Annotated in this window: 42 protein-coding genes, 1 tRNA gene, 1 rRNA gene and 1 riboswitch (1 of these 45 running past the window's edge); of the genes, 10 read left to right on the top strand and 34 right to left on the bottom strand. The window is 45.6% G+C overall.

Going from position 1 to position 57,671, the window contains the following annotated elements:
- Positions 1–360, top strand: the end of a protein-coding gene (gene mgtE / locus NDJ01_RS02100; RefSeq protein ID WP_006742352.1) for a magnesium transporter. The gene continues 999 nt to the left of window position 1, outside the view; 360 of the gene's 1,359 nt are visible here — the last part of the coding sequence; its start codon lies beyond the left edge, outside the window; it ends in the stop codon at positions 358–360.
- A 62-nt stretch (positions 361–422) separates the two neighbouring features.
- On the opposite strand, the gene pmbA is transcribed toward mgtE, so the two are convergent.
- A complete protein-coding gene (gene pmbA / locus NDJ01_RS02095; RefSeq protein WP_005396252.1) occupies positions 423–1,766 on the bottom strand; it encodes a metalloprotease PmbA in 1,344 nt (447 codons plus the stop codon).
- Between the two features lie 110 nt (positions 1,767–1,876).
- Between pmbA and yjgA the strand changes: the two genes are divergently transcribed.
- Positions 1,877–2,404: a ribosome biogenesis factor YjgA gene (gene yjgA / locus NDJ01_RS02090; RefSeq protein ID WP_005396253.1), complete on the top strand. Its 528-nt coding sequence runs from the start codon at positions 1,877–1,879 to the stop codon at positions 2,402–2,404.
- A gap of 89 nt (positions 2,405–2,493) precedes the next feature.
- Here yjgA and NDJ01_RS02085 read toward each other — a convergent pair whose 3' ends face one another.
- A complete protein-coding gene (locus tag NDJ01_RS02085) occupies positions 2,494–3,456 on the bottom strand; it encodes a D-2-hydroxyacid dehydrogenase (RefSeq protein WP_258586166.1) in 963 nt (320 codons plus the stop codon).
- A 93-nt stretch (positions 3,457–3,549) separates the two neighbouring features.
- Positions 3,550–4,302, bottom strand: a complete 753-nt coding sequence (gene rluA, locus NDJ01_RS02080; protein WP_258586165.1) for a bifunctional tRNA pseudouridine(32) synthase/23S rRNA pseudouridine(746) synthase RluA — start codon at positions 4,300–4,302, stop codon at positions 3,550–3,552.
- A 342-nt stretch (positions 4,303–4,644) separates the two neighbouring features.
- Between rluA and NDJ01_RS02075 the strand changes: the two genes are divergently transcribed.
- Positions 4,645–5,910 (top strand): NRAMP family divalent metal transporter, encoded by a 1,266-nt coding sequence (locus tag NDJ01_RS02075; protein WP_258586164.1) that lies wholly within the window; start codon positions 4,645–4,647, stop codon positions 5,908–5,910.
- Positions 5,911–6,018: 108 nt separating this feature from the next.
- Here the strand turns inward: NDJ01_RS02075 and rapA are convergent, their stop codons facing one another.
- Positions 6,019–8,928, bottom strand: a complete 2,910-nt coding sequence (rapA, locus tag NDJ01_RS02070) for an RNA polymerase-associated protein RapA (RefSeq protein WP_258586163.1) — start codon at positions 8,926–8,928, stop codon at positions 6,019–6,021.
- 560 nt (positions 8,929–9,488) lie between these two features.
- Between rapA and NDJ01_RS02065 the strand changes: the two genes are divergently transcribed.
- The gene (locus NDJ01_RS02065) at positions 9,489–10,865 is read left to right on the top strand and encodes a PhoH family protein (RefSeq protein WP_258586162.1); all 1,377 of its coding nucleotides are present in this window, start codon (positions 9,489–9,491) and stop codon (positions 10,863–10,865) included.
- A 67-nt stretch (positions 10,866–10,932) separates the two neighbouring features.
- Here NDJ01_RS02065 and tldD read toward each other — a convergent pair whose 3' ends face one another.
- The 26 genes from tldD to NDJ01_RS01935 all read right to left on the bottom strand — a co-directional run bounded on the left by tldD (position 10,933) and on the right by NDJ01_RS01935 (position 41,470).
- Entirely contained in the window at positions 10,933–12,378 is a 1,446-nt protein-coding gene (gene tldD, locus NDJ01_RS02060; RefSeq protein ID WP_006742345.1) for a metalloprotease TldD, read from the bottom strand.
- Between the two features lie 11 nt (positions 12,379–12,389).
- Positions 12,390–13,211, bottom strand: coding sequence for a carbon-nitrogen hydrolase family protein (locus tag NDJ01_RS02055; RefSeq protein ID WP_258586161.1), 822 nt, complete (start codon positions 13,209–13,211; stop codon positions 12,390–12,392).
- A gap of 33 nt (positions 13,212–13,244) precedes the next feature.
- Complete coding sequence (locus tag NDJ01_RS02050; RefSeq protein WP_258586160.1) at positions 13,245–17,126, bottom strand: YhdP family protein; 3,882 nt, start codon at positions 17,124–17,126, stop codon at positions 13,245–13,247.
- A gap of 12 nt (positions 17,127–17,138) precedes the next feature.
- On the bottom strand, positions 17,139–18,608 hold the full coding sequence (rng, locus tag NDJ01_RS02045) for a ribonuclease G (protein ID WP_005381138.1): 1,470 nt from the start codon (positions 18,606–18,608) through the stop codon (positions 17,139–17,141).
- An 18-nt stretch (positions 18,609–18,626) separates the two neighbouring features.
- The gene (locus tag NDJ01_RS02040) at positions 18,627–19,196 is read right to left on the bottom strand and encodes a nucleoside triphosphate pyrophosphatase (protein WP_048626847.1); all 570 of its coding nucleotides are present in this window, start codon (positions 19,194–19,196) and stop codon (positions 18,627–18,629) included.
- 4 nt (positions 19,197–19,200) lie between these two features.
- A complete protein-coding gene (gene mreD, locus NDJ01_RS02035; RefSeq protein ID WP_012841380.1) occupies positions 19,201–19,689 on the bottom strand; it encodes a rod shape-determining protein MreD in 489 nt (162 codons plus the stop codon).
- Entirely contained in the window at positions 19,679–20,578 is a 900-nt protein-coding gene (gene mreC, locus NDJ01_RS02030) for a rod shape-determining protein MreC (RefSeq protein WP_053809360.1), read from the bottom strand. The genes mreD and mreC overlap by 11 nt, the downstream gene beginning before the upstream one ends.
- Positions 20,579–20,728: 150 nt before the next feature.
- The gene (locus tag NDJ01_RS02025) at positions 20,729–21,772 is read right to left on the bottom strand and encodes a rod shape-determining protein (RefSeq protein ID WP_005381144.1); all 1,044 of its coding nucleotides are present in this window, start codon (positions 21,770–21,772) and stop codon (positions 20,729–20,731) included.
- A gap of 151 nt (positions 21,773–21,923) precedes the next feature.
- Entirely contained in the window at positions 21,924–25,823 is a 3,900-nt protein-coding gene (locus NDJ01_RS02020) for a DUF6701 domain-containing protein (RefSeq protein ID WP_258586159.1), read from the bottom strand.
- A gap of 6 nt (positions 25,824–25,829) precedes the next feature.
- Positions 25,830–26,264, bottom strand: coding sequence for a hypothetical protein (locus NDJ01_RS02015; protein WP_053809344.1), 435 nt, complete (start codon positions 26,262–26,264; stop codon positions 25,830–25,832).
- Positions 26,254–26,967: a PilW family protein gene (locus NDJ01_RS02010; RefSeq protein WP_256964569.1), complete on the bottom strand. Its 714-nt coding sequence runs from the start codon at positions 26,965–26,967 to the stop codon at positions 26,254–26,256. The genes NDJ01_RS02015 and NDJ01_RS02010 overlap by 11 nt, the downstream gene beginning before the upstream one ends.
- Positions 26,967–27,533, bottom strand: coding sequence for a prepilin-type N-terminal cleavage/methylation domain-containing protein (locus tag NDJ01_RS02005; protein WP_053809346.1), 567 nt, complete (start codon positions 27,531–27,533; stop codon positions 26,967–26,969). Before NDJ01_RS02005 ends, NDJ01_RS02010 begins: the two co-directional genes overlap by 1 nt.
- Positions 27,530–28,015, bottom strand: a complete 486-nt coding sequence (locus NDJ01_RS02000) for a type II secretion system protein (RefSeq protein WP_109170264.1) — start codon at positions 28,013–28,015, stop codon at positions 27,530–27,532. Before NDJ01_RS02000 ends, NDJ01_RS02005 begins: the two co-directional genes overlap by 4 nt.
- A gap of 124 nt (positions 28,016–28,139) precedes the next feature.
- Positions 28,140–28,364: an MSHA biogenesis protein MshA gene (locus NDJ01_RS01995; RefSeq protein ID WP_258586158.1), complete on the bottom strand. Its 225-nt coding sequence runs from the start codon at positions 28,362–28,364 to the stop codon at positions 28,140–28,142.
- A 69-nt stretch (positions 28,365–28,433) separates the two neighbouring features.
- Positions 28,434–28,898, bottom strand: a complete 465-nt coding sequence (locus tag NDJ01_RS01990) for a type II secretion system protein (RefSeq protein ID WP_257889205.1) — start codon at positions 28,896–28,898, stop codon at positions 28,434–28,436.
- Positions 28,899–29,189: 291 nt separating this feature from the next.
- Positions 29,190–29,651 (bottom strand): MSHA biogenesis protein MshF, encoded by a 462-nt coding sequence (locus tag NDJ01_RS01985; protein WP_258586157.1) that lies wholly within the window; start codon positions 29,649–29,651, stop codon positions 29,190–29,192.
- 3 nt (positions 29,652–29,654) lie between these two features.
- Positions 29,655–30,878, bottom strand: coding sequence for a type II secretion system F family protein (locus NDJ01_RS01980; protein WP_005397400.1), 1,224 nt, complete (start codon positions 30,876–30,878; stop codon positions 29,655–29,657).
- Between the two features lie 8 nt (positions 30,879–30,886).
- Complete coding sequence (locus tag NDJ01_RS01975; protein ID WP_005397401.1) at positions 30,887–32,611, bottom strand: GspE/PulE family protein; 1,725 nt, start codon at positions 32,609–32,611, stop codon at positions 30,887–30,889.
- Positions 32,608–33,702 carry a lipopolysaccharide assembly protein LapB gene (locus NDJ01_RS01970; RefSeq protein ID WP_258586156.1) on the bottom strand — a complete coding sequence of 365 codons (1,095 nt, stop codon included), beginning with the start codon at positions 33,700–33,702 and terminating at the stop codon, positions 32,608–32,610. Before NDJ01_RS01970 ends, NDJ01_RS01975 begins: the two co-directional genes overlap by 4 nt.
- Positions 33,699–34,544 carry an ExeA family protein gene (locus tag NDJ01_RS01965; protein ID WP_258586155.1) on the bottom strand — a complete coding sequence of 282 codons (846 nt, stop codon included), beginning with the start codon at positions 34,542–34,544 and terminating at the stop codon, positions 33,699–33,701. Before NDJ01_RS01965 ends, NDJ01_RS01970 begins: the two co-directional genes overlap by 4 nt.
- A gap of 44 nt (positions 34,545–34,588) precedes the next feature.
- A complete protein-coding gene (gene mshL, locus NDJ01_RS01960; RefSeq protein WP_203346884.1) occupies positions 34,589–36,232 on the bottom strand; it encodes a pilus (MSHA type) biogenesis protein MshL in 1,644 nt (547 codons plus the stop codon).
- Between the two features lie 20 nt (positions 36,233–36,252).
- Positions 36,253–36,585: a hypothetical protein gene (locus NDJ01_RS01955; protein ID WP_047009165.1), complete on the bottom strand. Its 333-nt coding sequence runs from the start codon at positions 36,583–36,585 to the stop codon at positions 36,253–36,255.
- Positions 36,578–37,228 (bottom strand): type II secretion system protein GspM, encoded by a 651-nt coding sequence (gene gspM / locus NDJ01_RS01950; protein ID WP_104970993.1) that lies wholly within the window; start codon positions 37,226–37,228, stop codon positions 36,578–36,580. The genes NDJ01_RS01955 and gspM overlap by 8 nt, the downstream gene beginning before the upstream one ends.
- On the bottom strand, positions 37,225–38,670 hold the full coding sequence (locus tag NDJ01_RS01945) for an MSHA biogenesis protein MshI (protein ID WP_258586154.1): 1,446 nt from the start codon (positions 38,668–38,670) through the stop codon (positions 37,225–37,227). The genes gspM and NDJ01_RS01945 overlap by 4 nt, the downstream gene beginning before the upstream one ends.
- An 11-nt stretch (positions 38,671–38,681) precedes the next feature.
- A complete protein-coding gene (gene csrD / locus NDJ01_RS01940; protein ID WP_258586153.1) occupies positions 38,682–40,691 on the bottom strand; it encodes an RNase E specificity factor CsrD in 2,010 nt (669 codons plus the stop codon).
- Positions 40,692–40,933: 242 nt separating this feature from the next.
- Positions 40,934–41,470 (bottom strand): single-stranded DNA-binding protein, encoded by a 537-nt coding sequence (locus NDJ01_RS01935; RefSeq protein ID WP_012841367.1) that lies wholly within the window; start codon positions 41,468–41,470, stop codon positions 40,934–40,936.
- A gap of 277 nt (positions 41,471–41,747) precedes the next feature.
- On the opposite strand from NDJ01_RS01935, the gene NDJ01_RS01930 reads away from it, so the two are divergent.
- From NDJ01_RS01930 to NDJ01_RS01915, 4 genes are all read left to right on the top strand, one after another.
- Positions 41,748–42,392 carry a LuxR C-terminal-related transcriptional regulator gene (locus NDJ01_RS01930; protein WP_005397417.1) on the top strand — a complete coding sequence of 215 codons (645 nt, stop codon included), beginning with the start codon at positions 41,748–41,750 and terminating at the stop codon, positions 42,390–42,392.
- Positions 42,393–42,550: 158 nt separating this feature from the next.
- A complete protein-coding gene (galU, locus tag NDJ01_RS01925; RefSeq protein ID WP_005397418.1) occupies positions 42,551–43,423 on the top strand; it encodes a UTP--glucose-1-phosphate uridylyltransferase GalU in 873 nt (290 codons plus the stop codon).
- 149 nt (positions 43,424–43,572) lie between these two features.
- Positions 43,573–46,395, top strand: a complete 2,823-nt coding sequence (gene uvrA, locus NDJ01_RS01920; RefSeq protein ID WP_258586152.1) for an excinuclease ABC subunit UvrA — start codon at positions 43,573–43,575, stop codon at positions 46,393–46,395.
- A 67-nt stretch (positions 46,396–46,462) separates the two neighbouring features.
- Entirely contained in the window at positions 46,463–48,244 is a 1,782-nt protein-coding gene (locus NDJ01_RS01915) for a PglL family O-oligosaccharyltransferase (protein WP_258586151.1), read from the top strand.
- Positions 48,245–48,303: 59 nt separating this feature from the next.
- Here the strand turns inward: NDJ01_RS01915 and NDJ01_RS01910 are convergent, their stop codons facing one another.
- A complete protein-coding gene (locus tag NDJ01_RS01910) occupies positions 48,304–49,425 on the bottom strand; it encodes an alanine--glyoxylate aminotransferase family protein (protein ID WP_258586150.1) in 1,122 nt (373 codons plus the stop codon).
- A 220-nt stretch (positions 49,426–49,645) separates the two neighbouring features.
- Positions 49,646–49,824, top strand: a riboswitch (Lysine riboswitch).
- 101 nt (positions 49,825–49,925) lie between these two features.
- Between NDJ01_RS01910 and lysC the strand changes: the two genes are divergently transcribed.
- Positions 49,926–51,278, top strand: coding sequence for a lysine-sensitive aspartokinase 3 (lysC, locus tag NDJ01_RS01905; RefSeq protein ID WP_042523508.1), 1,353 nt, complete (start codon positions 49,926–49,928; stop codon positions 51,276–51,278).
- A gap of 86 nt (positions 51,279–51,364) precedes the next feature.
- On the opposite strand, the gene metH is transcribed toward lysC, so the two are convergent.
- Positions 51,365–55,045, bottom strand: coding sequence for a methionine synthase (gene metH / locus NDJ01_RS01900; protein ID WP_258586149.1), 3,681 nt, complete (start codon positions 55,043–55,045; stop codon positions 51,365–51,367).
- A gap of 191 nt (positions 55,046–55,236) precedes the next feature.
- Here metH and NDJ01_RS01895 point away from each other — a divergent pair, with 191 nt between their 5' ends.
- Positions 55,237–56,568 (top strand): sodium:proton antiporter, encoded by a 1,332-nt coding sequence (locus NDJ01_RS01895; protein WP_041852885.1) that lies wholly within the window; start codon positions 55,237–55,239, stop codon positions 56,566–56,568.
- Positions 56,569–57,334: 766 nt separating this feature from the next.
- On the opposite strand, the gene NDJ01_RS01890 is transcribed toward NDJ01_RS01895, so the two are convergent.
- Both NDJ01_RS01890 and rrf read right to left on the bottom strand, forming a co-directional pair.
- Positions 57,335–57,411, bottom strand: a tRNA-Asp gene (locus NDJ01_RS01890).
- 46 nt (positions 57,412–57,457) lie between these two features.
- A 5S ribosomal RNA gene (gene rrf, locus NDJ01_RS01885) occupies positions 57,458–57,574 on the bottom strand.
- Between the last annotated feature and the right edge of the window lie 97 nt (positions 57,575–57,671).

Here is a 57,671-nt window from a genome sequence, read left to right as displayed (position 1 = left end):
GGTAACCAAACCGTCGCACTAGTAATTCGTGGTCTTGCTCTTGGTCATATCGGTGACTCGAACAAACGAGAACTGTTGATGAAAGAAGCCTCGATCGGTTTACTCAACGGCATCATGTGGGCGCTGATTATTGGCGGTATTGTTGTCGCTTGGAAAGGTAACTGGATGCTAGGGGGAATCATTTCCGCCGCGATGCTGACTAACTTATTGGTCGCTGGGGTTGCCGGAGTAACGATTCCAATCCTCTTAAAGAAAATGAACATCGACCCAGCTTTAGCTGGTGGTATGGCGTTAACGACCGTAACGGATGTAATTGGTTTATCAGTATTCTTAGGGCTTGCCACAATACTGATTACCTAACTGCAAAAACAAAAAAGCCTGATGAACACATCAGGCTTTTTTTAATTCTGAATTAGGAGAACTTACTCACCCGCCACTTTCATCGCATCCAGTAAGATTGAACCCGTTTGAATTTGCGAGCGCGTTTCAACGTCGCTACCTACGGCAACAATCTTATTGAACATGTCCTTCAGATTACCAGCGATGGTAATTTCCGATACTGGGTATTGGATTTCGCCGTTCTCAACCCAAAAGCCTGCAGCACCGCGAGAGTAATCACCTGTTACCACGTTCACGCCTTGCCCCATCACTTCTGTCACTAGAAGACCAGTGCCGAGCTCTTTAAGCATTTGTTCGAAGTTTTGACCAGTCGATTTCACGTACCAGTTATGGATGCCACCAGCGTGACCTGTCGGCGCCATCTTCATTTTACGTGCGGCATAACTGGTTAACAGGTAAGTCGCTAGCACACCGTCAGTGATGATCTCACGATCTTGAGTGTACACGCCTTCGCTATCGAAGGGGCTTGACGCCAAACCACGTAATACATGTGGACGCTCCGAGATATTGAACCACTCAGGAAGCACTTGCTTACCAAGATGATCAAGTAGAAAAGAAGATTTACGGTACAGGTTACCACCGCTGATCGCCATAACAAGGTGACCAATCAAGCCAGTTGCAACATCAGCAGCAAACATGATTGGGTATTTACCTGTCTTTAAGCGCTGCGCATCTAAGCGGTTAATCGTATTCTCTGCCGCCTTACGACCCACTGTTTCTGGTGTCCATAAGTCATCGCGATGACGTGCCACTGTGTAGCTGTAATCACGCTCCATTTCGCCATTTTGACCAACGCCAATCACACAACAGCTGGTACTGTGGCGGCTAGACGCATAGCTTGCTAATAAGCCATGGCTGTTACCATACACTTTTACACCGTAGTGACTATCATAACTCGCGCCATCACTTTGCTTGATTGCACTGTCATAACTTAACGCTTCTTTCTCAGCGGCGATCGCCACATCGGCAGCATAATCGGGATCAGGGGCGTCTGGATGGAAAAGATCAAGCTCAGGGATCTCTTGAACCATGTATTCTTTGGCTGCGGGCCCTGCAAATGGATCTTCAGATGTGTAATGCGCAATATCCAGCGCCGCAATAACGGTTTGCTCGATAGCAGCTTCACTTAAATCAGACGTGGAAGCACTGCCTTTACGTTGACCTCGGTAAACGGTAATGCCCAGCGCACCATCGCTGTTGAACTCGACATTTTCTACCTCGCCCATGCGAGTAGATACACTTAAACCAGTGCTTTTGGTAATTGCGACTTCGGCGGCGTCAGATTTTGCCGATGCAAGCTTTAAGGCTCTTGCGACGGCTTGCTCTAGCTCGGTACGTTGCTCAGCAACCTGCTGTTTAATATCCATTGTCTTTCACATCTTGTCTTTGATGAACAATAGGATAACAAGAATTTCGCTTTCTCCCCACGATTCTTGTTAAAATAGTCATAATATTAATCAAAACACAGGCAACTGAAATGGCACGTAAGAATCAAAAAGCGCCATGGGAACCAGAAGAAGAGATCATCTGGGTAAGCAAATCCGAGATGAAGCGAGACATGGAAGAACTGCAAAAGCTAGGTGAGGAGCTTGTCGGCCTCAAACCTGCAGTTCTCGAAAAGTTTCCATTGAGCGAAGACCTACGAGAAGCAATTGCAGACGCACAACGCTTTAAAAACGAAGCACGTCGTCGCCAATTACAACGTATTGGTAAGTTGATGCGTTATGAAGATCCAGAGCCAATCCAAGCGGCATTGGATAAGATTCGTAACAAGCACTCTCAATTAACGGCGGTATTCCACAAGCTTGAAGCTCTGCGTGATCGCGTGGTGGAAGAAGGCGACAAAGCCATTGATGACGTAATGGAAATGTACCCAGAGGCGGATCGTCAGCGTCTACGCCAATTGGCTCGCCAAGCAGCGAAAGAGAAAAAAGCGGGGAAACCAGCAAAAGCGTACCGCGAAATCTTCCAGATCCTAAAAGGTCTGAACGAAGAAGAGTTTTAATTCGACGATTCGATACCAACGAGCATTCAATTAACGAAAAAAGCAGACATGATGTCTGCTTTTTTTTATCTTTTACTTAAATGTCAGCGTTACACCAAGCGATTAACGCGGTCTCCGCGCTCGAAAGCGTTAATGTTCTCAATCAAGATTTCCGCTAAACGTTGAATCGATGAGTCACTGCCCCATGCAACATGCGGTGTAAGTAGCAAATTGGGTAAATTCATATTGGCAATCAGCGGATTGCTCTCATCAGCTGGTTCTTGTGTAAAAACATCAAAACCAGCCGCAGCGATTTCTCCCTGTTTTAGGGCATCCACCAGCGCGTCCTCATTCACCAAGCCTCCACGCCCCGTATTAATTAGAATGGCGTTGGGCTTCATTTGTTGCAACTCTGCTTGACCAATCAAATTCTGAGTATGATCGTTGAGCGGGCAATGCAAAGTCAGCGCATCGGAGCGTTTTAACACTTCCTCAAACGGCACATAACCAGGTCGACATTCTGCCGCCCCTTTACGCTCAGAAAACAACACGGTCATTCCTAACGCTTGAGCTAGATTCGCCGTCGCTTGCCCCAGCGCCCCACTACCAACAACACCTAACGTGCTACCACCTATATCCCCGATTGGGTGCGTAAAAAAGCAGAACTGCTTATTACGCTGCCATTCGCCAGCGGCAATATCTTGATGGTAACCAAATAAATTTCGGCGTAAAGCAAACAGCATCGCAATCACGTGCTCGGGCACCGAACGCGTCGCGTAACCACGTACATTGGCAACCGCAATATTATGCTTAGCACAGTAGTCCACATCGACGTTGTTAAAACCAGTTGCGGCAACCGCGATCATCCGCAATTGTGGTAGTTGCTCTAATATATTTTGGTCAAGCTGGACTTTATTGCTAATCACGATATCTGCATCTGCTAACCTTTCTATTACCTGCTCTGGCGCGGTTAAGTCGTACTCACGCCAGTGGTGCTGAAAGCTAGGTCGTGGGACCTCAATGTGTTCTGGGATGGTCGCTCGGTCCAAAAATACGATGGTCGGCAAAGACATAACAACTCCTTGTTCACGGCTGAAAGACAGGATACATCAACCACTGTAACGAAATAGCGAACTAGAAAGAACCGTTGTTGACTGCGGTTGGCATTAAGGGTGTGGCAACGTTTTATAATCAGGCAATGTACGTTCTGGCGAAAAATAGTTAAAGATCGCCGCCTCGGCTTCAGGATAAAAGTCACAAGGTACAAAAATACTGCTCAGCTGATCCGTGGCTGGGTGATAAAAACTTAGCTCCGCAGCGTGCAGCTCTAAACGTTCTGAAAACTGATACGCCTCTTCAGTTGCATAAAACTCATCACCAATAATCGCATGACCAATCGCCATCAAATGCACGCGTAACTGATGCGATCGACCAGTAATGGGCAGTAGTCGCACAACGGTCGTATGGGTGCCATCAGAGTGCACTTCACGCTTCACCACTCGGAATAAAGTTTGAGATGGCTTGCCGTCGTCGAAGCATACTTTTTGTCGCGGACGGTTTGGCCAATCACAAATTAATGGAAGGTCAATATTTCCTTCTTGCGGCTCGACATGCCCCCAAACACGTGCGTAATACACCTTGTGGGTGAGACGATATTGGAACTGCTTTTTTAATGCTCGCTCCGCAGGTTTGTTTTTCGCCAGTAGCATCAACCCTGATGTTGACATATCCAAGCGGTGCACAACTTGGATTTCTGGATGCACCTCCTTGAGGCGGCTCCACATGCTGTCGTAATGCTCTTCAAGGCGACCAGGAACAGACAGCAATCCTGATGGCTTATTCACTGCCAGAATGTCGTCATCCTCAAAAACGATATCGACCCAAGGGTCGGTGGGAGGGGTATATTCAAGCATTGCCATGGGAGATCTCTACAAAATAAAAACGCCGCGATTATATACCCAAATAGCACCCAAATGCAGGGGGCTGAAGAAAAGTTCAAACCAATAAAACAAAGTCAATCCTTTAGCATAAAAACTAAAAATATCACGTTGTAAATTTAGTTTGACAACAAGACGCATAACTGAATAGAGTGCTAGATGCACACAGCATGATATTCGCAAAGAATACTTAAAATAAATACATCAAAACACAGCATTTAAAAGACATTACCGTTGCGCAGTATAGGGCGAGCGCTCAGCTTGTCATGCACTGCGGTATGTATCTCTTTAGAAAGGTACATAAAATAAAAAGGACAATAAGCAATGGACTCCGCCGTTATAGATAAACCCCAATCCAAACTTTCCTTATTTTTTCGTTCGTTAGGCCCCGGCATATTAATGGCATCTGCTGCGGTGGGTGGCTCTCACCTCGTCGCATCAACCAAAGCTGGTGCGATTTATGGCTGGCAACTGGCGGCGCTGATTCTGCTCGTAAACCTGTTTAAATACCCTTTTTTCCGAGCGGGCGTACAGTACACCATGGGGACAGGGCTCACCTTGGTTGAGGGCTACGCGAAATTAGGTCGGCCTTATCTATGGCTATTTCTATTTCTGAGCGTGGTCTCAGCCGTAATCAATACCGCCGCTTTGTTGATGTTTAGCGCTAGCTTGCTGGGCTACTTCATTCCGTTTTCACTATCAATGGCATCACTCAGTATCATTGTGATTGTCACCTGCCTGATCATATTATTTGCTGGCCATTACAAAGCGCTCGATACGTTATCTAAGGTGATCATGTCGGTGTTAACCATCGCGACTTTACTTGCCGTTTCTATCGCCTTTGGTAACCCTGTTGAGCCAGTGGCCAACTTCGAGCCACCGTCACCTTGGTCGATTGCGGCAATTGGCTTTATCGTCGTAACAATGGGCTGGATGCCAGCACCGATAGAGATCTCCTGCTTGACCTCTGCGTGGTTAAAATGCCAATCAAGCCAGCAAGAAGTAACGTATCGCTCTGCTCTATTTGACTTTAATGTCGGTTACATTGGCACGGCTTTTCTTGCCATTATCTTTGTATCGTTAGGTTCTTTGATGCTCTATGGCTCTGGCGTTGCACTTGAAAGCTCAGGCGTTGGCTTCTCCCACCAATTGGTTGGCTTATATGCGGCAACAATTGGCGAATGGTCTCGTTACTTAATCGCGGTAATTGCGTTTTTCTGTATCTTTGGCAGCACGATTACCGTTATTGATGGCTACTCACGCGTTATTTCTGACTCTCAACGTCTACTGCGCTCACAACCAGACACTAACCCTAAAGCCACGTCGGCGATCATGCTGGTGGTCGCCTTACTTGCATTAGGTATTGTGGTTTTCTGGGCTTCTGCGTTATTGCCTATGCTGAACTTTGCGATGATCCTCGCCTTTATGACCACGCCATTCTTTGCTCTGCTAAATTACACATTAGTGAGCAAAACCGAGTTACCTGAACCTTTGGCTGTTGGACCTAAATTGAAGTGGTTGTCGATTGCAGGCCTGATTTACTTGTTTGGCTTCTTGGCTGTATTTATCTGGTGGAAATGGTTGATGTAAATGAGTTAGCTATGAGTGATTAGTGCATTCCGCATAAAGAAACTAAACCGCAAATAAAGAAAAAGGTCTTCAACTGAAGACCTTTTTTAATGAACAATAAATGCTTACTTAGTTGTGGCTCACCACAATCAAACGTAGCGAGTCGAGCTGCACTTTAGCTTGGTTGATGTAGCCAGTGAGTTCCTTAATTTGTGCATCAATGGCTTCAATTTCTTCGTCACGAATATTTGGGTTTACCGATTTCAGTGCTTGCAAACGCTCAAGTTCTGCATTCAAGCTATGCTGCATATCTTGATGAGCTTGCTTGCGTACTTCCTCAACCTTCGCTTCGATAAGATCGTCCCCCGCTTCGATCAAGCGGTGTACGTCTTTCTGTACCGACGTGACCAACTTGCTGCCTAAGTGACGGTTTACAGGGCTGAGCTGGCGGTTAAAGCTTTCAAATTCCACTTGAGCAGACAAATCATTACCACGCGAGTCCATCATCAAACGGATTGGCGTTTTCGGTAAGAAGCGCGCGATGCCACTACGTTTTGGTGCTTGCGCATCTACCGCATAAATCAACTCAAGAAGAATGGTACCTACTGGTAGCGCTTTGTTTTTCAAAAGAGATACCGCAGACGTACCCACTCCTTCACTCATCAGAAGATCGATACCACCCTGGATCATTGGGTGCTCCCAACTGATAAAGTGCATATCTTCACGAGATAAAGCCGTATCACGATCAAACGTGATCGTCGCCCCTTCGTATGGCAGGCCTGGGTAGCTTGGTACCATCATGTGCTCAGATGGGGTCACAATCAGTGCGTTTTCACCTTTGTCGTCTTGGTTCAAGCCAATCGTATCAAAAAGAGAAAGTGCGAAGGTGACCAAATTGGTATCACCGTCGGTTGATTCAATTTTCTCAACGATTTGTTGTGCTTTTTCTCCGCCATTTGAATGCATTTCTAACAGGCGATCACGGCCTTGCTCCAATTGGGATTTCAGCTCTTTATTCATTTTTGCTGACGCTTCAATGATCTCATCTAGCGTGCTGGTGTCACCAGAAGCAAGGATTTCAATCAGATCATCAGAGTACTTATCGTAAACGGCACGGCCTGTTGGGCAAGTTTCTGCAAAAGCGTTTAAACCTTCATCAAACCAGCGAGCAAGAATGGCTTGCGAGGTACCTTTCAGGTAAGGAACATGAATGTCGATGTCGCGGTTCTGGCCGATACGGTCCAAACGACCGATACGTTGCTCAAGCAAGTCAGGGTTGAACGGCAAGTCAAACATGACTAATTGGTTGGCAAACTGGAAGTTACGGCCTTCAGAGCCGATTTCACTACAGATCAGAACCTGTGCACCACCTTCTTCTTGCGCAAAGTAAGCGGCTGCTTTGTCACGCTCAAGGATCGACATACCTTCATGGAAGACGGTCGCACGAATGCCTTCACGCTCACGCAGCGCTTGCTCCAATTGCAGAGCCGTACTTGCACGAGAGGCAATCACCAGAATTTTCTCGCTGCGCTTCTCTTTTACCTTTTCAAGTAACCAATTCACGCGCGAGTCAAACTGCCACCAGCTTGCGTCATCGCCTTCAAATTCTTGGAAAATTTCTTCCGGGTAAAGGTTCTTCATTGCACGTGCTTCCGAACTCATCTTACCGCCGATCATCCCAGCAACACGCATTGACGTGGTGTATTGCGGTGGAATATCCATTGGCATCAGGTGCACGTTACGCGCAGGGAAGCCTTTGATAGCCGCACGTGTGTTACGGAACAGAACTCGTCCCGTACCGTGACGATCCATCAAGTTGTCGATCAACTCTTGGCGCGCTGACGCTTTCGCTTCTTCGTCCGCTTCACTTTCGATAATGCGGAAAAGTGGTTCTACGTCTTGTTCAGACAACAACTCAGTAATCTGGTTTTTCGCTTCATCAGGCAGTTTTTCACCAGAGAAAAGTGAAGTAATCGCATCCGCTACAGGTGCGTATTGCTCTTCTTCCTCGACAAACGCTTCATAATCGTAGAAACGGTCAGGATCCAGCAAACGCAGACGAGCAAAGTGGCTTTCACGACCAAGCTGTTCTGGCGTTGCCGTCAGTAGCAGTGCGCCCGGAGTGCGTTCAGCCAAGCCTTCCACTACTTGGTATTCACGGCTCGGTTTATCTTGGCTCCACTCAAGGTGATGCGCTTCATCGACAACCAGTAGGTCCCACTCGCCTTCCAGTGCTTGTTCAAAACGCTTGCGGCTCTTGCGTAGGAAGTCCAAAGAACACAGCACGTATTGCTGGGTATCAAATGGGTTTTCTGCATCCGCGAATGCTTCGATACAACGCTCTTCGTCAAAGATAGAGAAATGTAGGTTGAAACGACGCATCATCTCAACCAGCCATTGATGCTGAAGTGTTTCAGGCACCACAATCAAAATGCGTTCAGCACGGCCAGACAGCACTTGCTGGTGGATGATCATGCCCGCTTCGATGGTTTTACCCAAACCAACTTCATCCGCCAGTAATACGCGTGGTGCGTGACGACGGCCAACTTCGTGCGCGATGTAAAGCTGATGAGGGATCAAACCTGCACGCATACCACACAAGCCACGCATTGGACTCTTATGCTGCTCAAACTGATTGGTTAGCGCACGGTAACGCAGAACAAAGTTGTCCATGCGATCGATTTGACCGGCGTACAACTTATCTTGAGGTTTATTAAAACGAATTTGGTTGCTCAGAAAAATCTCACGCAGAACAACGGCGGTTTCTTGCGTGTCTTCACGAGTACCGAAATAGGTGTATAGACCTTCATCTTCCAGTACTTCTTCAACTTTTAGAGACCAACCTTCTTGGCAGTCGATGACATCACCAACGTTAAAGGTGACTCGGGTAACAGGTGCATCGTTACGTGCGTAAACTCGGTTTTCCTCTGACGCTGCAAACATCAATGTCACAGTACGAGCATCCATTGCTACAACGGTACCTAAACCTAAATCGCTTTCCGTATCGCTAATCCAGCGCTGCCCCAAAGCAAATGTCATGAATTGACTACCTCGTTATTAGTTCTTGATTCGTGTTTCTTGTTGGTCTACTCATGCCCGTAGGCATGGATAATAGTTTAGATCTGATTCTGGCTTCTGCTATGCCGATAGCATTCGTCATTCCAGTATGAACTGAGTATTTTTAAGCCAGCTCAACATGATAAATCGGACGTAGCCTATACGCAGAAAAAGGTCGCTAATCTTACTTGAAGCTGTGATTTAGGTCACGCCGAAACCGCATCAAGCGGAAACTTTTTTTCCCAAACTATAAATGCAATCAAATTGTAAAATACTCATGCCAATTATTAAGTTGTAGAACGTAAATATTACGTATACTTCTAGTGAGGGGCGTTTAAAACCATTGCATATGATTTAAGCGCGTTAGTACACGATTAGGATCAACACGGGTTTGCAGTAAGTTGTCTTGCTACTCGGTTGCACACTAACCGACATCAGCCCGACAACCTCTATTGCAAGCAATCAGAGTTAGGCCGCTTCACACCTATTTGAGAACGACCTAACCACTCGCATGCAGAGCCGTATTACGGCAAGGAGACGCTATGGGCGATACCGATCGGAAACTGTTTGTACTTGATACCAACATTCTTCTTCATGAACCCTTTGCCATCTTCTCTTTCCAAGAACACGATGTCGTTATCCCCATGACCGTGTTGGAAGAACTCGACCGAATCAAAGACAGCAAACGCGATGTCGCAAGAGACGCTCGCGTGGCTATTCGCGCTTTGGAAGATTTGTTTAAAGAAGCAACGCCCGATGAAATTTCTGAAGGTATTCCTGTTTCTAAAGACAGCCCCGACCAAGGCACCATTTCCATTTTGGCGGATTTCGAACTGCAGGAAACCGTCAAAGCCTTCGCCGACAAAGCCGGTGACAACCGCATACTCAATGCGGTGCTTTATCTGCAAAACAAACGAGCACCACGTGAAGTGGTACTGATCACGAAAGACATTAACATGCGTTTGCGCGCCAAAGGCGCTGGCGTACGCTTTGTTGAAGACTACCGAACCGATCAACTGATTGACGACATTCAATACCTCACCAAAGGCTTTCAACTGCGTGAGGGGGACTTCTGGAGTGATATTGAGGAAGTAGAAAGTTATGCGCTGGGCGGAAAAACCTATCACAAGCTCAGTCGTGAACCTTTTGAACCAACCTTTATTAACCAATATGTGATTGATGAAGACAGCGACTTTGCTGGCCGCGTGGCAACCATCAATGAAGACAAATTAACGCTACTCGACCTGAGCCGAGAACGCATGATGCACCGTAAGGCTTGGGACATCACACCAAAAAACATCTACCAAGGAATGGCGTTGGATGCCTTACTTGACCCGGATATTGACCTAGTGATTTTAACTGGTGCAGCAGGTAGTGGTAAAACGCTATTAGCCATGGCAGCAGCACTGGAGCAAACCATTGAAAAAGGCATGTTCGATAAAATTATCGTGACGCGTAACACGCCAGACATCGGTGAATCCATCGGCTTCCTACCCGGCTCAGAAGAGGAGAAAATGATGCCGTGGTTAGCGGCGGTGACCGATACCTTGGAAGCGCTACATAAACACGATCACTGCACTGAAGGCTCATTGAAGTACATCTGCGATAAAGCCAATATTCAGTTTAAATCGATCAACTTTATGCGTGGCCGTTCTATTCAAAATGCGTTTGTGCTGCTTGATGAGTGTCAAAACCTCACCGCTTCACAAATCAAAACCATCATCACCCGCTGCGGCGAAGGAACCAAAATCGTCTGCTCCGGTAACTTGGCGCAGATTGACTCCCATTACCTCACCCCTGTGACCTCTGGTTTGACCTACATGGTTGAACGCTTCAAGAACTTTGAAGGCAGCGCGAATATTCACCTTAACGGCGTGGTTCGTAGCCGCTTGGCAGAGTTTGCCGAAGAGAACCTCTAGTCGACATCGACTCACAAAAACAAAAGAGCGCTCTAATGAGCGCTCTTTTTATAACGATTCGAATGAGTTACTCAGTACCACCCACCGTCAGTGAATCCAATTTCAAGGTCGGCTGACCAACGCCAACTGGCACACTTTGGCCTGCTTTACCACATACGCCAACGCCCTTGTCGATACTTAAGTCGTTACCAACCATCGACACTTGTTGCATGGCTTCAATACCAGAGCCAATCAACGTCGCACCTTTAACAGGGCGCGTAATTTTGCCGTTTTCAATTAAGTACGCTTCCGATGCGGAGAACACAAACTTACCCGAAGTAATGTCCACCTGACCGCCACCAAAGTTTGGCGCATACAACCCTTTCTCTACCGTCGAGATGATTTCTTCTGGCGTATGTTCACCTGGAAGCATGTAGGTGTTGGTCATACGCGGCATCGGCAAATGTGCATACGACTCACGACGACCGTTACCTGTTGGGTTCACACCCATTAACCGCGCGTTTAGCTTGTCTTGCATGTAACCTTTCAGCACACCATTTTCGATAAGCGTGTTGTACTGGCCATTCACCCCTTCATCATCCACATTGAGTGAACCACGAAGGTCTTTTAATGTACCGTCATCAACAATGGTACACAGTGAAGACGTCACTTGTTGACCCATTTTGCCAGAGAAAACCGAAGATTCCTTACGGTTAAAGTCACCTTCTAGGCCATGACCTACCGCCTCATGTAGCAATACGCCTGGCCAACCGGAGCCCAATACCACTGGCATCATGCCTGCTGGTGCGGCTTCTGCTTCAAGGTTTACCAACGCCATGCGAATCGCTTCGTCTGCATAATGGAAAGCTTGTTTCACACCATTGCTTTCCGTTAAAAAGAAATCGTAACCAAAACGGCCACCGCCACCAGCGCTACCTCGTTCACGTCGTTCGCCTTTTTGTGCAAGCACACTAATAGACAAACGCACCAAAGGACGAATATCGCCTGCATAAGTACCGTCTGTTGCCGCAACAAGCATCTGCTCATGCACACCGCTGATGCTGATCGAGACTTCTTTAATCAATGGTTCTTTGGTGCGGATGTAAGCATCTAGAGATTTGAGCAATTCTGTTTTTTGCTGCTTTTCCCATTCAGCTAGTGGATTCACAGCCGCGTAATACGCTTGGTTTTCGGTGCGTTTAAACGCTTGGACTTTGCCATTCTGCCCTTGTTGAGCAATACCGCGCGCCGCCATTGCACTCTGCTTCAGACCTTCAGGCTGAATTTGATCAGAGTAGGCAAAGCCGGTTTTTTCACCAGTTACCGCACGAACACCAACACCACAATCAATGTTAAAAGAGCCATCTTTGATGATGCTGTCTTCTAGAACCAGAGACTCGTGCCAGCTGGACTGAAAGTAAATGTCCGCATAATCGATCTGGCGCGTCGCAATGCTGGCAAGCGTGTCAGCAATGTCTTGTTCTGTCAGACCATTTGGGGCAAGGAGTGCCTGTTCTATTTGGTTTGTGCTCATAGTTAGCTCTTTTATTTCCGTCTCAATTCATTTTGAAAGCGACTGTGTTGAGTCAGCGGCATATTCTGCCTTACTTGTTGGCTTTGTGACAAATCTATCTCTGTCACCAATAAGCCTACTTCATCCTGAAGCTGTTTATGGATACGTCCCCAAGGGTCAACGACCATTGAGTGTCCCCATGTTTTTCGTCCACATGGATGCGTTCCAGTTTGTCCGCTCGCCAAAATCCAACATTGTGTCTCAACCGCTCTAGCTCGCAATAGTACTTCCCAGTGAGCTTGCCCCGTCACAGCAGTAAACGCAGCAGGCACCACAATGATATCCGCGCCTTCTTGGCGTAATACTTTATAAAGCTCAGGAAAACGAAGATCGTAACAGATGCTCAATCCAACGCTGCCGATATCGGTTTCCGCCACTACAATTTGATTACCCGCCATAAACGTATCCGACTCACGATAACTACCATAACCATCGGCTACGTCGACATCAAACATATGCAGTTTGTCATAGTGAGCAATGCATTTACCGTGCGGCGGCAATACAAGTGTTGTGGTCGTGACACCTTTTGCGGTTTGAATGGGCATGCTTCCGACAATCAGTGTTAACTGGTTCTTTCTTGCGATTTCAGAGAGCCGCTGTTGAATCACGCCACTCCCAAGTGGCTCTGCATGTTGATGGTACGCTTCGCGGTTGGCAAACAGCACCGTATTTTCAGGGGTAAGGACAAGCTTGGCACCTTGCTTACTCGCCAAAGCACATTGCTTTTCAATAAAGTCCAGATTCGCAGTGATATCCGGACCCGATGTCATTTGAATAATGCCAACACGTTCCATGTGTTTCCTCCCTATTCCATTTTAGTCGGTGAGTTATTTGGCCTGTTCACGCAGCTTTTCTGGCAGTTTGTATTCACCTTTACTTCGAGAAATTTCTTTTACCGTTGGTGAGTCTAGTGGGCCTTTCACTTCATAATTGACTTGAGTGAAGACCTCAACCACCGGAGAAATCACTGTTGAGATGGCTAAAACATACAGCGCGGTTTGTGGCGCTACTGCAAACGCGGTCAGCATTGGTAGGCCTGACGTGATGTCTGGGGTGAACTTCACTTCCGCATCGACCATTCTGCTGTTCATATTGGCGATGCCGCGGATCTGCATTTCCCCTGCTAACGCATCCATCACGATATCGTTGGTGATAAATACGCCATCTTGGATTTTGCCCGTGCCTGTGATCGAGTTAAACGCCATGCCTTTGTCGAATACGTCGGTAAAGTCGAGCTGCATCTTACGGATGATAGAATCCAAACTGAACAAGCCTAACAAGCGTGCCGCACCACTGACTTCACTGATCACGCCTTTACCAAATTCCGTTGAGACATTCCCTTGCAAGGTTTGTGTCTTCATCGACCAAGGCGCGCCGTCCCATTCCATATTGGCATTGATCTCAAATGGTGCCTGCTGAATACCTGATGTGATACCAAAGCGCTCCATAAGGTCAGTGTTGTTATCACCTTTCATTTTCATGGTTAAGTTGGAATGGCTATTCTCTTTTGTCAGGTCCCACCAACCGCTCATATCAATACGGTTTTTGCCGCTGCTAAAGGTGATATTTTTCCACTCCAAACGGTTCTCGCGACGCTGCAAATCAACATTCACCTTCCCCACTTTGTAACCTTGCAACCAAAAATCATCGATGTTCAAAGTTAAGTTTGGCATCTCAGCGTGAAACTGGCGGTCAAAATTGGTAATCAAAGGCGCGTTTTGATCCTCACTGGCAAAGAGCGAACTGCGCTCTTTGGTCATCTCTTCAAACCCTGGAATATACAGGTGCAAGTGCTCCAAAGAGACCGATAAGTCATACGGCTTCAGATAGTTAGCCTTACCTTTAACCTCTTGACTGTCCACATCGAGTTGCCAGCTCAAATTCTTTTTGCTTGCGGAGAAGTCCACATCATGAAACTCAATCCCACCAAGCTGCAAGTTTGGCGTTTCAACATCAATCCGTGTAGGCAATGGAATACTCGGCGTCTTCATGCTTGCCAGAACAGATGAGGATTGCTTACCTTCCGAGCCCTGAAGCAGCTCTGCCCACTGGTCTAAATTAAGCTCACCGACACGCACTGATGCATCGTGTCCGACAATAGGGCTGATCCTGAAACCACCTTTGCCGACCATTAAATGAGTCGCCGTCAGAACAGGTACCTCGCCAGTTATATCTATATCGGTTTGATACTTAGCATTTGGGATCTGTAGTCTTGCTGAAATACTTTCTTGGTTGCCGGATGCCTGCAGTTTTGCTTGCCCGGACTCGCCAACTTGTTTCGCTAGCGGATAGGGATATTGACTCGCTAAACGATTTAGCTGCGCCAACACATCAAGTTGATAGGTGAAGCCTACATCATTAAGTTGTAAGTCAATGTCCATTTGCCACGGCGCATGCCCAGAAACAAGCTTTAACCAACGCTCACCAACATAAGGTTTGAGAGGCTCAACGTCCCAATCCCCTAATGTATTAATCGTCACATTGTAGCCCTGTTCCGCACTCTCACCACGAAAATCGAGGGAGATAGGCTGGGTAAGCAACTCTGCAGACAAACCCGATGTGGTGACCACATCATTATCGAAGTGGATACGCCCTGTGGCTTTCTCCAGCGTCATTGGCGGCGCTTCAATATCGACACGATTTTCTGTTAAATCGGCATAACCCCAAGCACGGGACTCTTTTTCAAAATCAAACGGAATGTTGAGCTGGAACTCAGAGTAAACCGGACCACTCACTTGCAGCGCCGTCAACGCTGCCCCGACCGAGTCCACCAATGGCGTCGCCATCATGTAGTCACGAACTTCATTACCCGGCGCGCTCGCTTTGGCTTCAATCTCAATGTGTCCACCTTCCGCCAACTCAGGGATTCGCCCAGTAATACGCTTGGCATGAACACCATTTAGAGTGGCGGACTTTGAATCCAAATACATGGCATCATTTTCAAACAGCAAGTCCAGCTGCAGATCCGTGATGGTTGGCCACGCCGTATCAAAGCTAAATTTCGCGTCTTTTAAACCGACCCACGCCTGAAACATGCCATTATGATCTTTGTAAGGAAAATCCCCTAACTCGCCATACCACAGCAGCTTAGCCGTATTCACTTTACCGCCTTGAATCGCAGTCGATAGGTAATCCGTTAAGTCTTGTCCGAGTGCCAGAGTCGGCAGGTAACGCCATGTTTCACCTGCGTTATAAAGATCCACCTCAGCATAAAACGATAAAAATGGGCTTTGTTCTTTTGGAAAATCAAGACGGAATGCTCCTAGTACTTGAAGATCTGGTGTCGCTGCCGTCACTTTATCAGACCACAAGCGCCAGCCGCTCTCATCTTGTTGCCAGATAATATCGACTTCACCTTGTTTGATATTCAGCGGAGCTTGAAATACATCACCGTACGGAAATACATCATCAATGACGGTTACTTTCGCTTTTGCCTGATCTAAATCACCAGATACACTGCCCTGTACATGATGGAATCCTGGTAGCAGTTCCCATTGCGTCATCGCAAGCTCATCCAGTTCCGCGGAGTAGCGTAACGTGTCTAAACCACCGTTCATGGACAAGCGAACATCTTCAACTCGGCCTTTCGGTGCTAGTTTGTTAATAAGGTCACTGGTCGACTCTGACTCTGGAGCCAGCTTGATGAGCGGAATGAGTGCTTCAATGTCGAGTTGAGAAAGGTTGAGCGTCCAACCATTCGGTTGCCAATCAAACGCTGCGTCTAATTCCGGCCAAGGGGTGTTGTCGGTTCGGATCCGAAGTGAGTGACCATTTACTTTCCAACCTTGTTTATCTGGTCGAAGATTGAAAATACCTGACTCGATAAACAGCTCATGACGACCGTTTTCATTCCACACCAGCTCAGAAGGTAATAGTTCAACATACGCATCATTCGGTTGGCTGTGTTTCAGCGTCAGCCAAGTGTTTAAGCTGACCTTACCCGACTCAGCACCCGACTCTTCTTGCATGTAAGTGGTTAACCAAGGCGTCACTGAGACATCTTGGGCACTCACGTAAAACTCACCAGACACATCACGCAGCGAACCATGGTCTTTAAAGTTAGCGCTCACTAACAATGAATTCAGACGAACATCGGCAATGTTCACGGTGCCTTCTGCTAAGTGGTGCTTGCCTTGGTTGCTCCAACGGAGCTGCTCGATATCTAAACGGCGAGTCTCACCAGATACCGATTTATACCAAATCCGTGAGTCGGTAATGGTGAAGTCTTCAAACTGACGTAAAAGAAGTGAGTCGAGTTGGTCGATGAGCTTCACTTCGCTCTTGTCCACACTCGGTTCCTGCTCTTGACGACTAGAGGTCGGCAGAATGTCTACGGTGTGAATATCCAGAGCGAGGTTATGGATGGTGAGGTCAGCGACCACCGGTTTGAGTTGCAAAAGAGATTGAATGAGATCGAATTCAATTTGGATTTCTTCAACGGCAAAGCGTGCATCCTGAATATTCGGCAGATTCGCTTCTAAACCGAGTAGCGCGATGGAGGGGTGATTATTGCGCCACGTCCCTGCGACGTTGGCGATAGAAAAGTCAAAACCTGTGTCCTGCTTGACCCAGGTTTTGATCTCATCTTGGAAGTGGTTAAGTTGTGGCAATGTGACGCGCAGTGTGGTTACTAATATGGCCAATAACACCAGTACAGTAACTAAACTCCACGCACAAAAACGCCCAAAACGGTTAACACCAGAATTCACAAATGTTCCAAATTACATCATTACGACGTCAAACTGTTCCTGAATGTACAGGGGCTCAGCCTGAACTCGCACTTGCTTGCCAATAAATACTTCGAGCTCAGCCAATGCATGAGACTCATCACCCAACAGCGCTTCAGCGACAAACGGCGATGCGTACACAACAAAATTATCGGCGTCGTAAGCACGGTTTACACGAGTAATCTCGCGTAATATCTCAAAGCACACGGTTTCAACCGTTTTCACACTGCCACGGCCCTCACAAGTAGGACAGCCAGAACACAAGATATGTTCAATACTTTCTCGTGTGCGCTTACGCGTCATCTCGACTAAGCCGAGCTGAGTAAAGCCGTTGATGTTGGTTTTTACTCGATCTTTAGCCAGTGCGGTTTCCAATGAGGTGAGCACTCGCTGACGGTGCTCTTCAGACGCCATATCGATAAAGTCGATAATGATGATGCCGCCGAGATTGCGCAAACGCAGCTGACGAGCAATAGCTTGCGTTGCCTCAATGTTGGTATTAAAGATGGTCTCTTCAAGATTACGACGACCAACAAATGCACCAGTGTTGATGTCGATAGTTGTCATAGCTTCAGTTTGATCAATGATCAAATAGCCACCCGACTTTAGCTCAACCTTGCGCTCTAAGGAGCGCTGAATTTCATTCTCGGTGTCGTACATGTCAAAGATTGGCTTGTCACCTTCGTAAAGCTCAAGCTTGTCTGTTAGCTCAGGTACATACTCAGAAGTGAATTCTTTCAGGTTTTCATATTCGAGGCGGGAGTCGACCATGATTTTATCGAGCTCTGTGCCGACAAAATCACGCAGAATGCGCTGGGCTAAACCAAGTTCACCGTAAAGCGTTGAACGCGTTTTGTATTTTGAACGACGCTCCATGACTTTTAGCCACAAGCGCTTAAGAAATGCCGCGTCTTGAGAAAGCTCTTTTTCATCTGCGCCTTCCGCGGCGGTACGAATGATAAAACCACCGTGCTCATCACAGTAATGGTTCACCACTTTTTTCAGACGCTCGCGCTCTTTCTCACTCTCAATACGCTGCGAAACACCAACATGGCTGGCACCCGGCATAAAGACAAGATAACGTGAAGGCAATGTGATATCCGTCGTTAAACGCGCGCCTTTCGTGCCGAGCGGATCTTTGACCACTTGTACAACAATGTCTTGTCCCTGACGTACCAGCTCAGAGATATCACGGACTTGAAACTGCTGTTTTTCGTTCTCTGCCACACATTCGGTATGCGGGACAATATCTGACGCATGTAAAAACGCCGCTTTATCTAAACCGATATCGACGAAAGCCGCTTGCATACCTGGCAGTACTCGGCTGACTTTGCCTTTGTATATATTGCCCACAATGCCGCGACGCGATTCGCGCTCGATATGTATTTCTTGTAGTACTCCACCTTCAATCATGGCCACACGAGTTTCACTCGGGGTCACGTTAAGCAGCAATTCTGCACTCATGTGCACACCTCAAAACAATTATAAAAATTCTTGAATTAGCTGATCGGTTTCGAACAAAGGTAAGCCTACTACAGCGTGATAACTGCCTTCGATTCGGGTGACAAATCGCCCTCCGAGTCCCTGAATACCATAACTTCCAGCTTTATCGCATGGCTCTCCTGACTGCCAATATTGTTCGATTTCTTCGTGAGTCAGTTGTTTGAACCACACGTCAGTGGTGACGACCACTGAATGTTGTTGTTCCGATGATACGACGCTCACCGCAGTCATCACTTGATGACGACGGCCGGATAAGTCAGTAAGCATACGCTTTGAATCTTCAAAACTTTTTGGTTTTTCTAGCACACGGTCATCGCATACTACGACCGTGTCAGAGCCCAATACAACGGAATCAGGCTTAGCTAATGCTAAGCCTGCCTGAGCTTTTTCCAAAGAAAGACGCAGCACGTACTCTCGTGCCTGCTCATGAGCCTGTTTAGCTTCCTCAATATCAGGCAATACGATCTCAAAGTCATAACCTAGTTGAGCAAGCAGCTCTTTTCTTCTCGGAGAACCCGAAGCGAGAACGAGAGATAAGCTTTTCTTCACCGCTTTACCTTACGTGCCATGCACGACGAACTCGTCGCATTAATAAAAACATCCATGGCCAAAGTATACAGTTTATTGCTGCCGTCCACAGAGATAATGGATTAAATACTACGTCCTGGTTCAAATATTCCCCACAGAATATCAAAACTTCCAATAACGCAGTAAAAAAGGCAATTAAAATCGACTGTTGCCACAATGCCATGTTACGAATCAATAGGAAATTCAACGCCACCAGATAGATGACAATCGACATCATCATGCCGCGAATTCCAAGCGTTGAACCGATCAAGATATCCCATAATAAGCCCAGCACTAGCGCGGTTCCAACGTTCACTCGGTGCGGCAGTGCCAACACCCAATAACACGTGACAAGGAACAACCATGATGGACGTAAAACATCTAACACACCTGGCCACGGAATGGTTTGCAATACCAGCGCAACGAAGAAACTGACACCAATCACCATTCGGCTACTCACTACATTATTGGCCATCAGTTACCTCTTGTTCTTCTTGCTCTAACCCTTCTTCCACATTGGATCGCAGCACTTTGTGTTGACGATCTTCATTCGGCCAAATCAGCAGGAGGTAACGTAAACGATCAAACTCTACAACTGGCTCAGCCTTGATTGCCGCAAATTCTTGGCGCGTATCGTGATCCACATTGGTAACCGTCGCGACTGGGTACCCTTCTGGGTAAATCCCACCTAGGCCGGATGTCACCAGTAGATCGCCAACCTGAATATCAGTACTGGTTGGAATGTGCTCCAGTTGGATTTCATCCATTTCACCATTGCCCGACGCGATCACTCGAATATCGTTACGGATCACTTGGACAGGAATCGCATTTTTCGCATCCGTTAGCAACAGAACACGTGCGTTGTGCGCTGCGACAAACGTGACTTGACCAACAATGCCTTTTTCGTTGATCACTGGCTGTCCGACGTACACACCGTCTATTTGTCCTTTATCAATCACCACTTGATGACGATAAGGTGAGGTATCAACCGCCATCACTTCTGTTACGACTTTCTTTTCATCCCGGACAAATGAAGAGCCTAACAATTTGCGTAGACGTTGGTTTTCTTCTTTATATTGATCGAGCAAGATCAGCTCGCTTTTCAGGCGTAGCACTTCTCGCTTTAAGTTGCGATTGCCTTCAACTAATGCCTGACGAGTATTAAAACGTTCAAATACGCCATCGAACATGCTGCGAGGCAAATTGGCTGCGTATTGAATCGGTGCAACCATACTGTTCAATAAGTATCGGACGTTGGAAAACGTATCTAGACGACTATCAGCCAGCATTAAGCTCGCCGACACGATGACAGCAAAAAACAGACGTAATTGCAGAGACGGACCTCTGCCAAAAATCGGTTTCATCTTGTTTTTGACCTGATTGCTTCCATGATTATTGAGCCTTACTTGGCAACCTAAAAATACTTAAATAAATACTTTTAGGTATGGAGCATGTTTGAATTACAGAGAGAGCAGAAATGAAGGTGAAGCCCGACATGAGCTTCACCTAAACCTTTATTCTTCAGAGAACAGATCGCCACCGTGCATGTCGATCATTTCTAGTGCTTTACCGCCACCACGCGCAACACACGTTAGTGGATCTTCCGCGATAACCACAGGGATACCGGTTTCTTCCATTAATAGACGATCGAGATCTTTCAGTAGCGCGCCACCACCAGTCAGAACCATGCCGTTTTCAGAAATGTCTGAAGCAAGCTCTGGTGGACACTGCTCTAGTGCAACCATGACTGCTGAGACGATGCCAGATAGCGGCTCTTGAAGCGCTTCTAGGATCTCGTTTGAGTTCAGGCTAAAGCTGCGTGGCACACCCTCTGCAAGGTTACGACCGCGAACTTCAATCTCTTGAACTTCATCGCCAGGGTAAGCAGAGCCGATTTCGTGTTTGATCTTTTCAGCCGTTGCTTCACCAATTAAGCTGCCGTAGTTACGACGTACGTAGTTGATCACGGCTTCATCAAAGCGATCACCACCGATACGTACAGACGATGAGTAAACCACACCGTTTAAAGAGATAACCGCAACTTCAGTTGTACCACCACCGATATCAACCACCATTGAACCTGTCGGCTCAGACACGCGCAGACCAGCACCAATTGCTGCCGCCATTGGCTCGTCGATTAGGTAAACTTCACGCGCACCAGCACCGAGTGCTGATTCACGAATTGCGCGGCGCTCAACTTGGGTAGAACCGCAAGGAACACAAACAAGAACACGTGGGCTTGGCTTTAGGATGCTGTTGTCATGCACTTGTTTGATAAAGTGCTGAAGCATTTTTTCGGTTACGTAGAAATCAGCGATTACGCCGTCTTTCATTGGGCGGATAGCGGAAATGTTGCCAGGTGTACGACCAAGCATCTGTTTTGCTGCGTGACCGACTGCAGCAACGCTTTTTGCAGAACCTACACGATCTTGACGAATAGCAACTACAGAAGGTTCATCAAGGACAATACCTTGCCCTTTTACGTAAATTAGAGTGTTGGCTGTACCTAAATCGATAGATAGATCGTTAGAAAACATGCCACGAAGTTTCTTAAACATACTCTTCGCTCATCCTGCAAAAATATAGAAGACAAAAATTGCTCTAAATGTACCAATGCCTCGCTGTCACAGCAAGGTATTGGTACACAAACATGAGCAGAAAGCCTCAATTTCTTGCAGTTTCCTAACTTAAGGCCAAAAACCTAAGTTGTTACTGTCCGGTTAACCCCGGCTCACCACGGTAAATCACACGGTCATTACCACGATGAATACCAAAGGTGACGACGGATGATGGGTTTTCTTCTCCCGCTTTATCATTATCCCAGTTGTACTTGAGCCAAGGTAAACCATTGGTTGAATCATCAAGATCTAACCAAACGCGCGTTTGCTGACGGTATGGTTCAGCTTGAGTCGCGGTGACAGAACGAGAAGAACCAGAAGCAACTTCTCCACCAACTCCTAACGTGACTGCTTTGGGAGTAGCACCAGCACCTGTTGGCCAAATATGCGTTTCAGCGGCAGTGACACCTTTCACATCGGTTTGATTGTCATCAGGGTTGGCGATAAAGCGGCTACCATTCCAGTATTCAACTCGAAGTGGCACATGTAATGTCGTGCCTTGGTTACCACCTACATCATCTAGGTCTACACGACCAAAGCGGATGTCGGGCTGCCTAACTAAGCGGGAGTTGAAATCTTCGTCAGTAATGTACTCAACAGGGTCAACATTGTTGGTATATATCAAACCTATCTCTGATTTGGCAGTACCAGTCACAGAGTTAAATGGTCCATCAGGGTAGCTATCACCAAGAGCTTTGTTCCAACAAGCACTGTCAATACACTGACCACTATTACCGACTGAGAAATCTCCGATACTTTTATCAGATTCGTTACTCCAGTCTCCTGCTCCAAAATCAGGTGCATCGAATCGATCTGAGTAATGGTCAATATCGTCTAGGTTGAACTCCGCTTTTGTAACAAAGTCTGCATAGTTCTTAATCGCAGATTTGTTAGCATTCAATGCCTCCACGCTAAACTCGACCCCATCAAAAGGCTGATTCATATAAGCAAAACTTTGTGAACCAGGGTAATTCCAATCACTGGCGATGACTTGGAAGTATTTAGGATAGAAACGACCAACGGTGACGTCATATTCATCTAATTTCTCTCCCAAGTACGTTGCTTTAGTTTTAAGGTTTAAAGAGCCAACTTCATCCCAAACGTACTCCACTTTTTTACCCGTTTTAGCTTCTTCCGAACTAAAGTCTAAACTTGAACCTTTACTTGGGTCTAAGTTGGCGATATAACCACCCGATGGATACAAGACAGAGAACTCAGCATCAAGTGGTGCTGCCGTATTTGAATCAGAGAAATAGTTTTGTGTTAGTGGGTATTGACAAACATTGGTAGCATTACCGCGTGAGTCACTATGAACGACTGGTTTGTAGGTCACATTGAAGCTTTCTGCAGAGGCAATAAAACCATCACCAGTAGCTTGTGTCGCAGGATTAGTTTTTCCACCATTTTTAGCCGCAATATTACATGCAGCAATTTTCCATGGTCGAGACCTAACGCTGAATGAGCCATTGAGAGTCACTGATTCTTGCGCACCTTTCTCTTCATCCGGATCTATTGGGCATTCATCTGAATACTGAGGGTCACACGTAAAATTCGCATCTTCGAGTTTGATTGTGTACAAGCCTGAATCCATTAGCTTAAAGGTATCTGATGTTTTACCTTGCTCTGAGCTATTAAATTTAGGCTCATATGTTAATAAGCTCTCGTCACTGCGCCCGCCAGCTGGTGTTTCGATTTCTAATTGAACACTTGGTGAGCCCGTGTAACTTTTCACTACCGTTTGCCGGCCATCGCTACAAGCTAATACTCTTGTGTCTATTTGATAATTTTTACCAGCTACGATTGTTTGGTCATCTACGTCAAACTTGAATGGTACAAATTTGAAGGTAGACGTCTGCGTTTTTGATGGATCATTGTCCACCGTAACCTTTAACGTATATTCGTCATCAAGCTCAATGCCACTTTGATCTATAACGGTCACTTGCAGTTTCAACTTACCAAGTTTCGAAGACACATTGCTTGTCGTAAAGCTAGGGTAAGAACCTGTACCAGTGCTATCAGCAACCTCTACAGAGAACTTATCGGAATCAGGATAAACCTGCACAGTAACCCCTGTGCTTTCCGCATAACCATCATTCTTGGTTTCTATTTCAAAGCTAGGTTGTTCTATTCCGCACATCAAGGCATATTGTGTTGCAGGTGATAGCGTTACTTCATAGTTGTCAGAAGGCGTAAAACAGTGGTTATCTGTAGCAATGATCTGCGAGCTATTATTCATCTGAATCTTCCTAGCAGTGATCGCACCATTTACAACCGCTGAGTTGCTAAGGTAAACATCTTTTTCACTGTACAATAACCCAGTGAACACTGCGTTCTGACTCAGTACGACTTGCCCGTAACTTGAACCATGAACAAGCACAACTAATTCAGCATCTCCTACCTCACCAAAGCGAGAGTCATTGTTACTTATTGATAGGCTTTTCGTATGAATAGTGACCTTCTGCCCATCAGGGACTTCAATTACTCCTGAGTTACTAAGATCAATACTTCCAATCCAATAAGTGCCTGTTTTAAAAATAACTTTACCTTTCCCAACACTTAAACTTCCGATAACCTCATTATTACTAAACTCTCTGTCATCCTTCCAGACATCCACAGTAACAAGATTAGAGTCATCGGGAGAACGGAAGCTTTCTAGCTCTTGCTTCTGCACTCTCAGACCAGAATCACCCCAACACGTTTGACCATCACAATTCGCTTTATTATTCATCTTTATATCGACAGGACGGAAACCGACATAACGCTTACCGTTACTTAATTGCGCGCCAGAGATCTTAGCCGTATTGCTCATCTCTAACTTAGCATTGTTGTTTGAGTCCCATGTTTGAGCTGGGGATGGGAATAGTTCACAAACGCCATCTACTGGTGGTTTATCGAACAAGAAGTACGAAAACGGCTCAACAACGTGACCACGCTCAGAGTCTCTCTGCATATCTTCTTCATTGATAAGGGCTACACCTGTTTTTGTCACTGAGCAGCGACGTAACCAACCACCATTGTTACCATTACGCGTTCTTTTAGACGCAAGCAATACAGGTGCCGACTTAAAGCCAGAAACAGGAAAATTACTAACTTGTAAGCAACCCTCTGTAATCGGTTTAATGACATTGTCGTCCAATGCTCCCAACGTATTTCGTGTAGAGCCATCCCCTAACCAGAACTTACGACCATTAACAAAGCCTTGCCCGAGACCAGCCACAAAAGCTACGTCCTCAGATTTAGCTAGCACAGCATTCTTCGTAACTTCTGAACGATCTAAAATCAGCGAGAAGCCTTGCACTGTAGGGTTAAGTGCAATCGAACTCAGCCACAAAGGTTGCCCATTAATGTAGTTATTCTTAGTTTGTAATTGAACTAAGACACCAGGGGCAGACGCAAAAGAAGTATTTAGACCAAAGTCCCTAAATCGCACATTTTTACTTTTGTAGGTTGTACCGCCAATATTCGAATAAGTAAGGTTGGAGCTTACCTTACCCGCAACAATCATGGCATCCCCATCAAATTTGATAACACCAGGTTCAATAACTAAGTAATCAATGTCTTCCATCGGAGCATCGACAAAAGTCACGGCTTGACCTTGATTATTATTGTTAGTGCATTGCCACTTTTTCTTGCTTGAGTTATATCTCAAACGCTTACAAGCAGCACTATGAGGTGGAAACAACTGCTTCACTGTGGCTTGAGTTTTGGACTTTGACCACACTCGTAGATCTGACGGGTATTCTGTTTTCTTTTGAGAAAAGTTCGACATTGAGGCGTCAATCGTCGACATCACAAAGACTAACGGCTCTTCGTCGTAAGTATTTTGGAACTTGATATCACAAGTGACACCTCGCTCATTGTCTAATCCCTGACAGTCTTCAGCAGGGATTGTGCCGAATTCAAACTGAGGGTTGTTATTTACAGCAGCAAAACTCGCAAAAGAAGAAAGCAAAAGTACTTTAGCAAGTATTAGCGTTATTATTTTTCTCATTATTATTTACTCCCTAACCCAAATCTCTTGTTGTCGCTGTACTTGTGCAACCCCGGAACCACAAATTGCTGTGGCTTGCACTCTAAATAGAGATTCAGCTTCAGAGGTACCTGCATTAAAGGTACCAATGTTTGAACATGTCATAGCACGTAATTGACAACTAGTGCCTTGTGTAACATTTGGTGTAGCGCCACTTACCGTATTGGCACAAAAATCAGCCACATCTGGAGTAGTGTCGTTTAAAGGATAGAGCTGGGTTAGTGCCCACTCATTGGCAGATTGCGCAATAAACCAAGCTTTCGTTCCTAAGAATTCTCTGGTTAACGTACTTTGGTTTGACCAACTCACCTTCATTAAAGATGCGGCTAGATAGCCCATCACAATGATGACGAACAATACGACGATCAGGACATTACCTTGCAGAGCTTTTTTACGGAACATTGAGCACCTGTACGTCTTGTTGGTAAACACTACGCTCCCCATTTTGAGTGAACTCTAAATTGATATGCACGATACCGCCACGTTGAAGTGTTGGCTCGAGGTAATGCATATCGCTAACGGAAGTATCTACACTGTCCGCGACCGTAATATCATTCCGTGTGATTCGACCATTGTCGAAGCAGTAACGTACTTCAGAGTTATCTTGATAGATATAATGACGGCTCGAAATGGAAGACCCGCCAATCGTACTAGCTGCACCACTGACAATAAAAACATCACCAGTTTTCGCTAGATTGCCAACCGCCAAACTCTGAGGAGAGGCAGATTGCAAATCTTCATAGCGACTTGGATTGATCACCATCCAACGATCCGCTGGAATAGGATTCAATGTAGAGTCATTGCCTAACAGAAACTCTAAATTGTTATTCGTCAGCGTGTAAAAACCAGAATATTCAATCGGCATAAACTCCAAGCAATTGGTAGTTCCGGTAGGGACATGAAAGCTGTTTGGGACTGCGTGACGAATTTCTCGCGACATTTTCTCTAGCACAAACTGCGCTTGCGTTTGCATTCGTTGGCGATCAATCGTGTCTGCGTATCCCTTCATACCTAGCTGTACGTAACCCGCAATACCAAGCATGATGAAGCTGCCGATTACGATGGTGACGATCATTTCCATTAAGGTGAAACCACGAACTTTCATCAGTAGTTACCTCTTATTGCAGTCAGTGTCAGGGGTTGAGTGTTACTAGCAAAAATCGTAATCGTGACTTTTTTATAGTTAGTGATTCCTGTCGGTGGTGTAGCAGTCAGATTGTCATATACCACACCGACTTCAACTCGGAAGTTTCGGTATTTATTCTCGCTGCTTCCCCCCAAAACATCTGAGATATTACCCCGGCTGGTCCCTTGGCATTGAGCAACTGTCGTTGGTGTACTCCAACAACCGATGTAATCATCAACATCGTCAAAGTTTTCGGGAATAGACTCACCAGAGTCAGGACCAAGATTGGCCGGTAGGGTGCAGGAAGTCGAGTTCTCCCCACAACGTAATAGGCCGCCATCAAAGTCGCTGTTCTCATCAAAACCACGCGCCAAAATTTGCGACATAAAACTTTGCCCGAGCGCGGTTGCTCGGGTTTGGTAATGTGGCATTGCAGAGTCGCGAATTTGAGGAACAAGAAAGGAGGTAAACGCAACCATCGCAATGCCCATTAGGACAATAGCGATGATCATTTCAGCTAAGGTCATACCGAGTTGCTTTCTCATGAACACGATCCCTCAGAGACATAGCCTTGAGAGTTAATCAGCACTCGACATTGGCTTTGACCGTTTACATCACGGATAAGAATAGACACGCCACCAGAAGCGACATTCAACGGATTCCCCAGTAAATCAAAGCTAATTGGGCTTGTTGCGCCAGTTAGACTAATCGTTGCAGCGGAATCTTCAACCAAGTCACTACGAGCGTCCTTCGCGTTACCACTCAGCGAACAAGCCGCAACTGAGCCGATACAACTAGAGGAGACTTGTAATTGGAAGTTGGTATCCGTGGTTGAGGTGTTTGATTGCATGCGATTCACCTGTACTTGGCGAATCACTGAAATAGCTTGCTCTTGAAGCGCAAATGCAGAAACACTGCCCTTGCCCATAAAGCGGCTAGCAGCATAGAGAGAAAGAATGGAAAGGAGGACGACCACTAGGATCAGCTCCATTAATGTAAACCCTAATGTAGAGCTGCGAATTTTCATAACCCAACCTTAGGCTTAGAACAAGCGAGATAAGTATACGATGAAATTATGAGAATAATGATAGATTTATAATTTTTCGATCCGAAGTGTGAACAGATGAACAAATAACCAATGTCTAGTGACTTTACTCTTTTGAACGACCAATCTCTTCTTCAATTCGATCGTAAGTTTCTTTATTGCTCAGCGTTTCAGAAACGTGCTCAGCGGTCTGCTTGGTTTGCTCCCACTTTGCTTCGTAAGTTTCTGGTTCAAAGCTGATAAATCTTGGTAATACCACATAACCGACTACACCTAAGATAATCAGTACAACCACAAACTCTATTGCACTAAGACCCGATGATTTACGCATATGAACTATTCCGAGATTAATCAAAATATAGAGATAAAGGCCAGACTAGCTGGCCTTAGATAAAATCAATTAACAGTTGTCAGCATCTGCAGATGTAATTACAGGAGCAGCACCTGATGTTGCAGCTTGATAAGTTACTGCACAATTCCAGTTAGGGTTACCATCAGCAAATGTGTATTGAATAATCGCGCCGGCTGTATTGGCACCACCAGATACTCGCCAATCGCCAGTATCTTGAAGAGCAGCACCAATACCTTCTTCTGTAGCTGTAGGGTAACCAAATATTGTTTCAATGTTACCTTCTGCTGAGCTTACAATAGTCGCACTATTTGAGCGCTCAAGGCCTTGGATCGCAGCCTTACCAAATACAATACCAGAAGCCCCTTGCATCGCACCTTTCAGACCGTCAAGAGAAGACGCACGAGCATCCGATTGCAGGTTAAGGAAACGTGGTGCAGCAGTGACCGCTAGAATACCTAGGATTACAATTACCACTACCAATTCGATAAGGGTGAAACCACCTTGTCTTTTCATTGTTTACTCTCTCTATGTAAGCATGCAGTACAACTGCAAAGTTTCGTTTAGGTCACGCGACCATTTTGGATATTGTCAAAACGGTTTGGGGCAGCAACGTTCACTAAAACTGACCGTGAAGTGGATACTGTATCTACCGCTTGAGCAGAATGACGATTCGCCATTATTCAGTTCATGCTGCAATGAGAAAAACACATTATTGTTTACCCTCTATTACAGCGTCTTACTTATGGTAATGATTGCATTATACCGACTTTCAATACCAATTATAGTGATTAGGTGTCAAAAAATTCACTCCGCCGACATTTCGACGTCTATTTTCAGCTGATTAGCTGTTGAAATAACTACAATCGACTGACCATTTTCATAAGTATAGTGGCAGACATAATGAGCAGTTTTGATGGCTCCACTGATATCTATTAACTTATTGGTCATTATTTTACGTTGTGGATAATGCACTGCTAGCCAATAACCACAATCTAAAACACCTTGTTGAGTAAAGGGAGATACTAGCCCGCCCTCAGTCATCGTGAGATTAAAACCATCCATCAGCATATGTTCTGGCTCGCCTTTTACGAGCCAAGCTTGACGATAACGCTGAACACTATCTTGCATCCAAACTCTCGCCAACTTCGCCCCAGTCACCTGCGCCTGCTCGGTAACAGGACGTAATTTGACCGCCAAGCCAACAGCAATGATGGTAGCAATTACCCCCAAAACGATTAGCGTCGCCCGACTTTGATTTTCAACCACCTATTAGCCGCCTTTGATGATGTCTAGCATTCCCCACATTGGCAGGAAGATACCCAGTGCTAGCACCATGACCATGCCTGCGACAATCACCAAAAGTAGCGGTTCTATTCTTGCGGTCAGTGTTTTTAGATCGTAATCAACTTCTCTATCGTAAAAATCCGACACTTCCAGCAGCAGCTCATCAATACGACCGGTTTCTTCCCCTACTGCAATCATCTGAATCACCAAAGGGGTAAAGATTTTACTGTTGATGGCTGTTACTGAGATGGTGCTACCCGCTTCAATAGCGGATTTCATTTCAAGAATTCGATTTTCTAAAAAGCGGTTCCCCAGAGCTTCCCCGGCTAAAGCTAAAGACTGGTTAAGTGGAACGCCTGATTTCAGCATCAACGAGAAGGTTCTGGCAAAACGGGAAAGCTGCGCACGATTAACGATATCGCCCACAATTGGAAGCCGAAGCCGAAACTTATCGAACTTTTCCCGACCATCAGCCGTCGCCACCCAGGCTCTGAAAACCGCAAACGCGCCAATCATTGCCACAATCAACAACACCCAATAATTAACAAAGAAATTAGAAGTAGCGATCAAAATACGCGTCGGCAGTGGTAACTCAACACCAAAGCGCGTAAACATGGAAGCAAACTCAGGGATCACCAAGATGTTCAATATAAACATGGCGATGGTAATAAAGATAATCACAAACGTCGGATAACGCATCGCCGCTTTGATGCGTTTGCGAGTCTCAAGTTCCTGCTCGTAGTAATTTGCCAGTTGCAATAGCGCTTGATCGAGTCGACCCGTATTCTCACCAACATTGATCATAGAAACGAACAGTGGGCTGAATACTTTGCTGTGTTGCTGCATTGCAGAAGACAGGCCGCGACCATTACTCAGTTCAGAAACGACATCTTCCAGTGCCTCTTTGAGCTGTTTGTTTTCACAATTTTGCAGCAGGCCACGCATAGAACGCAGCAACGGTACGCCCGCTTTAGTTAAGCTAAACAACTGGCGAGAGAAAAGAATGATCACTTCCAATGGAATGGCTGGCACAAATAGCTTAGACAAGCTCACTTGGCTTTTTGCCGACTCTTTCTCTAACCGTACATTGAGCGGGATGACCCCTTTGTTCATCAACGCTTCCGCTGCAGCTTCTGAGTTCACTGCCTCGATTTTGCCGTTAGTGGATGAGCCGTCTAGAGTACGACCTTGATAACGAAAAGTTGGCATTCACTTACCTATATGAAAATGGGATCAGTCTTACCAGAAGCGTCACCCTCACCTAGGGTCATCACTTCATCCAAACTGACGGTGCCTTGTAGCGCCAGTTCCATTGCAGAAGCAAGCAGTGGCTTATAGTTTTCTGAGCGACGCGCGGCTTGGGCAAAGCCAACCGCATCATTGGCGCGCAGTTTATCCATCATTTCTTGCTCCAGTTCGAGCATTTCAAACACACCGATTCGGCCTCGATAGCCAGTCAAGTTACAGTTTTGACAGCCTGCACCTTTATAAAAAGTGGTGCCCACTTGGTTTGGAAAACGCCCAGCTAGCCACTGTTGGCGTGACTCGTCTAGATGGTCTTCTGTTTTGCAATCTGGACAAACACGGCGAACAAGACGCTGCGCCACCACTGCTCTGACCGCACTGGCAACCAAGTAACCCGGTGCGCCCATATCGATCATGCGTAACGCACTGTCGACAGCATCATTGGTGTGAAGAGTGCTCAATACTAAGTGACCCGTTAGTGCAGCTCGCAGACCAATTTCTACCGTCTCTTGGTCACGCATCTCACCAACAAGAATGATGTCCGGGTCTTGACGTAAAAAGGTTCGAAGCACACGTGAGAAAGTCAGATCGATCTTACTGTTTACCTGTACCTGAGTGATGCGAGGCAGGCGATATTCAACCGGGTCCTCTGCTGTAATGATCTTTTTCCCAGGTTCGTTGAGCTCACTTAATGCGCCGTAAAGCGTGGTGGTTTTACCTGAACCTGTCGGCCCCGTCACCAAGATCATGCCGTGCGGACGAGCCAACTGTCGACGTAAACGAGCAAGCAAATCTGGCGGCAAACCTGACTCTTCTAATGGACGCAAACCAGCAGACTGGTTAAGCAGACGCATTACCACGGACTCCCCGTATTGCGTTGGTAGCGTCGACATACGAATATCGATTGATTGACCACGCACTTTGATATTGAATCGGCCATCTTGTGGCAAGCGCTTCTCAGAGATGTCTAGGTGCGCCATCAACTTCAATCGAAGAACCAAAGCCGATGCGATATTCACTTCATTCAGGATGGTTTCATGCAGTACACCATCAATACGCTGACGTAAGCGCAATATCTGATCGTCTGGCTCAATATGAATATCCGATGCCCCGACTTGTACCGCATCTTCAAACATGGAATTAACCAGCTTTACAACGGTAACTTCCTCACTGTCGGTTCCATCAATACCGTAATCGAAGCTTTGCTCGTCTTTATGCTCTTCATGCAACTGTTCCGCGAAAGAAGCGATCTCTTTAGTGCGGCGATAATAGCGGTCAAAGCTTGAAATGAGTTGGCGCTCTGAAGCCACAATGAACTCAAGGTTGTATTCACCTAGCAAATTCATCAGTGACTCTTGGATGAACAAATCTGCAGGGTCACTCATAGCAACGCGCAACGTGTCCCCATTTCGAGCAACGACCATCGCACGTAAGCGACGTGCGTGTACCTCAGGTAGAATCTGTACCGCTTCCGCATCCACAGGGGCACGACCAAGATCGATCAATGGCAAACCAAGTTGTTGGGACAAGAAGTCCAACATTTGCTTCTCAGTAATAAAGCCGAGATCAATTAACGCATCGCCTAGCTTCTGCCCGGTACTACGTTGTGCGTTTAGTGCTTGCTGGATTTGTTCTTCAGAGACGATGCCTTCTTCAACCAGAAGATCGCCTAAGCGTTTTCTCAACTGAATTTTCATTGTGCATTCTCCAGCTGTTTCAAGATGCTCAAACGGTCACGAATAAACGCTTGCGATTGATTCGAAATGCCAACTTTACCCAGAGCTTGGTTGTAAGAGTTGATCGCGGCGGTAAACGTCAGCGCGCGCTCTTGTTGAATCGCTAAACCTAGCCACCAGCGCGCATTTTCCGGCTCACGCTGAGTAAGGAGTTGATAACTCTCAAGCGCAATATCATTCTGCTTGTGTTTTTGTGCCAATGCCGCACGCATCGCCAAGTAATCTCGACTTGGTATTGGAGGCAAATGCACAAGCGGACTCAGCGCCGCTTCAGGTTGATTAGCTTTCACTAACAACTTAGACAAGGCCAAACGAAGTACTTGGTTGTTCGTGTCAAGGTTGATCCCTTCTTGGATAATCTCATACGCTTTACGCGTGTCGCCTTTGCCAAAGTACAACGCCGATAATTTTTGACGCGTGTCTGCATTCATTGGCTCATAACGTAACGCCTCAGCATAAGCCGACAACGCCGTTTGCATATCGTTAGCATCCAGTGCTTTTTCCGCTCGGCTAACCGCTTTAAGAGATAACTGGCGGTGCGTCAGCTCAACCTGCTCAATACGCATTGAACTGTTGTCTGCTGTCGTGCGGGTTACGTGATTAGATTGCTCATCGTTTGGCATCGTTGCCACTTGCGCGAGTAGCACTGTATCTTCAGAGACCGTATTTACCTCCGCTCTTGGCGTGAACCTATCAGCCTCTGGCATATGAAGCTGTTGAGCTGCCGGTTGTGTCACTGGCTTCGTGTAAACCACATGGGCTGTCTCGGGCGTCATTTTACTCGTTGGCGAATGAGTACGCTCTGATGATGTGATTGACGAAGCATTCACTGACGACAATGGCATGGTTTCTGTTTGAGCAGGTGAAAGCTCGCCTGAAGGGATAGGACCGCGAGAGACCGCCCAGCCGCCCACCGCAAGGCTTAACGAGAAACCGGCAACGAGCCAAAGCCAAGGTTTACTGCGTGAAACGTTGGGAATGTCCGCACGAGTAAGCTCTGACGGTGATGTTTTTTCAGCGAGTTCTGATAATGCTTTATTGATGGCACTCAAGGTTGACTCCATCCCCAAAATACGGGTGTTTTAAACTTAGGTTTACGGGCATCAAACGTATCGTGCATAGCTGCGTAAACGTGATGATTTTTTAATAGTGTGCAACGTTCATTAAATGCCGCAAGCAACGACTTGTGGCTAATTTGGTTGATCAAACGTGGAATCCCCATGGATGAACGCCAAATCGCTTTTTTCTGCTCAATAGAAAAAATGTGCGCTCCATTGCCTGCCTTGTCTAAACGATTATTGATGTAAGCCACGCCTTCATCGATAGAAAGAGGACGCAGCTGACAACTAAACGTAATACGTTGACGAAACTGCCTTAGCTCGTGGCTGGCTAACCGCTCATCCAACTCAGGTTGTCCGAATAACACCAGTTGAATGAGTTTATCTTGTTCCGTTTCTAGGTTACCGAACAGACGCAATGTTTCTAAAGCTTGTGGAGAAAGAGCTTGCGCTTCATCGACGATCAAGACGGTTTTCTTTCCCACAGAATGCACTTGAATCAGGTGCTCTTGAATGAGAGAAACAATACGTAGCGGGTCATCGTTCTCGATGCCTAACTCTCTGGCGACAGCAAACTGCAACTGCTCTCCATTCAAAGCTGGATTGGGTAAGTAAATCAGCTCGACTTCAGATTCAATCTGCTCAATTAACTTACGACACACCATGGTTTTTCCGGTGCCGACTTCTCCCGTCACCTTAATCACCCCTTCTCCCATTTGCACAGCGGCTAAAATGGTTTGGATCGCCTCATAATGAGGGACTAACCCCAAGAACATTTCTGTGTTTGGGGTTAACGAAAAAGGCTGAACTCGAAATCCAAAATGTGACAAGTACATACTCGAATCACAAACTCATTGAAAAACGGAACCTTTCCCCGCGCTTATTGCGCATCTGGGAACCACTCTTGCAGCAGATCACGAGAGCGCTCTAGCTCTTTCTGCCAAGAGTTCACACCAACTACGGTCGGTTTTAGCAAGATGACCAATTCTGTTTTCTCAGTCACGTTATTTACGTTGCGGAACAAATGCCCCAATGCAGGCACATCACCCAAAAATGGGACTTTAGAAACAAGCTCACGATTTTGCTGTTTCATCAAACCGCCGATAACCACAACATCGCCATCTTTAGCACGAATAACCGAGTCTGATTCACGAATAGAGCTTTTTGCCAATGGCAATTGGATGTTTTGGAACTCACCGCCCAAGTTCAATTGCTTCACTTCTTCCGAGACTTCAATAACCGCAGGGTGAACATGCAGGAACACATTGCCTTTGTTATCAATTTGCGGAGTCACATCGAGAGAGATACCTGAGAAGAATGGTGTCAATTCCACTTCTGGAACGGCATTTGAGTTTTCACCGTTGCCTGCATTGCTCGATAGCTCGGTAACAAAGTACTCATCGGTACCCACTTTGATGACCGACTTTTGGTTGTTGGCAGCGGTAATACGAGGGCTCGAAAGAACGTTCAAGTCACCTTGTGTAGACATAAAACTCAACACAGCATTGAAGTTGCCATCAGAGATAGTCACGTTGGTTTGGCCGCCCAATAGCGTGCCAATCGCATCCAACGGTGGTAATGCCGACGCAGGGCGGTTCACTACGACACTACCCGAGTTACCAATTGACGCCGATAAGTTCGACCAGTTGATGCCTTGTTGGTAGCCATCATTCAACGTCACTTCTAGAATTTTAGCTTCAAGAATGACCTGACGCTGCATGCGCTCCTGCGATACACCTAAGAACTCACGGACTTCTCGAATATCATCTGGAAACGCTCGAACCGTAATCACTCCTGCTTGAGGTGTTACGACAACGCTTTGTCCTTTGCCTGAACCAATTAGATTAGCAACGGCTTGCTGCAGCATCGGCCAGAAGTCACTTTCAGTGATGGTTTCGATGCGCGTACCGCCCGTAGAGGTCGTTGAGCTATCGCCGCTGTTACTTCCATTGTCAGAGTCTGATGAGTCAGAACTGTCTGAGCTACCGCCAGAATTAGACGTACCAGCCGAGGTCACTGAGCCCGTGACAATGCTCGTCAATGATCGACCAGAGCGTTTGAACTGGAGGTAATCAACAGGAATGGTTACCGTACGCATACCTGCAGGGTAGATTTGAATAACTTTGCCAGACTTCACCACATCATAGCCATACATGTTCTGTACAACGCTCAGGACTTCATCCAACGTAACATCTGACAAGTTGACGGTGATATTACCTTGTACCGCTGGATGAATCGCCACGCTGTACTCAGTGCCTTTGACTAGCGAGGCAAAAAAGCTTCGTGCATCGACCGCATTCGCTTGAATACGGAAACGCTTCGAGGTGCCTTGCTCTGAAGCAACATTCGAGTCTAAGTTAGGCATCAGGTCCGCTTCGACAGAAGAAGGAATTTCTTCTAACGTGCGGCTGTTCGCTTGATTGATAGATTCATTGAGCGCTTCTTTGACTTCCACAGGGTCACGGTGACCCATTGAACATCCCATTAAAGAAGCAATCGTTATTCCTACAACTAATTTGCGCATATCTGATCAGGCTCTGGTTATTATTTTTTTACGTTTAAACCAAAAAGCTCTAGGTCCCACTGACGGTTACCACGCTTTAAAGTTACAAATTCACTATTAATGCTCGCGACGCGATAACCCTTAAATAGCTCGCCTTTTTCAACAAGCTTGTTATCCATAATCGCGATACAAGCAGTACTTGGCTTACACACAATACTGTTGAGCGTAGGCAGTCGGTACTGTTTTGCTTTTGGTTTCGCTGACGTTTCAACCGCAGGCTTTTCCCAGCCAAGTGGTGCCGTTGGATCTTGGTTCGCCCAAGCGGTTCCTGCCGCAGCCATGACAAGTAATGAGATGATGAGTTTTTTAACCACCAATAAACTCCTCTCGAGATCCTAGTGTGTAGACTTCCAACACAAGCTTCGCTTTCGGGTACTCTTCGACTTTGTAACTAAAGCTGCGCCAATAATAACTGGCAGGAAGACTCTCCAATTTATTTAGATAATTGGCAATAGAAAAGTAGTCGCCAGTCAGCTCCATGCGTACAGGGTGCACGTAGTAACCAGAGTATTGCGATGCTTCTTTATCTTCCGTAATTGGCTCAGATGGCAAAGTTTGCAAAGACAAAAGGTGAATGCCACTTTGCTGCTCTAATACATTTTCCAGCAGCTCAGCCATTTGCGAAGGTGTAATAAGGTGTTCGATGATCTCCGCTAGCTGCATCGAAAGGTGCTGACTTTCTGTTAGCAGGTTAGATATCGAGCGATCAATCTCAGCGTTTGGATCTTTCTTCAGCTGCGCTTGAATACGTAGCGTGTCGATTTCAATCTTTTGATTGGCTTGCTTTAAATTGCTTAGTTGCCTCTCATTACTGATGATCTCGTTAAGCTTTGGTTCCAGTACCAGCGTAAAAAGCAACATGATCACGACAACTAAACCACACAGCGCGATAAGCACTTTTTCACGCGCGCTCATTTCGCCAAAGCGCTCTTCTAATGAGAGCCAGAATTCGTTCATTTCTCTTTATCCTCGCGCGTTTTTAGTTCAAACGTCACAATATCCTTATCATTTCGGCCAATTTTGACGTCGTCAAACGTCCGGCCAACCAAGCTAATTTCATTTTTAAATTGGTTAACCCAACTTGGTACTGAGCTCGGCTTTTTCGCCAGTCCCTTCAGATCTAAGGTATGGTTATTGATTCGAATTTCGGACAAAGAAATTTCTTGGTTTCCTAGCTTAGCTAATGATTGCATCACGCCAGAGTAACCCGTGCGCTGCGAGTCATCGTATTTCCCGACGGCTTTAAGCGAGTCTCGCTTCGCCTTGACTTCACGCTCTAAGCGGGCTTTAGCTGCCAGCTTATTATTGTCGGGTTGATGCTTACGTAGCTTGACTTGATAGCGTTCAAGCTCTGACTTCATGATATCGCCTTTGCTTTTTACAATTGCAATTTCATCTTCTAAACCACTGCTCTGCCAAGTCACATAGCCGTAAGAGAGTAGAATGGCCGCAGCCGCGGCACCCCAAGATAACGCGATATTTCTTAGTGTCAGGAGCTCTTTTTTCGGCTTTAAGTAATCAGGGTATAAGTTAACGCGTCGAGTATTAGAAGCCGCAGCAGCATCTGCTAAAACGTGTCCTGATAGCTCATGTTCTGGTGGTAATAACAGAGAGACTTTAGTGCTTAAACGGTAGTTCAGAGACTGAACAAGCTCACTCTCATCCTCCTCATCACAACACACTTTCAATTGATGCAGCTGCACATGGCGCAACTGAGAAGAAAGATAATCAATCGAACGTTGCAGTTCTAACGAGAGGCTATCCATCTGTAACTCGCTAGACGGAACCCCCGTTAACGGTGGCGTCACACTTCGAATCGAACGATGGAACGCGATAGTATTTTCGACAAAAGCGCTAATACGAAAGTGACCACGCACACTGCGTTGTAATAATAGGAAGTTACCTAGTTCACCTGCGGTCTCTCCCCAAATATCGTCTTCAGGAAGAATAGCTTCTAATGGCAACTGGGCGCGACTGGCCAGTAACACGATCTTATCCAACATTTTTCGTGATAAGACGTAAGCTTGCACTTTGGTTGAATTGGGTAGCTCTACCGCATCGGCAATAATGTCAACGGCGCGCTCAGAGATCAGTTCTTTCAACAAAAACGGTAATGCTGCAGGCCATTCTTGGCGCGGCATGACAGGTTTGTCGATTTGATACATCTGATAATAGTTATGAGAAAGGACAACCGTTAGAGAATCATACGCACTCGCAGCAACGCTCAATGCTTGCTCTACGGCTTTCTCCCAATTGGATTCAGAAATATCAAATTGGTATGGGCGGCCACTTTTTATTGAAGATGATAAATAAACGGCGTCTGGCTGAATAACCAAAAAGCAGGGACGACCACCACCAGATGATCGTTTGAGCTTGTCGAGTAGTGCTTTGAAATCCATGATTATTATCTTTATTTTTTACGCCAGCGATTTCGTCTTCCCAATTTCACTTGGGATTCTGATTGAGAACTTGGCAATGCTTGTGGACGAGGAAGAAACTGCTGCTCTGCAGAGAAGTAACGCCCTTGCCCACCATAAACCCCGAGCTCAATTAACGTGTTGAGCTCGTTTTGATTCTCAATTCCCACTGCTATGATTTTAGTTTTACTGTTTGCCGCCGCACCTAGCATGCTGCGGACAAATAGCTGGTTCTCATGTCGCTGGTCGATTTTTGCTACTAAACTGCGATGAAGTTTAAGGTAACGAATATCCACTTCTTTTAAATAGTGAGTGCTGACGATGGTTCGTCCAGCCTGCCCAACCATTAAGTGGCACCCTAAACCGGCCAGCATTTTAGCGACTGGTCGCATAAAGTCTAAGTGTCTTACAAATTGTGCTTCAACAAACTCAAAACTGAGACACTTTCTCTGTTCACGTGACAACTGTAAGAGTTCATCACGAAACCATTTAAAGTACTCTCGGTTAGAAAAAGGCGTTACATTCAAATTGAGCGCATACGATCTTGAGTTATCAAAATTATCCTTAAATTCTCTTAAGAATTTATTAACAACTGACTTATCCATTTGCGCTTCATAACCAACCTGTCTGATCGCAGAAATAAACCGAGACGCTTTAACAATGCCATTCTCAGGATCGCGAATCCGACATGTTAACTCTTTATATAATGATTTTTTATGCGTCGCATCACTTATTGGGTGCACTGATTGTGCGTAGAGTATCACATTTTCTGGTGTAAGTGCTGTGTCAAATAACGTTCTCCACCTCACACTTCCGCGAGCTTCTTCATCGTGGTTCCATTTTTTGAAGCGACTCCAATTATTGTTATTTTGTAGTTGCGCACTACGCAAAGCTGTCTCTGCTTCATCGATGATTTGGCTGTGTCGCTCACCCTCTTTATAAGTAGTGATGCCGATATGACACCAGTTGTCTGGGTCGAGTGGCTCTGGCGGAATTAATTTTTCTAACTGGCGAATGCATTGTGATGCCAAATTAGCCACATCTTTGGCACTTTGATGCGGCAGAAATAACGCAAAATCAGCATCGTAATAACGAGAAAACACAACATCAGGATATCGCTGAACTAAGTTGGATAATAAACTCCCAACTTCAACAATAAACTCATCCGTAATTTGCTTATCTTGCTCTTCTTCAACCAGTTTCCAGTCTTGAATGCGCACCAGCAACACGGCACCGCGAGCCCCACTTTCTAGCAACGCCGATTCCAGTTTGCTATCAAACAGCACTCGATTGGCGGTACCTGTTAACTTATCAAGGAAGGTTTGAGTTCGAATAAAGGTATCAAATCGGCTTCGCTCTTGACGCGCATCTTGTAACTCTTCAATTAATACATCGAGCGCTTCACTGGCAGTATAAGGCCATTCTTTTTTGTCACCTTTTGCATACTGCTCTACCCGACCAGCAAGGATCATCCTGCCTCGCTCTTCGAGCATTTCAGAGCCTTCTAATTGCTCCTTAAGCCACGCAACGCCACGCATTAAACAGAAGATGATCAAGATAACGGCAAGCGTGATCGACCAAAGCGCCTGCATTGAGTAGCTGTAACCTAAGTAAGGCGGGATCGCTTTAAAATGAATCGTGTAATCTTGATTGTGAGTCAGTTGGTATTCTGTCTCAAACAAGACTGACGCTTCCATTTGATGAGAAGTATCTTTGAAGCGATAAACAACCGCATTGTTGGTCGACAATGTCATTTCGACAATATTGGAAGCCTGCAGCATTTTCGGCATCCAGCGCTGCATAGAATAAGCAGCGTCAGGATCTTCCATCTCCTTGTCGACCACCTCTACGATCCCTTCTAAATAATGGGTGAGATATTCCTGCCCAAGACGTTTAAAAGAGAGGGTGCCACCGACAAACAAGATAAACATGGCGCAGATGACGATCATGGTGACAAAAGCCACCAGCCGTGTGCTTAACTTAAGAGTTGGGGTATACCTCATGAATACCAAATTCCTTTTTTATTCATCATATACCTTATTGAAATATTTATACTTGATAAGAGTTCATCAAACAATCGGATTCGTCTGATAGTGAGAGGCTGGAGCATAAAGAACATCACACTCATTGATAAGTTTTATTGTTACGCCTAACCTTGCTGAGATAAGCCTTTGAGATCATTAGATAGCGACAATAAAAAAGACCGCGATATTCGCGGCCTTTTCGATTCAAGCATAAGCAGAATTTAGAACGGGATATCGTCGTCAAAATCCATTGGTGGCTCATTGTACTGCTGCTGTGGTTGCTGCGGAGCCTGCTGTTGTTGCTGTTGCTGAGGCGCATTGTACTGCTGCTGAGCTGGTTGTTGAGGCTGACCCCATCCACCTTGCTGCTGCTGTTGACCGCCCATTGGTGCGCCGCCACCTTGACCACGACCGCCAAGCATTTGCATCACGCCGTTGAAGCCTTGAACAACGACTTCAGTTGAGTAGCGATCTTGACCGCTTTGGTCTTGCCATTTACGAGTTTGCAGTTGGCCTTCAATGTATACTTGAGAACCTTTACGCAAGTACTCACCTGCTACTTCCGCAAGTTTGCCGAACAACACAACACGGTGCCATTCCGTTTTTTCGCGCTGTTCGCCAGTCGCTTTATCACGCCATGAATCAGAAGTCGCAATAGTAATGTTTGCTACTGCACCGCCGTTCGGCATGTAACGAATTTCAGGGTCGTTACCTAGATTCCCCACCAAAATAACTTTGTTAATTCCACGGCTGGCCATGATGTGCTCCGTTTCACTCTGGATATATAAAATTTTAGCGCATTAGAATAGCACGCTTTAATGTTTTGATTAAAGTCTAATACCATTGTGATCTAATGAGTCACCTACTAGAACCCAAATCGCATTTCAACTTACGCCTGTAGCATTTTTGATTCGCGTTGCAGACATCGTTTCGTGAAGCTTTGAATTCGAACGCATTTATTCAGTAAAGCTATGGTTATAACCTCTCTTTAATGCCAACTTATGGCCTTTATTGAACGCTGGGAGATTTGAACACGTGAGAAAGTCGGCTTACGCAAGAAAGCTATTTCTGATCAGTATGGAAGATAATGCGCAAAAAAAGGTGGCGGCACTCGAAAAATACATTGATATGAGCATCCCGGTGATTTCGACCGAAGCACTCATGGAAGCTAAGCCACAGCATCGTAATAAAATCCTACTGATCGACTTCAGTGAACATAAATCACTCGTTCAATCGATCAAAAACTTACCGCTGGTATGGAAGAACTTTGAAACCGTTGTGTTCAATGTCCCTAAAAGGCTGACCACGGATGAGCTTCTTTCATTTGGTCAACTAAAGGGGCTGTTCTATTCCGAAGATACGCTAGAGCAAATTGGAGAAGGATTAAAAGGCATTGTTAACGGTCAAAACTGGCTGCCGCGTAATGTAACCAGTCAACTTTTACACTATTACCGTAACGTCATTAATACTCATACTGCCCCAGCTACGGTAGACCTAACCATTCGCGAGCTGCAAGTACTGCGTTGCTTGCAAGCTGGCGCCTCAAACAGCCAAATGGCCGAGGAATTATTTGTCAGTGAATTCACCATCAAATCGCACTTGTATCAGATATTCAAAAAGCTATCAGTGAAGAATCGGGTTCAAGCAATCGCTTGGGCAGATCAAAACTTAATGTCATGATGCGATGCCGCGACTCTTATGACTAAAATGACGAGTCGCTCATCTTTTTTCCGCATTGAGTCTCACACTTTTTCCTACTTTATTCATGATTCATTGACGACTCTCGTGTTAAAGTTATGCGCAGATTCTTGATAATAACGAGATAGGATATTCCCCCAATGATTAAAAAATGTCTGTTCCCTGCTGCAGGCTATGGCACTCGCTTCTTACCGGCAACGAAATCTATGCCAAAAGAGATGATGCCAGTCGTGAATAAACCGCTTATTGAATACGGCGTTGAAGAAGCAATTCAAGCTGGTATGAACGGCATGTGTATTGTGACAGGTCGTGGCAAACACTCTATCATGGACCACTTTGATAAGAACTACGAACTAGAACACCAGATTAGCGGTACCAATAAAGAAGAGCTATTGGTAGATATCCGTGAAATCATTGAATCTGCAAACTTCACTTACATCCGTCAACGCGAGATGAAAGGCTTAGGCCACGCGATTCTGACCGGGCGTGAACTGGTGGGTGACGAACCATTTGCCGTCGTTCTTGCTGATGACCTTTGTGTCAACGAAGAAGAAGGCGTGCTAGCTCAAATGGTGGCGCTATTTAAACAGTTCCGTTGTTCTATCGTTGCCGTACAAGAAGTCCCAGAAGATGAGACTCACAAATACGGCGTTATCTCTGGTGAAATGATCAAAGATGACATCTACCGCGTAGACGACATGGTAGAAAAACCTGAGAAAGGCACGGCACCAAGCAACCTTGCGATCATTGGTCGTTACATCCTGACTCCCGATATTTTTGAACTGATTGAAAACACAGAGCCAGGTAAAGGTGGTGAAATTCAAATCACTGACGCGCTACTTAAACAAGCAAAAGCGGGCTGTGTCTTGGCTTATAAATTCAAAGGCAAACGCTTTGACTGTGGTAGTGTTGAAGGTTACATCGAAGCAACCAACTACTGTTTTGAAAACCTTTATCTAAAAGATGAAAAAGCCTCTGAGTTAGGTAAACACGCAACACAAAAAGCGGTATAAAGCATCGTCGTAGTACGAAATTATTGTTTCTAAAGCCCGGCATTATGTTGGGCTTTTATTCTTACTGTTTTTTTATCCAGTAATTTTCTTTGCACATTTCTCACACTATGTAATACTTGCCCCACTTGGTTATACATAGAGCAAAAACGATGGATAAAATAGAAGTTCGCGGTGCCCGAACCCATAACCTCAAAGACATTAATCTTACAATCCCTCGCGATAAACTGATTGTCATTACTGGACTAAGTGGCTCCGGTAAATCCTCTCTCGCTTTCGATACATTGTATGCAGAAGGCCAACGACGCTACGTAGAGTCTCTCTCTGCCTACGCTCGTCAGTTTTTGTCTCTGATGGAAAAACCCGATGTCGACCATATTGAAGGGTTATCACCTGCGATTTCTATTGAACAGAAGTCTACTTCTCATAACCCGCGTTCAACCGTCGGTACAATTACCGAAGTGTACGACTACTTACGTCTGTTGTATGCTCGTGTAGGCGAACCACGCTGTCCAACGCACCATGCCCCTCTTGCCGCACAAACCATCAGTCAAATGGTGGACAAAGTTCTGGAGATGCCAGAAGGCAGCAAAATGATGCTGTTGGCCCCTATTGTCAAAGAGCGTAAAGGTGAGCATGTTAAAACGCTTGAGAACCTGGCAGCTCAGGGCTTTATTCGTGCGCGTATTGATGGAGAGACATGCGATCTATCTGATCCTCCAACGCTAGAGCTACATAAAAAGCACACCATTGAAGTCGTGGTCGACCGCTTTAAAGTTCGTCCAGACCTGCAACAGCGCTTAGCCGAATCTTTTGAGACAACGCTCGAATTATCAGGCGGAATTGCGGTTGTCGCGCCAATGGATGGAGACGGTGAAGAGATTATTTTCTCCGCCAACTTCGCTTGTCCACAATGTGGTTACAGCATGCAAGAGTTGGAGCCGAGACTTTTCTCATTCAACAACCCTGCTGGTGCATGTGGCACTTGTGATGGTTTGGGTGTGCAGCAATACTTCGATCCAAGCCGAGTAATTCAAGATGATTCATTAAGCTTGGCACAAGGTGCGATTCGCGGTTGGGATCAAAAGAACTATTACTACTTCCAAATGCTCACGTCATTGGCTGATCATTATGGTTTTGATCTCCATGCCCCTTTTAATTCTCTGCCAAAGAAAACGCAAGATGTCATTCTAAAGGGCTCAGGTCGTACTGAGATTGAGTTTAAATACATCAACGATCGTGGCGATATTCGCGTTAAGCGCCATCCATTCGAAGGTATTCTGAATACACTAGAACGTCGCTATCGTGATACAGAATCCAACTCTGTCCGTGAAGAGCTTGCGAAATACATCTCCACTAAATCTTGTTCAAGCTGTGGTGGTACTCGTCTTCGCCTTGAAGCACGTAACGTGTTTATTGCTGATACGACACTGCCTGAGATTGTTGAACTTAGCATTGCTGATGCATTGGAATTCTTCCATTCCTTGAAACTTGAAGGTCAACGAGCCCAAATCGCTGAAAAAGTGATGAAGGAAATCAACGACCGCCTGCAATTCTTAGTTAACGTCGGTTTGAACTACCTAAACTTATCACGCAGTGCTGAAACTTTATCAGGCGGTGAAGCTCAACGTATTCGTTTAGCGAGCCAAATTGGTGCTGGTTTAGTAGGGGTGATGTACGTTCTGGATGAGCCATCGATTGGTCTCCACCAGCGTGATAATGAACGCTTATTAAAAACGCTCACTCATTTGCGTGATTTAGGTAACACCGTACTTGTGGTAGAGCACGATGAAGATGCGATTCGCTGTGCGGATCATGTCATAGATATCGGTCCTGGTGCTGGCGTACATGGTGGTAATGTTGTCGCGGAAGGCACCATGGAAGAGATAATCGCAAATCCGAATTCTCTGACAGGTCAGTACTTAAGTGGCGCTAAAGAAATCGCAGTGCCGAAAGATCGCACGCCGCGTGATCCGAAAAAAACGGTTGAGCTCTTAGGCGCAACAGGTAATAACCTTAAGAACGTTAATCTCTCTATTCCTGTTGGGTTATTCAGCTGTATTACAGGGGTATCTGGCTCAGGTAAATCAACGCTGATTAATGATACTTTCTTTAAAATTGCTCACACCCAACTCAACGGAGCAACAACGGCTCAACCTTCACCTTATAAATCGATTAAAGGCCTAGAGCACTTCGACAAGGTTATCGATATCGATCAAAGCCCAATTGGTCGTACACCTCGCTCTAACCCTGCAACCTATACGGGGATCTTTACCCCAATCCGTGAACTGTTTGCAGGCACACAGGAGTCGCGTTCTCGCGGTTACAAGCCTGGACGTTTTAGCTTTAACGTACGCGGTGGTCGTTGTGAGGCCTGTCAGGGTGATGGTGTCATTAAAGTTGAAATGCATTTCCTACCAGATGTTTATGTGCCATGTGATGTATGTAAAGGTAAGCGCTACAACCGTGAAACACTTGAAGTACGTTACAAAGGCAAAACCATTGATGAAGTGCTAGAAATGACGGTCGAAGACGCCCGAACGTTCTTTGAACCCGTACCTGCTATAGCACGTAAGCTACAGACTCTAATGGATGTTGGCTTGTCTTACATTCGCCTAGGTCAAGCGGCAACGACACTCTCCGGTGGTGAAGCTCAGCGTGTGAAACTAGCGCGAGAGCTATCCAAGCGTGATACAGGAAAAACCTTGTACATTTTGGATGAACCAACAACCGGCCTTCACTTCCATGATATCCAGCAGTTGCTCACTGTATTGCACAGACTTCGCGACCACGGAAACACTGTCGTGGTGATCGAGCATAACCTGGACGTCATTAAGACTGCGGACTGGATTATCGATCTTGGTCCTGAAGGGGGTCAGGGTGGCGGCGAGATAATCGCTCAAGGCACACCGGAAGATGTGTCGCAAATCGAGGGATCGCACACAGCTCACTTCCTCAAGCCTATGTTGAAGTAGAAAAAACAGGTAAAGTATCGAGACCAGCAAGTGCTGGTCTTTTTTCATTCAAAACAACGCAATAACTATGGCTACTATACATGTAAGTGGAACAAAGCTTTCTCCCGAAAAAGTACAGGTTCCCCTCAATCGCAAGTTTCTCATTGCCTTGGCAACACTATTTGTGTTGGCAATGCACTTTTTCATGCCCAACCCCGGCGGTTCGGGGCTTTCGCTTTCGTTCAATGCGACAACTTGGATTGCTTTTAGCTTTGCATTGGGCATTGGGTGTTACCAACTCGCGAATAATCGAGTACTACGTTACTCAAAACTAACCATCGGCTTGTTCATTAGTGCTCTTATCATGACGGTGCCCATTCTGTACCCAAATGCGAATAGCAGTTTGGCAGCCAATAAGCTCATTGGCCTGTGGTGTGGCATCCTGTTCTTTATTGTCTTACAACAATTTCATTTCAGTAATAAACATCGCCAACGCCTATTATGGTTCATTGTCCTTGCGGTTGTTATCGAAGCCATTTTTGGTCTGACACAATATCTGTATCTCAAACCAGGCAATCCGTTTGGTTACGACACGGTGGCCAATCGTCCTTATGGTATTTTCCAACAGCCTAATGTAATGGCCAGTTTTCTTGCGACAGGATTGGTGATTGCCAGCTATTTACTTGCACGTCAGCCTTACAAATACGACCGTAAGTTAAGCGATGTTTATCTTCTCTATGCCGTGCCAGTTTTAACCTTACCATTGATTGTGGCGTTGGCTTCACGCACTGGTTGGTTAGCATCGATCATCGCCGTTTTGTTGGTCATCCCATACATGTATCGCTTTGCAACCAAAGGGCGCTTTATCCGCTGGGTTACGTCGCTTGTCACTGGGCTCGCACTCTCAATTGTTGTCATGTATCTTGCCTTTCCTGATGGAAGCGGGTTAGCCGCAGAAAAAGTAAACATGGAGTCTCCTCGAGCGTATACTTTTCCGCAAACATTAGACATGGTGATTGAAAAGCCTTTTACTGGCTATGGATATGGCAAGTTTGAGTCTGAGTATATGCTGTATACGGCTCGTCAACACGCCCTAAATGAGAATTACCCAGCTGGTTTGCCAGCCATGGATCATCCGCATAATGAGCTACTTTACTGGGGAGTAGAAGGTGGCTTGCTGCCAATACTCGGTATCTTCTTAGCGATGGCACTGGTACTGTATCGAATCTATCAAGCCAAACGCGGAACTCGTCTTGCGTTGCTAGCCTTGTTTATACCTATCGTATTGCACTCACAACTGGAATACCCTTTCTACCACTCTCTCGTGCATTGGTTGATCTTCGTTATCCTGCTGTACTGGGTCGATCAGCGCGTCTCTCGTTATCGACAAGTCGGCTTTAGTAATGTGACCAAAAGCTTGCTGCGTGTTTTTAGTTTGGTACTTCCCGTTGCGTTTACGTTTTACATGGTAAGCGCATTGCATACGAACTATGTATTAACGAAGTTTGAGACCACTAGGCCAACTAACCCTGATATTCTGAATCAAGTCAGTAACCCTGTAGTTTGGAAAGACAGGTTTGATTGGGATGTCTATAGCACGTTTTTAAATATAGGGCTGTACCAACAAGACGCAGCCTTGATTCAGCCTTATATCGATTGGTCGCTAAAAATCATCAAAGATAAGCCTCGCCCTGCATTTTATAATAATTTGATTTTGGCCTACCAAGGCTTAGATGACTCAAGTAAAGCGGAGCAAATTAGAGCTGAAGCGCAGTTTTTGTTCCCGAAGATTGATTTCAGTGACGTCAATTACCAACCACCTTCTCAAGCAATCTCTGCCTCACCAGCCCCCACTTCAGGAGCTGAGTAATAAATACAAAAAAGCGAAGGGATGACCTTCGCTTTTCTTTATCTCATTGCTGTATGATTTTATTCAGTGAGTGACTCTTCCAACGCTTTTAAGCACAGCGCAACGTTTTCAGATCGAGCGCCGTAACCCATTAAGCCAATACGCCACGCTTTACCAGCTAATGCCCCAAGGCCTGCACCAATTTCTAGGTTATAGGTTTCTAGCAAGTGAGCACGAACTTTTGCTTCATCAATTCCTTCAGGCACGTAAATCGCATTTAATTGTGGCAACCGATGGGCTTCGTCCACAACAAATTCAAAGCCTAACTTTTGTAAGCCATTTTTGAGTTTTTCATGCATCAGTTGGTGACGAGCCCAAGCGTTTTCTAATCCTTCATTTTTCAGTATCAATAAAGCTTCATGAAGCGCATACAAGCTATTAACTGGCGCCGTATGATGGTAACTACGCTTGCCTTCTCCACTCCAATACCCCAAAACTAAACTCTGATCGAGGAACCAACTCTGTACTGGTGTTGTTCTTGCTTGAATCTTTTCAATCGCGGCAGGAGAAAACGTCACTGGTGAGAGCCCAGGTACACATGACAAACATTTTTGACTACCAGAGTAAACCGCATCCAGTTGCCATTCATCCACTTTTAACGGCACACCACCAAGCGATGTCACCGCATCAACAATAGATAATGCATTATGCTGTTTCGCCAGCTTACCCAATGCTTGAGCATCACTGACTGCACCAGTTGAGGTTTCCGCATGCACAAAAGCAAGAATTTTTGTATCTGGGTGCTGTTCGAGTGCTTGCTCGACTTTATCAATGGAAACAGGCGTCCCCCATTCATCATCGACGATAACAACTTCACCACCAGCACGGACGACATTTTCGCGCATGCGTTCACCAAATACACCGTTACGGCAGACGATCACTTTGTCGCCTTTCTCGATCAAGTTTACAAAGCAGGTTTCCATCCCTGCACTACCTGCCGCTGAAACCGCAATAGTGAACTCATTGTCAGTTTGAAAGGCATACTTCAATAGCTGCTTGAGCTCATCCATCATACCGATAAACAGAGGATCAAGGTGACCTACGGTAGGACGGCTTAGCGCTTGTAACACTTGAGGATAAATATCAGAAGGACCAGGTCCCATTAAAATACGGTGAGGTGGAATAAAGCTTTGGATCGACATGTCAGCTCCTTGATTATCTTTTATCCTGAGCATTCTAAAAGTTCTATTCAATAACATGGCTCAGGTGTAGGGTTCTTCACCCTAATAGATTTTTCCTCTATCAGCAATTAGCCGTAAGTATGGAGGTCAAACCAGTGTCACAAAATCGTTAATAAAAAACACCATAAAGGTTGAAATATTGATTGACATTAAGGCCTCAAAACCGTTCAATGTTTGAGCTTTATGTAGAAGAGGAGCGCTACCCAGGTAGATGATTTGTGGAACCGCAATTCCAACACCAATCATTGAGGGGGAGTAGTGCCGAGGTAAGTCAAAGTTGCAGGGTTTGACTTGTCGGTTGAATTGGGCTGAATCCCATCAACTGTCATCAGCGCAGTCTGATGAAGGGCTTCTGAGGGTAAATTTTTCAAATAGCATTCTAAATACCTCTCTTTTTGCTCTGTTCCTTTTCTCACTAAACATTGGATGTACAATTTTTTAGGAAGTCGTGGGAGAACGCAGTGAGCGCATTTAACGTAGCTAAATTCGGTGGAACCAGTGTTGCCAACTTTGAGGCAATGAGTCGTTGTGCCACCATTATCGAAAACAATCCAAATACTCGCCTGGTCGTGAGCAGCGCTTGTTCTGGCGTCACCAACCTATTGGTGGAACTCGCCAATGGTGTACAGGATCAAACGCACCGTACTGAGCTGCTGCAAAATCTGGCCAATATTCATGACGCCATTTTAACTCAGCTCGAAGACAGCACGAAAACTGCTGCCGAGGTGTATGGTATATTAGATACCGTAACCAGCCTGGCCGAGGCTGCATCTATCCAAGCTAGTGCGAAGTTAACCGATCATTTAGTCGCATGTGGTGAACTCATGTCGACGCACATTCTAACTCAGTTAATGTGTGAGCGAGGCATTCAAGCAGTGCGCTTTGATATCCGCGATGTGCTGCGTACTGATGACAACTTTGGTCGCGCGGAGCCAAACATTGAAGCAATTTCGACGCTTGCGCAAGATAAACTCGTACCACTTTGCCAACAATCCGTTGTTGTTACTCAAGGCTTCATAGGATCTGACGAAGCAGGTAATACAACAACACTAGGTCGAGGAGGCAGCGATTACAGCGCCGCCTTAATTGCTGAGAGCGTCAAAGCGGCAGGGTTAGAAATCTGGACTGATGTTCCGGGCATCTACACAACAGACCCGCGAATTGCGCCAAAAGCCTCACCAATTCCCGAGATCAGCTTTAGTGAAGCTTCAGAAATGGCTAACTTTGGCGCTAAAATCCTTCACCCTTCTACGCTAGTACCCGCATTGCGCCACGACATTCCGGTATTTGTAGGGTCATCGAAAGAGCCAGAAAAAGGGGGAACTTGGATTCGCCACCAAGTCGAAAGCTCACCGTTGTTCCGTGCGCTAGCTTTGCGTTGTAACCAAACCATGGTAACGCTACGCAGCGCCAACATGTTCCACGCATACGGCTTCTTAGCAAAGGTCTTTGAGATCCTTGCAAAGCATAAGATCTCGGTCGATTTGATCACGACATCTGAAATCAGTGTATCGTTAACACTTGATCAAACTGATACCTCTGGCGGAGCACCACAGCTGCCGCAAGCTGTACGAGAAGAGTTAGAAGAGTTATGTAAGGTAGAAGTTGAACATGACCTATGCCTCGTTGCTCTCATTGGTAACAACATGAGTGAGAGTAAAGGCTACGCGAAACAGGTTTTTGGCACGCTAGAAGATTTTAACCTACGCATGATTTGTTATGGAGCTAGCCCTCACAACTTATGCTTCTTGCTCCATGAATCGGTATCGAAACAAGCCATACAAAAACTCCACACCGAGTTGTTTGAGAAGTAAGTTCAACTCAATAAAACAAAGGGCTGCGTATCTGCAGCCCTTTGTTGTTTCAATAGTTGTTACATTTGAACGAGGTAAACATCAATTTAACCGTTAATATTTGGCCCTAACCATTTTTCAGCCTCGATCCTATCCCACCCTTTGCGATCGGCGTAGCTCTCTAGCTGATCTTCTTGGATCTGTGCGATCGCAAAGTAACGTGAGTCAGGATGAGAGAAATACCAACCAGAGACTGACGCGCCCGGATACATTGCATAGCTGGAGGTTAGAGTCATGCCAATATTCTCTTCCACATTAAGTAGCTCCCAAAGCGGTCCTTTTTCAGTATGCTCAGGGCATGCTGGATAACCCGGCGCAGGGCGAATACCTTGGTATTTTTCACGAATGAGATCATTGTTAGATAAATCTTCATCCGCAGCATAACCCCAAATTTCTTTACGGACACGCTCATGCAAATACTCAGCAAACGCTTCGGCTAGGCGATCCGCCACCGCTTGAATCATAATTGCGTTGTAATCATCTCCCTGTGCTTTGTATTCATCAGCAAGCTCTCGTTCACCAATACCACCAGTGACAGCAAATACCCCTATCCAATCATGTTTACCCGACTCTTTAGGTGCGATGTAGTCAGATAAACAATAGTTGAATCCTTTTGGTTTCTCAGTCTGTTGACGCAAGTTACGCAGTACTTTCACAACGTCGGTACGAGTTTCATCAGCATAAACTTCAATGTCGTCCCCCACGCTCGCAGCAGGGAATAAGCCACACATTCCACGCGCTTTTAACAGGCCTTCTCGCTCAACTCGATCAAGTAACTCGTTGGCATCTTCGAATAAACGTTTTGCTTCTTCACCAACTTCTTCATGTTGGAAAATTGTTGGATACTTACCCACAAGTGACCAAGTCATAAAGAATGGTGTCCAATCGATGTATTGACGTAATATAGCCACATCAAAATCATCGAAGATATGAATACCAGGCTTAACAGGCACTGGAGGAGTGTAAGCTTCCCAATCGATCGCAACTTTATTCGCTCGAGCCGCTTCTAATGTCACTGGTTTGGTTCTCGGTTTCTTTCGATTATGTTGATCACGTACTCGTTCGTAATCAGCTTCAAGTTTTTCAACAAATTCAGGGCGACGTTCATCTGACAATAGAGAAGTACATACGCCCACCGCACGTGAGGCGTTATTCACGTAAACAACTGGATGCTTGTAATTTTGCTCAATCTTAACTGCTGTATGGGCTTTTGACGTTGTTGCGCCACCGATGAGAAGAGGTAAGTTAAAATCGAGACGCTCCATCTCTTTGGCAACATGCACCATTTCGTCTAATGAAGGCGTGATCAACCCTGACAAACCAATAATATCGACGTTCTCTTCTTGCGCTACTTTTAAGATCTTTTCGCAAGGAACCATGACACCAAGATCGATAATTTCGTAGTTATTGCACTGCAATACAACGCCTACGATATTTTTCCCGATATCGTGTACATCACCTTTTACCGTCGCTAACAAGATCTTACCGTTTGTTTGTCCCACCTGCTTTTCTGCATTGATGTAGGGCTCGAGATGCGCTACCGCTTGCTTCATCACTCGGGCAGATTTTACGACCTGAGGAAGGAACATTTTACCTTCACCAAACAAGTCTCCGACGACGTTCATCCCATCCATGAGTGGGCCTTCAATCACCTCTAATGGCTTTGAAGCATTGACACGAGCCTCTTCGGTATCATCAACGATGAACTCAGTTATTCCTTTCACTAACGCGTGCTCTAAACGCTTTTCAACAGGCCAAGTTCTCCACTCAAGTGCAGAGGCATCCTCCTCTTTACCGACTCCTTTGCCTGCGTATTCCGCCGCGATATCTAACAACCTCTCAGTGGCATCATCACGACGGTTAAGAACGACATCTTCCACTGCCTCACGCAGTTTTTCAGGCACGTTATCGTAGATTTCTAACTGACCCGCATTCACAATCCCCATATCCATACCATTTTTAAAACAGTGATAGAGGAACACCGCGTGAATCGCTTCACGCACATAGTTATTACCGCGGAAAGAGAATGAGACGTTAGAAACCCCACCCGAGATCATCGCGTGTGGTAAATCACGTTTGATATCGCCAACGGCTTCAATGAAATCCACCGCGTAGTTATTATGCTCCTCGATACCCGTAGCAATGGCAAAAATGTTTGGGTCAAAAATGATGTCTTCTGGTGGAAAGCCCACTTCATCAACGAGAATTCGGTAAGCGTTGGTACAAATTTCAACTTTGCGCTCACGTGTATCTGCTTGCCCAATCTCATCAAACGCCATCACAATCACAGCCGCACCATAACGGCGAATCAACTTAGCTTGTTCAACGAATTTCTCTTTGCCTTCTTTGAGAGAGATCGAGTTAACAATGCCTTTGCCTTGGATGCACTTAAGACCGGCTTCAATAACCTCCCACTTGGAAGAGTCGACCATGATTGGTACTTTTGAGATTTCAGGTTCTGACGCACAAAGGTTTAAAAATCGAACCATACAAGCTTGTGCATCCAACATGCCTTCATCCATGTTGATATCGATAATTTGAGCGCCATTTTCAACTTGTTGACGAGCCACATCGAGCGCTTCATCGTACAGCTCTTCTTTAATCAAGCGCTTAAAACGCGCAGAACCGGTTACATTAGTACGCTCACCGACATTGATAAATAAAGAGTCTTTATCAATCGCGAGCGGCTCTAGGCCAGACAAACGACAAGCGACGGGAAGGTCAGGTAATTGACGAGGGGCGATATTTTCAACCGCGAGTGCCATTTGGCGAATGTGCTCTGGAGTTGTTCCACAACACCCACCAATCAAGTTTAAAAAGCCACTTTGAGCCCACTCTTGAACATGCTTAGCCATATCTTCTGGCGATAAATCGTATTCGCCGAATGCATTCGGAAGCCCGGCATTTGGGTGAGCGGAAACAAAAGATTCTGATATACGCGAAAGCTCTTCAACATAAGGACGAAGCTCATCTGGGCCCAGCGCACAGTTCAAACCAAACGAAATCGGTTTAACATGACGTAATGAGTTGTAAAACGCTTCTGTAGTTTGACCTGATAATGTTCTACCGGAAGCATCGGTAATAGTCCCCGAGATCATCACTGGTAACTCAATACCCATCTCTTCAAACACACTTTCAACAGCAAATGAACAAGCCTTAGCGTTAAGAGTATCGAAGATGGTCTCGATAAGAATAAGGTCAGAACCACCTTTAATCAGCGCTCGAGTCGATTCAGAGTAAGCCTCAACTAACTCGTCGAAAGAAACATTTCGATATCCAGGGTCGTTTACATCAGGAGAGATAGAACAAGTGCGGTTCGTCGGCCCTAAAACCCCTGCGACATAACGCGGTTTATCGGGTGTTTTTGCGGTCCATTCGTCTGCAACTTCACGTGCAAGCTTGGCAGCAGCAAAGTTAATTTCTTCACTTAGGCTTTCCATCTCGTAGTCAGCCATCGCAATGGTTGTTGCGTTAAACGTGTTGGTTTCGAGAATATCTGCACCCGCTTCTAAATATGCAGCGTGAATTTCCTTGATAAGTTGAGGCTGACTTAGAACCAACAGGTCGTTGTTACCTTTTAGATCACAATGCCAATCCGCAAAGCGCGTTCCTCGATAGTCTTGCTCTTCAAGTTTGTATCCCTGAATCATGGTTCCCATACCACCATCAATCAAAAGAATACGTTGCTTCAATTGAGCTTCAATCTGTTGTCTTACGTTACTTCCCACAGTACAGCCTCATTCCTTTAGTTATCTTTCCATCCTATCACACAAACTTCAGGAGTCTAGACGTCTAAACGTGGAATTAATGATTATTTTATCTCCTTCTTAACTTACAAAATAATCGCGAAAAAATGTTTGCTATTTAAGCAGCATCAGTCGAGAATCCCATTCATAAAATGTTACAAATAGAGAGCTCTATGTCGGTCTATCATACTTTATGTTTTCTATCCGCAGCTGCAATGCTAATCGCTTTTGTAAACAGCAAGATAGGAAAGATGCAAACCACCATTGCGATTACCGCAGGTTCAATGGTGCTTTCACTTCTAATCTTAATTGCGGGTCAAAACAACTGGTTCCATCTCACCGAAATTGCGACGGAGACGGTCACAAGGATCAACTTCGAAGATTTCTTGCTCAAAGGCATTCTTGGCTTCTTACTATTTGCGGGTGGATTAGGCATCAAACTCCCGAACCTTAAAGATCAAAAGTGGGAGATCACTGTTTTAGCCCTTGGAGCCACCCTGTTTTCCACTTTCTTTATCGGGTTTGCGCTCTACGGATTCTGTCAGTTAATTGGCATCCAATTTGATTTAGTCTACTGCTTACTTTTCGGTGCACTTATATCGCCAACTGACCCAATCGCTGTACTGGCTATAGTTAAAAAGCTCGATGCTCCCAAACGTATCTCCACCCAGATTGAAGGAGAGTCGCTCTTCAATGACGGCTTCGGTTTGGTTATCTTTGTCACTCTATTTACGATTGCATTTGGTACTGAGGCACCAACTGTAGGTAGTGTCACCTTACTCTTCATCCAAGAAGCTATCGGTGGTATCACTTATGGTTTCGTACTCGGTTTGCTATTCCACTACTTAATCAGTGCCACCGATGATCACTCAATGGAGTTATTACTTACCATTGGTGTCCCAACGGCAGGTTACGCATTTGCTGAATACATCCATGTATCAGGACCATTAGCGATGGTTGTATCTGGTATTATGATTGGCAACTGGACACGTTTTATTGGCTTTTCAAAAGAGAGTGAAGATCACCTTGACCACTTTTGGGAGCTCGTCGATGAGTTCTTGAATGGCGTGTTATTCCTACTGATCGGTATGTCGATGCTGCTATTTGAATTCCACAAAGAAGACTGGATCATGATGGCTATATCAGTCCCTCTTGTACTAGCAGCTCGCTATCTAAGTGTATTTCTTTCTTACATAGGCTTTAAACGTTACAGAAAATATAACCCGTGGTCAGTACGTATTTTGACGTGGGGCGGTTTACGCGGAGGCCTGGCACTAGCGATGGCACTTTCTATTCCATCAGGTATTTGGGTGATTCAAGATAAGTTAATCGATGTAAAAGAGATTATTCTTGTAATGACCTACTCCGTCGTTGTTTTCTCTATCCTCATTCAAGGCTCAACAATCACCCCAATGATTGAAAAAGCAAAAGATGAAGAGAAGAAAATGGAAGAGAACAACCAAGCAATAACCACTCCGGAGCATACGGAGCCAGTGGACTCTTAAAGACACGTAACTTAATAGATAAAAAAGCAGCTATCTAGCTGCTTTTTTCATATCTAATCTTCGGACTCCCCTTCAAGAATAGAACGCTTGTTACTCTTTGATATACAGTTAAATATCCGAATAATCGTCACGCTACGGTGTCATAGATATTAACTATTGCCGATAGATAGTATCCATAGAGGGAGTCTTTTAGTTTAAGCATTTTCATCATCACTTCTCTTCCCTTGGCAATATAGGCTCCTCGCAAACATCAAAGCTAAACTTTCACAATACTTAGCAATGAGCGAGTTTATATTTTTATGAGAAAGAGACATTTAGGGTGATTGCGTTCAGAACCCAAACGGGTTAGCAACCTCACCGAGATAAAACTGAGCTAGTATTCAGGTAGATCAAAGCCTTAACGGAAGTTTAGACTCCTCACTCTTGATCTCAGTGAAACTAAACTTGTATTCAAAGTCGTCCTATTTTCAAAATTGGAACAAGTGACACCTCAAACAATTAAACTCTGTCACATAACTAGATTTTCTAATATCGAGTAAAAGGAGCTTTGGTAAGCGCAAAGGCTCAAAACTAGAGTTAGGTATCGGAATAAAGCTAAGACTAAGTCACAGAATTACGTGTCAGCTCGTCATGGCAGGGCTTAGAAAGCATAGCGAGAGAAGAGCCTGCCTCTCGATGCAAGGTTTCAATATGGAAATGGGGTTAAGGTAAGTCGGGTAACCAAAACGAAAAAAGCCCCAGTCTTTCGACTGAGGCTTAATATAAGTGGCGGAGTGGACGGGACTCGAACCCGCGACCCCCGGCGTGACAGGCCGGTATTCTAACCAACTGAACTACCACTCCGCAGTGGTATCACTCGCTTGTAATCAGCAAGTGTCCAAAATTTAAAGCCTGGCGATGTCCTACTCTCACATGGGGAAGCCCCACACTACCATCGGCGCTATTTCGTTTCACTTCTGAGTTCGGCATGGAAATCAGGTGGGTCCAAAACGCTATGGTCGCCAAGCAAATTCTTTATCAATTTGCTCGCAAATTCAAACGCACTTTAGTGCGGCCCTTTAGGGTGAGATTTGCTTGCAAATCGAATAATTCGGAAAGCTGTT

Source organism: Vibrio sp. HS-50-1 (assembly GCF_024747315.1).
Taxonomy (GTDB): Bacteria; Pseudomonadota; Gammaproteobacteria; order Enterobacterales; family Vibrionaceae; genus Vibrio; species Vibrio diabolicus.
Note: the sequence above shows the minus strand (reverse complement) of the source record. Positions and strands in the feature narration are given on the sequence as shown.

What these genes read in the sequence shown, in the direction of transcription:
- pmbA (WP_005396252.1), bottom strand. Translation starts at nt 1,766, where the DNA reads ATGGATATTAAACAGCAGGTTGCTGAGCAACGTACCGAGCTAGAGCAA.
- yjgA (WP_005396253.1), top strand. Translation starts at nt 1,877, where the DNA reads ATGGCACGTAAGAATCAAAAAGCGCCATGGGAACCAGAAGAAGAGATC.
- NDJ01_RS02085 (WP_258586166.1), bottom strand. Translation starts at nt 3,456, where the DNA reads ATGTCTTTGCCGACCATCGTATTTTTGGACCGAGCGACCATCCCAGAA.
- rluA (WP_258586165.1), bottom strand. Translation starts at nt 4,302, where the DNA reads ATGGCAATGCTTGAATATACCCCTCCCACCGACCCTTGGGTCGATATC.
- NDJ01_RS02075 (WP_258586164.1), top strand. Translation starts at nt 4,645, where the DNA reads ATGGACTCCGCCGTTATAGATAAACCCCAATCCAAACTTTCCTTATTT.
- rapA (WP_258586163.1), bottom strand. Translation starts at nt 8,928, where the DNA reads ATGACATTTGCTTTGGGGCAGCGCTGGATTAGCGATACGGAAAGCGAT.
- NDJ01_RS02065 (WP_258586162.1), top strand. Translation starts at nt 9,489, where the DNA reads ATGGGCGATACCGATCGGAAACTGTTTGTACTTGATACCAACATTCTT.
- tldD (WP_006742345.1), bottom strand. Translation starts at nt 12,378, where the DNA reads ATGAGCACAAACCAAATAGAACAGGCACTCCTTGCCCCAAATGGTCTG.
- NDJ01_RS02055 (WP_258586161.1), bottom strand. Translation starts at nt 13,211, where the DNA reads ATGGAACGTGTTGGCATTATTCAAATGACATCGGGTCCGGATATCACT.
- rng (WP_005381138.1), bottom strand. Translation starts at nt 18,608, where the DNA reads ATGAGTGCAGAATTGCTGCTTAACGTGACCCCGAGTGAAACTCGTGTG.
- mreD (WP_012841380.1), bottom strand. Translation starts at nt 19,689, where the DNA reads ATGGCCAATAATGTAGTGAGTAGCCGAATGGTGATTGGTGTCAGTTTC.
- mreC (WP_053809360.1), bottom strand. Translation starts at nt 20,578, where the DNA reads ATGAAACCGATTTTTGGCAGAGGTCCGTCTCTGCAATTACGTCTGTTT.
- NDJ01_RS02025 (WP_005381144.1), bottom strand. Translation starts at nt 21,772, where the DNA reads ATGTTTAAGAAACTTCGTGGCATGTTTTCTAACGATCTATCTATCGAT.
- NDJ01_RS02020 (WP_258586159.1), bottom strand. Translation starts at nt 25,823, where the DNA reads ATGAGAAAAATAATAACGCTAATACTTGCTAAAGTACTTTTGCTTTCT.
- NDJ01_RS02015 (WP_053809344.1), bottom strand. Translation starts at nt 26,264, where the DNA reads ATGTTCCGTAAAAAAGCTCTGCAAGGTAATGTCCTGATCGTCGTATTG.
- NDJ01_RS02010 (WP_256964569.1), bottom strand. Translation starts at nt 26,967, where the DNA reads ATGAAAGTTCGTGGTTTCACCTTAATGGAAATGATCGTCACCATCGTA.
- NDJ01_RS02005 (WP_053809346.1), bottom strand. Translation starts at nt 27,533, where the DNA reads ATGAGAAAGCAACTCGGTATGACCTTAGCTGAAATGATCATCGCTATT.
- NDJ01_RS02000 (WP_109170264.1), bottom strand. Translation starts at nt 28,015, where the DNA reads ATGAAAATTCGCAGCTCTACATTAGGGTTTACATTAATGGAGCTGATC.
- NDJ01_RS01995 (WP_258586158.1), bottom strand. Translation starts at nt 28,364, where the DNA reads ATGCGTAAATCATCGGGTCTTAGTGCAATAGAGTTTGTGGTTGTACTG.
- NDJ01_RS01990 (WP_257889205.1), bottom strand. Translation starts at nt 28,898, where the DNA reads ATGAAAAGACAAGGTGGTTTCACCCTTATCGAATTGGTAGTGGTAATT.
- NDJ01_RS01980 (WP_005397400.1), bottom strand. Translation starts at nt 30,878, where the DNA reads ATGCCAACTTTTCGTTATCAAGGTCGTACTCTAGACGGCTCATCCACT.
- NDJ01_RS01975 (WP_005397401.1), bottom strand. Translation starts at nt 32,611, where the DNA reads ATGAAAATTCAGTTGAGAAAACGCTTAGGCGATCTTCTGGTTGAAGAA.
- NDJ01_RS01965 (WP_258586155.1), bottom strand. Translation starts at nt 34,544, where the DNA reads ATGTACTTGTCACATTTTGGATTTCGAGTTCAGCCTTTTTCGTTAACC.
- mshL (WP_203346884.1), bottom strand. Translation starts at nt 36,232, where the DNA reads ATGCGCAAATTAGTTGTAGGAATAACGATTGCTTCTTTAATGGGATGT.
- gspM (WP_104970993.1), bottom strand. Translation starts at nt 37,228, where the DNA reads ATGAACGAATTCTGGCTCTCATTAGAAGAGCGCTTTGGCGAAATGAGC.
- NDJ01_RS01945 (WP_258586154.1), bottom strand. Translation starts at nt 38,670, where the DNA reads ATGGATTTCAAAGCACTACTCGACAAGCTCAAACGATCATCTGGTGGT.
- csrD (WP_258586153.1), bottom strand. Translation starts at nt 40,691, where the DNA reads ATGAGGTATACCCCAACTCTTAAGTTAAGCACACGGCTGGTGGCTTTT.
- NDJ01_RS01935 (WP_012841367.1), bottom strand. Translation starts at nt 41,470, where the DNA reads ATGGCCAGCCGTGGAATTAACAAAGTTATTTTGGTGGGGAATCTAGGT.
- galU (WP_005397418.1), top strand. Translation starts at nt 42,551, where the DNA reads ATGATTAAAAAATGTCTGTTCCCTGCTGCAGGCTATGGCACTCGCTTC.
- uvrA (WP_258586152.1), top strand. Translation starts at nt 43,573, where the DNA reads ATGGATAAAATAGAAGTTCGCGGTGCCCGAACCCATAACCTCAAAGAC.
- NDJ01_RS01915 (WP_258586151.1), top strand. Translation starts at nt 46,463, where the DNA reads ATGGCTACTATACATGTAAGTGGAACAAAGCTTTCTCCCGAAAAAGTA.
- NDJ01_RS01910 (WP_258586150.1), bottom strand. Translation starts at nt 49,425, where the DNA reads ATGTCGATCCAAAGCTTTATTCCACCTCACCGTATTTTAATGGGACCT.
- NDJ01_RS01895 (WP_041852885.1), top strand. Translation starts at nt 55,237, where the DNA reads ATGTCGGTCTATCATACTTTATGTTTTCTATCCGCAGCTGCAATGCTA.